This is a genomic window from Nostoc sp. LPT, from assembly GCF_017115165.1.
Lineage (GTDB): Bacteria > Cyanobacteriota > Cyanobacteriia > Cyanobacteriales > Nostocaceae > Nostoc.
In genome coordinates, this window is record NZ_JABXKF010000144.1 from 1 (window position 1) to 57,671 (window position 57,671).

Here is a 57,671-nt window from a genome sequence, read left to right on the forward strand (position 1 = left end):
TTGTACTTTTTATTTACCTTTTATGGGTTTGTTCGGTTAGGTGCAAGATGTGAGTATTGACTTCTCTTCAGTGAGGGGTGGCGATATTATTGGCAAGCTAAAGCATAAAATCACGTTCTTCAAACCGAACGAACCGACCTGCACTTTATTCACTGGTCATATTGGCTGTGGAAAATCAACAGAACTACTAAGGCTACAGTTGGAACTCTCAGCGCAAGGCTTCCACGTAGTATATTTTGAATCCAGCGAAGATTTGGAAATGACCGACGTGGACATTGCAGATGTGCTACTCGCGATCGCACACCGTGTAAGCCAAAGCCTACAAAAAATCACACTCTCTGAACCAAACAAATTCCATGAACTGCTGCAAGGGGCATTAAGAGCCTTAGATTCCGAGGTCACGGGACTGAAGGTAAAAACACCAGTTGGTGATGTTGGTTTCTCTGGGGAGAAAGAGAAGTTTTCCCTTGCTTTAGGAATTGGGGAAATCACAGCCAAGACGAAAAGTAACCCAATTCTAAGAGAGAAACTCAACCAATACCTGGGGCCACAAAAAACCAGATTGCTAGAAGCGATTAATAGAGAACTGCTAGAGCCGGCAATCGCCAAGCTAAAGCAGCAGGGGAAAAAGGGATTGGTGGTGATAGTTGATAACCTTGACCGCATTGATAATCGGATTAAGCCTTGGGGTCGTCCGCAACAGGAATACTTGTTTGTGGATCAGGGGGAGTTTTTGACAAAGCTGAATTGCCATGTAGTTTTTACAATGCCCCTGGCGCTGAAGTTCTCCAACGATTACGGAACGCTGACTCAAAGATTCCCGGAAGACCCGAAGGTACTACCGATGGTTCCAGTGCAATGGCCAGACGGGAGCGTACATGAGCAGGGAATAGCACTGATGCAGCAGATGGTATTAGCGAGGGCATTCCCTGATTTGCAACCAGATGAGCGGTTAAACCAAATTACTGAAATCTTCGACAGTGCAGAAACCATGAAGCGCTTATGCAGATTGAGTGGTGGTCATGTGCGAGATTTGCTAAGGTTGCTGAACACCTGGATTCAGGAGGAAATGACACTTCCGCTTTCCCGTAATACCTTGGAGCAAGTGATTCGCGCTCGACGCAATGAGATGACTATGCCAATTTCTGATTCGGAGTGGGAGTTACTGCGTTATGTTAAGCAAAAGAACAAAGTCAGTGATGACCAAGGATACCAAAAGCTAATCCGTAGTAGATTTGTGTTTGAATACAGAGATGGTGGTGAATCCTGGTTTGATGTCAATCCGATTTTGGCAGAGGCAACGGAGTTGAGTGGTTGAGGGAGCAGTCAAAAGAGGCAAGGGAGCAGGGGGAAGTGGGCAGGGGGAAAAACACCAGACGGAAGCTCAGACTCCGCCAAAGTTCGAGCGCCCTGGAAGGGCGGGGCTTCATACCCCTGTTTCTTAATTAATTTGTTCCCTTTTCCCATCTTTTCATGGAAATTGTATGAGTACACAGTACCAGCCAGAAAATGAACCCACAGATTACGAGCGATCGCTGCAACAGCTAGCTTGGACACTTCAAGCTTCCGTGGGACAATTTAAGTTGATTTGGGCGCGATGCAATTACAGTGATTTACGGAACTGCCTGATAGAAAGGTTACGTCAAATCTGCCAAATAAATATTCAAGTACTGCAACTCAAGGAATCATCAAGAACGCTGTATACTGCAATCCGCTCAGAATTAAAATCTGATACCCAAGCTCTGATGATTGTGGGCTAGGAATCATTGCTCTCTTTACCGCAGATGTTGACCAGTGCTAATCAGGTACGCGAAGAATTTCGCAAAAACTTGTCTATTCCCATAGTAGTCTGGATTAGCGATCGAGTTCACCACACCCTGATGGAGATTGCCCCTGACCTGGAAAGTTGGGGAACTAGCAAAAGCTTTGCGATCGCGCCTGCTGATCTAAATGAATTTATTAAACAACTTGGTGATGAATATTTTTGCAGCAATATAAGTATAAATAATTACTCTCTAATAGAGTTAGAATTAGAGGCAGCACAGAGAGAATTGCCATCTGATGACCGGGAAACAGAAGCTAATTTAGCCTCTGTGCTAGGATTTGTTAAACAAATTAATAATAAAATAGACGACGCTTTAGAGTATTATCAAAAAGCTAGAGTGCTATGGCAACAACTGAATAATTCAGAAAAACAAGTCATAATTCTTGGTGAAATAGCTTATTGTTATTATCTCAAAGCTTTTAAAATTAAAGATACCAGCCATCTAGATTGGCAAGCAACTCGGCAATATACGCAAGAATACATTACATTTCTCAACGAAGCTAATAGGCAAGATTTAGCTGCTAGTTCTATTGCCAAATTTGGTAAGATACTGCGTGATTTGAAGGAGTGGGAGCAACTTAAAAAATTAGCACAGCAGGCTTTAGAAGTACATGAAGCTAACGTTCAGCCAATAGAATTAGCTCTCTCATACGGATTATTAGCCCAGGTTGCACTGGCTCAGTCGCACTGGAGCGAAGCTAAACAGTTGCTACTCCAAGCTTTAGATATCTTACCAGTATTTTCTGACGCAGAACTAACAGATAGTTCAGGGGTAGTATCTGGACTAGCAGAAAAACCAACTATCCCATACGATTTAAGCCTGTATTACTTTATCTTGGCACAGGCTGAATATGAATTAGGCGAACCCCAACAGGCAATTCACAACTTAGAAGTTGCAATAGATGTTAGTAATCCCATAAAAGATTTACAGCTTCACCTAAATATTCTCAGTTACTTGCAACGATTATATTTTGAGAAAAAAGAATATCTCAAAGCTTATGAAATAAAACAGCAGCAACGGTCTGTTGAACAGCAGTTTGGTTTACGAGCGTTTATCGGTGCAGGTCGATTAGAGTCAACAAAGCAGGCTCAAGTAGCACTAACCAAAACTGAAACTCAAGAAAGCATTGCCTCTGAAATTGCTGCATCAGGTCGATTATTAGATATTGAACGATTGATTGAACGACTTGGACGCAATGATTACAAATTAATAGTTATTCATGGGCAATCAGGTGTAGGTAAAAGTTCACTGATCAATGCAGGACTAGTTCCAGATTTAAAGAATAAAAATGTAGGTATTCAAGACTATCTACCTGTAGCAATGCGGACTTACACTAATTGGTTAGAAGAACTAGAAAGGCTAATAAAAAAAGCATTGCAACAAAAGGGTAAAGCTAGAAATCAAGAACTAAAAGAGCTTGAGGTTAGCACTTATGAATTTCAAAGTTCGGCTTTAATTGCCCAACTGCGGGAAAATGAACAGCATAATCTGAGAACAGTGCTGATTTTCGATCAGTTTGAAGAGTTTTTCTTTGTTTATCCTCAACCAAAACAAAGACAGCAATTTTTTCAATTCTTGGGAGAGTGCCTTAATATTCTTTCGGTAAAAGTAATTCTGTCATTACGAGTGGATTATTTGCATTACTTACTAGAGTGCAATGAGCTATCTAATATGACGATTATTAGCAAAGATATTCTTAGCAGTAATGTCCTTTACAAATTAGGGAATTTTTCACTTACAGATGCCAAGTCAATTATTGAGCGCTTAACTCAAACTACTAGTTTTCATTTAGAGTCTACTTTAATTGAGCAACTGATACAGGATTTAGCTATAGAACTAGACGAAGTACGTCCAATTGAATTACAAGTAGTAGGGGCGCAGCTGCAAACTGAGAACATAACGACTCTAGCAGAATATCAGCAGCGTGGTACGAAAGAAGAACTGGTTAAACGCTATTTGGCTGAAGTGGTTAATGATTGCGGTGTTGAGAATCAGCAAATAGCAGAGTTATTGTTGTACTTGCTTACAGATGAAAAAGGTACTCGTCCACTAAAAACTTGTGCAGAATTATCACGGGAACTACAAGCGTTAGTTACAGATATAACCAGTGATAGCAATAGGCTAAATTTGGTGTTAGAGATTTTAGTAAAATCTGGCTTAGTAGTTTTGTTACCAGAAAATCCAGCTGACCGTTATCAGCTAGTGCATGATTATATAGCTTTGTTTATCCATCAGCAACAAGAGCCGAAATTAAACGAGTTAATAGAGGAACTTGAAAAGGAAAGAAAACAACGTTTATTAGAACAAGAGCAACGCCTGCTGACACAACAGCAACTCCAACAATCTGAGCAGGCTAAACAAATTTTAGGAAAAGCAAATAAAACAGCTAATCAGCGGATTTCTGTTGGATCTATTGTGTTAGCCACAACTTTGTTCGCAGCGATCGGAATAGGATTTTGGTCATTTAATAACATTAAAAATGCTAGCGAAAGTTCCAGATTAGAGCGAGAAGGTAATAACACTTTAAAACAATTTGAATCAGATAAAATTGGAGCATTATTGCGGGCAATGCACGCTGCCCAAGATTTAAAAGCTTTAGTTAAAGATAGTAAAAATTTAGCAAATTATCCAACTACTAGCCCAGTATTAGCACTTACAAATATACTAGGCAATATCCATGAACATAATAAAATAAATAGTATTGTCAATAATAGTTTTTTAGAAAGTTTTACCTCTGATGGACAATGGGCAACCGCTAGCAAAGGCGATGTAGGCTATCTATTTAAGCTTGATGGACAAAAAATCATAGAGTTTAAAGGTCATAGAGGAGCTATCAATGAAGTTATAAGAAGCCCTGACGGACAGCGTGTGCTAATCACTGGAGCAGACAACGCTACGTTGTGGAATATGGATGGGCGAAAGTTAGTTCAATTCGATGCCAACACCACTATTCAGCTACCTTATTTTAGTCCTAGTGGAAAGTACTTAATAACAGAAAAGGACGATATTGCGACAATCTTTAATTTAGATGGACAAAAATTAGCTCAATTTAAGAAATTTAATTCAGAGAACGTCGCTTCACGAGATGTAGAGTTTAGCCCGGATGAAAATCTGTTAATAATACCACAACTAGACTCTTCACTAGATAATAAAAAAGCTATAAGGTTATACAACCGCAATGGGGAAAAACTAGCTGAATTCAAACTACCGTTAGGAAAGCGTATTACTACTGCAAGTTTCAGTCATGATAGTCAAAAGCTACTAGTAGCAGGAGATGATGGAATAGTTAGACTGTGGAAACTTAATAGTCAAAAATTAATAGAATTTAGAGCTTCACGAAGTGCTGTTTATTATAAGAGAAAGAACATTCCTATTGATAGCCAGACATCGCTCATACCACAAAAGGTTGAAGGTGGTTTTTCTCAATCTCAGTTTAGTCCGGATGGAGAGCGGTTAGTAACAGTAGATAATGACCAGACTATTAAGTTATGGAACTTAAGTGGACAAAAGTTAAATGAATTTGGCCAGTATGGATATAACGGTGTTAAAGAAGTACGCTTTGTTCAAAATGGAAAAAACTTAGTAACGGTGGACAACACAGGAGAAGTTAATTTATGGAGTCTTGATGGGAAACTTATAAATATTTTTCAAGGTGCTATACAGTATCCTCAAGAAGTATCATTTACATCCGATGAAAAACTTATATTAATAAAGGATGGTGATGAAACAATTAGAGTATGGAGTCTTTCTGGACAAAAGGTCTTTGAATTAAAAGGAAGTCAACAAGGCTACATCAGTGACTTTCATCTTACTAATAAAGAACTAATCATAAAAACTGATGGTGGTATCAGATTTTTTAATTTTGACCAACAGACTAAAAAGCAAATTAAAGGAAGGTCTATAGTACGATTCAGTCCTAATAGTCAACAGTTAATTACTGGACACTGGAATAATGAAACTTCTGATACATTATGGAGTATCCAAGGAAAACTATTAGCCCAATTTAAGGGACATCATAATATTGATGCAGCAGCTTTTAGTCCAGATGGTACGCGGATAGTTATAGGTGGAGATTCGGATATTAAGCTATGGGATAGTAAGGGCAAATTATTAAGAAATTTTGAGGAATATTCAATTCGTGTTCAAGATGTACAATTTAGTCCTAATGGGCAATACTTAGCTTTTAGAGGAGAGAGGCGGGATGCTGGTGTTGCTAATCGTGTTAATCGTGTTGATCGGATAATTTTGTTGAGCTTAAACAATCTAGATAAAAAAATATTTATTGACCATAAGGACTCAATTACAGATATGCACTTTAGTCCAAATGGACAGTACTTTGTAACAGTAGGGGAAGATGATATTGTAAAGCTATTCAACTTGAATGGGCAAAAAATCAAGGAGTTCAAAGCAGATCAAAATGGAATTAATAAAGTAAAATTTGGAATTAACAGTAAAGTTTTAGCAACAGCAGGAAATGATGGTACTGCTAAACTATGGGACATCACTGGCAAGTTACTGGTACCCTTTAACGGGCATCAAGGAAAAGTTAATGAGGTACAATTCAGCCCAGATGGACAGTCTTTGGCGACAGCAGGAGATGACGGTAATACTAAACTATGGAATTTGACTGGAAAGATGTTGGTAGAAATTAAAGGATACAATTCAATTAAGAGGTTACGATTTAGCCCAGATAAACAACGTTTAGTTACTCAAGACCGTTACAGTACTAAAGTTTGGACTCTTAATGGGAAATTGTTAGCAGAATATCAAGACCATTCATCAGAATTGGGAGATGTAGAGTTTAGCCCAGATGGTAACTACTTAGCAACAGCAAGCCGTGATGATAAAATAGTACTACGGTCAGTTGAAGGATTCGATGAATTACTTACACAAGGTTGTAGTTTCTTAAATGATTACTTGGTTAATCATCCGCAAGAACTGGTACAACTAGAAGTATGCCAAGATAAATCTAGAAAGATAGCAGCAGCATCCTTTTTGGTTAAAGAAGGTGAGGAACAAGCAAGACAGGGTAATATTAAGGATGCTGTTGAACCCTTCCGCCAAGCATTAAAGTGGAACCCAAGTTTAACTTTCAATCCCGAGGCAAAAGCTCAGCAATTATTCAAGGCTTCAGCTTTAGTTAAGGAAGGAGAGGAGTCAGGAGAACGAGGAAATGTTGAAGCTGCACTTGCTGCGTTCCAGAAGGCTTTGAAGCTAGACCCTAATTTAGACTTAAAACCAAAAACAAAAGTCGCTTTTCTACTGGTGACAAGAGGAGAAAAATTATTAGAAGGGAAACAGTTTACCCAGGGAGATGAATCAGCAAAACAAGGAAATGTTGAAGCTGCACTTGCTGCGTTCCAGAAGGCTTTGGAGCTAGACCAAACTTTGGACTTTCAGCCAAAAACAAAAGCTGCTTCTCTACTGGTGACAAGAGGAGAAGAATTGTTAAAAGGGAAACAGTTTAAGCAAGCAGCCGCCGCTTATCGAGAAGCCCAAAAGCTCAATCCAAAAGCGGAAATCTCTGCGAATGCTTGGAATAGTCTGTGTTGGGACGGTAGTCTGGGTGGATATGCTGCTGAAGTCATGGATACCTGTGAAAAAGCTGTGGCACTTTCGCCTAGCGATCGCAATATCCAAGACAGCCGTGGGCTAGCCAGAGCGTTGACAGGGGACTTCAAAGGAGCAATTGAAGACTTTGAGGCATACATTGCTCAAGCTGATGATAAGGAAAGTAAAGCGCAAAGGCAACGCTGGATGAAAGAGTTACGCGCTGGCAAGAATCCCTTTACAGATGCAGAACTCAAGAAACTGCGTGGCGAGTAGATGATTTCCTGTAATTTTTACCACTGGACTTTAGACTAAGTAGGCGATTCGCCTTTTCCTTTACCTTTGAAAATTCCTGCTTTTCCTTAACTTGTTACGAATCCATCTGTTGATGTCCTAATCAGCAAAGCTTTTACTATAAAATTAGAAAATGAGAACAAAAATATGGTAAGAGTTTATGAATATTTCCTTAACGACCGAGCTTGAGCAGTTCATTCAAAGTCAGGTTGCAAGCGGGAAGTACACCTCATCACAAGAAGTGATTCTTGCAGGTTAGGCTGTTGGAGGAGCAAGAACGTATTTACAAGGGTCGGTTTGAGGAACTGCAAAGGGAAATTGCGATCGTGTAATTGTCTCCCAGAATGGGGGTTTACAGAAAGGCGATCGCAGGCTCTTGGCGGAGGGAGATCGCCTTTATTATTTTTATAATATAGTATATTTTTATACTTGCAAAGCATTGATTTAAAAATAATTTAGCATTATTGAATTGCGGCATGAATCGGGAGCATCCCAAATGTGTAAAAACATATTTTGTCATTGCATACTCCTTTGGAGAACCCGCAGGGTACGTAATGAAACGTCAAGACTGGGATTGCTTCTGTTACGAGACGCTCCGCGAACGCTACACTGCGTTCCGCTCGCAATGACTAATCATCGCTGCGTAAGTCCTGATCGAATTCGGGGAGTCGTTTATTGAATTCGGTGAGTCGTTTATTGAATTCGGGGAGTCGTTTATTGAATTCGGGGTGTCGTTTATTGAATTCGGGGAGTCGTTTATTGAATTCGGGGCGTCGTTTATTGAATTCGGGGCGTCGTTTATTGAATTCGGGGTGTCGTTTATTGAATTCGGGGTGTCGTTTATTATTTTTGTTCAATTTTAATTTGAGGAGGATAAAACCGAAACACAAAAAGACTTTTTACCCAGTCCCCAGCGATGCACTGAGTTTCGACTGCGCTCAACTACCGCTTGTCGTACTCCTACAAAGAAGCAAGCTACGCGCCGCGTCTCGTAGAGAAGTGTCTCCAGTTCCTTGCTATAATCACAACTTTCGCTTCACTTAAACAACCCTAAAAACTTCTCCCACAAGGAATTATTATTAGCATTATTCTTAACTTTACGGCTAGCACTCTTTTGAGCTTGAAGATTTTCTAGATTTTCCCGAACAGTAACCGTATTGGGATGATTTACCCTAAGCACCTGCTGACAAATTTCTAAAGCTTGCAGAAACAGGGGTTCGGCTTGGTCGTAGTGTCCTTGAGAATAGTAGAGATTTGCCAGGTCGTTTAGGTTGGTGGCAACATCAGGATGTGCTTCTCCCAGCAGGCGTTTTCTCAGTTCTAAAGCTTGCAGAAATAGGGGTTCGGCTTGTTCGTAGCGTCCTTGAGAATAGTAGAGATTTGCCAGGTTATTCAGGCTGGTGGCAACATCGGGATGTGCATCTCCCAGCAGGCGTTTTCTCAGTTCTAAAGCTTGGAGATACAGGGGTTCGGCTTGGTCGTAGCGTCCTTGAAAATAGTAGAGATTTGCCAGGTTGTTCATGCCGGTGGCAACATCGGGATGTGCTTCTCCCAGCAGGCGTTTATAAAGTTCTAAAGCTTTGAGATACAGGGGTTCGGCTTGGTCGTAGCGTTCTTGAGAATAGTAGAGATTTGCCTGGTCATTCAGGCTGGTGGCAACATGGGGATGTGCATCTCCCAGCAGGCGTTTTCTCAGTTCTAAAGTTTGCAGAAACAGGGGTTCGGCTTGGTCGTAGCGTCCTTGAGAATAGTAGAGATTTGCCAGGTCATTCAGGCTGGTGGCAACATCGGGATGTGCTTCTCCCAGCAGGCGTTTTCTCAGTTCTAAAGCTTGGAGATACAGGGGTTTGGCTTGGTCGTAGCGTCTTTGAAAATTGTAGAGTCCTGCCAGGTCATTTAGGCTGGTGGCAACATCGGGATGTGCATCTCCCAGCAAGCGTTTTCTCCGTTCTAAAGCTTGGAGATACAGGGGTTCAGCTTGGTCGTAGCTTCCTTGAAAATTGTAGAGTCCTGCCAGGTCATTCAGGCTGGTGGCAACATTGGGATGTGCATCTCCTAGCAGGCGTTTTCTCAGTTCTAAAGCTTGGAGATACAGGGGTTCGGCTTGGTCGTAGCGTCCTTGAGAATTGTAGAGATTTGCCAGGTCATTCAGGCTGGTAGCAACATCGGGATGTGCATCTCCCAGTAGGTGTTTTCTCAGTTCTAAAGCTTGCAGAAACAGGGGTTCAGCTTGGTTGTAGTGTCCTTGAGAATAGTAGAGTCCTGCCAGGTCATTCAGGCTGGTGGCAACATCGGGATGTGCTTCTCCCAGCAGGCGTTTTCTCAGTTCTAAAGCTTGGAGATACAGGGGTTTGGCTTGGTCGTAGCGTCCTTGAAAATAGTAGAGATTTGCCAGGTTGTTCATGCTGGTGGCAACATCGGGATGTGCATCTCCCAGCAGGCGTTTTCTCAGTTCTAAAGCTTTGAGATACAGGGGTTCGGTTTGGTTGTAGCGTCCTTGAGAATAGTAGAGATTTGCCAGGTCATTCAGGCTGGTGGCAACATCGGGATGTGCTTCTCCCAGCAGGCGTTTTCTCAGTTCTAAAGCTTGGAGATACAGGGGTTCAGCTTGGTTGTAGCGTCCTTGAGAATAGTAGAGATTTGCCAGGTCATTCAGGCTGGTGGCAACATCGGGATGTGCTTCTCCCAGCAGGCGTTTTCTCAGTTCTAAAGCTTGGAGATACAGGGGTTTGGCTTGGTCGTAGCGTCCTTGAAAATTGTAGAGTCCTGCCAGGTCATTCAGGCTGGTGGCAACATCGGGATGTGCTTCTCCCAGCAGGCGTTTTCTCAGTTCTAAAGCTTGGAGATACAGGGGTTTGGCTTGGTCGTAGCGTCCTTGAAAATTGTAGAGTCCTGCCAAGTCATTCAGGCTGGTGGCAACATCGGGATGTGCTTCTCCCAAACGGGTTTGCACCGTTGATAATCCTTGTTCATACCAAGGTGCTGCTAGGGTATATAAACCTTGTCCTTGATAGAATTTGCCCAAGCCAACGAAAACCAATATTAAATTTTCATCCTCCACAACATCAATCATATTTTGTGCCACCTCAGTTAAATGGGGAATTGTCAGTTGCACTGACTTGATATCCTCAAGGGTGAGAGATTCAGGTATTTTCTGAGCAATTTTTACTAATGCTGCGGCAAAGGCTTTTTTCAAATCATCGGCTGTGTTTAACCTTACTAATTTCCCTTGCAAAAACTCCTTAATTAAAGGATGAATTTTATAGCAACTTTCTCTTTCTGCTACGCTTTGAATTAAATGGCGCTGATAAAGTTGCTTTCTCGCCTCGTCAACATCTGCCTTTGCCAAATTTAGCTGCTGACTGATAGATTCAACCAATTGCCAAGGAATGATATCTGGGGCAAATAAACTCAACAACTCACCGACACGTTGTGTCATATAATTAAGTTGTTGCCAGCTTAACTCAAATACGGCTTCCAATTGAGATTTTTGCGGGGCTGGTAATCGCTGTAAAATCTCTGCTAAAGACAAATTTGGATCTTCTGCCAAATACGCACCCACTAATTGCAAACCTAAAGGCAGATATCCCAGCCATTTACATAAATTTGCTGCCGTTTGTGGTTCCCGTTGCACCCGCTGATCATTCTCACCCAACAAAGCTATCAACAAATTCAAAGCATCGTTTGGTGAGAGTTCATCCAAAGTTATCTGTTGAACTGTTGAACCAAGATTTCGCAACCGAGTTGTCATCAATATACAGAAGCGGTTATCTGTTGGCAGTACTTGGCGAGAATTTTCCCAGTTAGTCAGATCGTCAACATTGTCCAATACTACCAAGATTAGTCCTGCTTGTGGTTGCCAATTATGCCAGCACCATTTTGCTTGTTCCTGGGAAGTCAATAAGGTTTGCGGTACTTCCAGTTTCATGTAAAACTGAGCAAACTGCACAATCTCTGCTGCTAAATCTGGTTTTCTGGCATTTAACCAGCAAAGCCCACCAGGATAATTGACTTTGTAGCGCTGTGCATATTGTGTCGCCAGTTCAGTTTTACCGATTCCCCCCATAGCAGCCACAGCCAAAATTGCCGCGTTGTCATTTTGCAGCAACTTTTTATGTAGTTCTACAAGTTTCTCATCCCGCCCGACAAAGTGGGCGACACCCCGATAAGGAATATTATTTGGAGGAGATGACTGTAACTGCTGAGTAAGATAATTGTGGATACTAATATCGCCGACATAAGCTGTTCCACCGTCAACCTGAGTTTGCCAGCCCTTAGCATTGTCTTGGTTGCTTTGGTTCATGATGTCTCAATTCAAGAATTGGGGGGTGCATGATGAATGTTAATATCGCCTTGATAAACTGTTCCACCCTCAACCTTAGTTTGCCATCCTTTGGCATTGTCTTGATTGATTTGAGTCATATTGCTTTTGTCTACTATCTTACCAGCCTGAATTTCACGAGCCAGTGTTTCTACTTCTTTAGCAAACTCCGGTTCTTCGTGTAAAATTATCTGCAAGTAAGCAGCAACCCTGTCTAAATCGGGTTTCGAGCCTTTTTCAGCAGCAACAAGGGCTGTTTCTGCTTTCAGATTTCCCCGTAATTTACCCCAAATCTTTTTTCGCAGCTCATCCATTTTAACAAGGGCTGCTTCAGTGAATTTCTCAACGGTTTTCTCAAATGCTTTGGTAAAAGCGAGAGTTGCGATCGCACTAGCTGTGATTGGTTCCAAATTATCCTACCTTATCCAGTGACATCTTCACTGATGGATACAATAACAGATGTTTAGATTCCAGGAGATGAGGCTAATACAATTTCTCTTTTAAAAGTCGGGTGCACCGTTCTCTAAAACTTAGGCAAAACTAGGCAATGCTAATGATACTCAACGAAACCAACTAATGAACAAGCAATTGAATTATTTAAGGTGTGTCAGGATTTAACTCAAATGTACCTACCAATTTACTTGGTGAGATTAGATGAACGGACAACACGCATTTACATTCTGGCTAGACAAAGCTTTGAAATAGAAATATTGCCAAATGGGAGGGTAAGATATTTATGACTAAGGCAAATTTTCAAGGAATGACTAAACAAGAGTTAAGAGCTTATGTGTTGGAACATCGAGACGATCGAGAAGCTTTTTATGCATTAACGGACAAACTTAGAGAAGAACCAGGAATTGAAATTACCTCAACAGAGCAGATGCATGAGCTAATTGAAGCAAGGTTAGATGAGGCTGATCTAAGAGATGCTTATAAGGTAATAGAGGAAATTGCAGGGCTGGGGACAACACCCTTTGAAGAAATTAAAACAGTGAACAAGTGATCAGTGACCAGTGACGCCTGCTATGGTGGGGGATTTAAACCCGCCACCAACGCTTTCCACCTTTTTGGTGGGGGACTTAAACCCAATTGATTTAACTGGTAACTGATAACTGGTAACTGGTAACTGTTAAAAGGGAGCTAGGGATATGAGCTAGCAAGTAGCATTAGCACCTTCAGCTGTGCAGAGAATTGCAGAATTGGAGTCAGAGGTGCAGCAACGACTAGCACAAAAGTTAGAAGAACTAGCATTAAATCCACGTCTAGAAGACGCTCACCCATTGAAGGATACTGAACGGTTGTATAAGGTTCGTTTGGGTGAATACCGCATTATTTACCAGATTCAGGATCAACCCTTGCTAGTAACAGTGATGAAGATTGCACATCTAAAAGATTATTAAAGTTTATCTGCAAAAGCGATCGCCTACATACCACCCAAGGGCAACCAAAATAAAACTTCAAAATTTACTCTACCACTACGCAACTAAAAATTTCACAAAATCTCTGCCAACTTTCCCACCAGAGTATTTGCTAAATCCACTAACCTGATGTCATCTGTATCAACACTATTTCCTTCACCAGTTAGCAGATTTTTTACAGCAGATATCCTGTCATCTACTTCAGAAATTCTCCAAGATTCTTCTAAGTTTACTGCAAAATCAAATAGCGATCGCTCTCCTAAATGCTCTCTTACTTTAACGGCTACACTATCATTACTTACCAAAAATTCCTTGATAGTATCTAATCGAGAATTACCTAATATTTCGTCATGTCCCCACGTTTCTAGCCAGTCTCCCTCCACATCTTCAACGTAAATATTAACAAAATCAACCCCATAAGTTAGCCAGTTCTGCTGCATTTGTCGCGCCGTCGCTAAAGCTTCAGCAAATGTATCTACTTGATTATTGCAGTGAGTTTCTCTTTTATTAGGCATAAAAGCTGTAATTAGCACGTAAGTATATAGGCTAGACACAAATCTGAAATATCAAATTCCTGAAAGTTCACGAAAATTTTAAATATTTACCACCAGAAAGGTAATCACTGTTATACAGGGCCACGTTGACTAACTGGTTGACAAAATTAGTATCCTTGGGATTGTAACTTAAGAACAATCCTCTCTCGATTTCCCACGATCGCAGTGTATTTTGCCAAGCTTCGTACTTTTGTTGATTGAGTTCTTCACTAACACTGGTAACTTGAATGCACAGTGGTTGATTGTTACGACTAACAATTAAATCTGTTGCCATAGAAAGGTCGGCTATATAACGCTGCCAAAAACTACCTTCTCGCTGAACAATATCTTGGGCTATTGATTTAATGATATCATCATCTACCTGATTAAATTCGCCTGCCATCAATTTTTGCTTCCAAATATAAAACTTGGAGTCACTTGCATTAAACCATCTGGGAAATAGATAACCATACCAATATCTCTCAATCGGCGTCATCAACTCGAACTTGGCTTTTTGTTCCTCTTCTGAAGGTAAGGATTTGATTATTAACCATATTGTCGAATCCGTAATCACCTCTAGCAGAAAGGCAATGACAAAGGGTTTTGCAGTCAGGGAACCTGGTTTGATGTCTTTTACCCAACGATTGATTTCATCTAATCTTCTCGCTAAATTACGATCTATCGAGGAGGCTTGCTCGATAAGGGACTTTAGCCGATCCTTAATTTCTTGTGCTTGCAATCGATGCCCTACTTTCAGAAGATTACGCTTTTTTTACACATTGATAACTAGATTTTAACTTGAAAATGTCTTTAATTAATTTCCTGATGTCATCAAATATTCTCTAGGTCGATGCCCTGTGTACGTAAAGCCTCTCGCAGTCGAGCAATTTCTTGCTCTGCTCGTTCGGCACGTTCTTCTGCCTGTTCGGCACGTAAACGTTCTTGTTCAGCCAACTCTTCTGATGATAGTATTAATTGATTTTCAGTAGTGAAGAATCTTAATTTACCTTCATAAACTCCCAAATAAAGTTCTAACTGCTGACTCCACAAACGTCCATCAGTGGTTACTTGGATTTATTGATACTTACCATCAACTAAATGGAATCCCTGAAGTTCCATTGTTACAGGATCAAACCAGAAATAATCTGGTGTACGGAAGGTATCCTGGTAAACTTGTTTTTTTAAACCTTTATCAACTGCTGTCGTTGAACTTGACAAAATTTCCACAATCAAGTTGGGATATTTGCCGTCTTCTTGCCAAACTACCCAACTCTTACGGTCTTTTTTCTGGGTTCCCAAAACTACAAAAAAGTCTGGGCCGCGGAAATATTCTGATTTTTTCTGGTTAGGACTATAGTAAATCGTCAAATTGCCAGAAGCATAAAAATCTTCTCTATCTCGCCACCATAATTTAAGTATGCGAATCAGCAAATCGATTTGGTCGCGGTGCAGGTCACTTTCCAATGGTGGTTCGTCACTCAGTATATCGCCAGGAGGAAAAATAACTTCGTACTCTGAAATATTATCAGAGATGATTTCTAGGGTAGCAGGTTCAGACATCAGCGATCGCTCCGCAATTTATTTACTGAAAATTTGGTAACTTACAAATGGCTTTAAAAACTTGTAATAACTCAATTGCACCAGGAGATTCATTCAGATTTAATAATGGCATTAACTGATAAGTTGGCTGTTCGTCATGTCTTAAATAAACAAATTGATAACGCAGTCCGTTAGTTGCCAAACCCCAAACTGATGGTTGTTGCTCTAAACTTTTAAAAGCATAAGTGAGTAATTGAGGTAAACCCTCACCCACTTCAACCGCACTGTTTTTCGTTTCAATTACTACAACCCAAAAAGGCGGTGCAATAGTACTTTGGGGATTGTTGATTGCTAAAATATCCATCCGCCCGGTAATTCTTCTGTCTTCATCTTCAACTGCGATCGCAATGCTATCTTCCATTGTCAACCGAATCGGCACATCGTAAAATCCAGCTAACCGCATTAATGGTGCGAGCGTTAAGAATTTAACTAAACCTTCAGAAATTTTCCTAGCGCTTAAATAGCGATCAAAGTCGTTTCTGATTTTTAATAAATCCTGCTGTTCAAACTCAGAAAGTGGTTCTAGACTTAAAAAGTCTACGAATGAAGCATTAGAAAGCTTTTCTAGTTTAAGAAACCGATGAACATCGTTGAGAGATAGGCTGCTAGCTTCGACGGTAAGCGTCATAGTTTCAGGCGTTGTTTGTCAATACTACTTACATTTTGCAACATTCCCGATAGATAGGTTGCAATTGAACGTCTTTACATTTCTTGATCGCTTGCTTTTGGTAGATGAAAATGAATGTAAACTAAATAACTCGGCAATTTTTACCTAGCTTAACGAAAATCTAAACACCGTCTAGCACAACTGGGCTAAGAATAGTTTTTAGTAATAATAGCGATCGCACTCATAACTAACTATGTCTCAACCAACCATAGAATCAATCCTCCAAGAGAATCGCCTCTTTCATCCAGCCTCAGAATTCTCGCAGAATGCCCATATAAAAAGCCTGGATGAGTATCAGCGTCTCTACGACCAAGCCAAAGCCGATCCACAGCAATTTTGGGCAGATTTGGCTGGAACAGAATTAGAATGGTTCCGAAAATGGGATACAGTATTAGACTGGCAACCACCTTTTGCTAAATGGTTTGTTGGTGGTAAAATTAATATTTCTTACAACTGCCTTGACAGACATCTCACTACCTGGCGCAAAAATAAAGCAGCATTGATTTGGGAAGGAGAACCAGGTGATTCGCGTACCCTCACATACTCCCAACTGCACCGAGAAGTTTGCCAGTTCGCCAATGTATTGAAGCAACTGGGTGTACAAAAAGGCGATCGCGTTGGTATTTATATGCCGATGATTCCCGAAGCTGCGATCGCGATGTTAGCCTGTGCCCGAATCGGCGCACCCCACAGCGTAGTATTTGGTGGTTTTAGTGCCGAAGCTTTGCGCGATCGCTTAATTGATGCTCAAGCTAAACTGGTAATCACAGCTGATGGTGGTTGGCGCAAAGATGCGATCGTTCCTCTCAAGGAACAGGTAGACAAAGCCTTAGCTGATGGTGCTGTTCCCTGTGTCGAAAATGTCCTAGTTGTCAAGCGCACCGGGCAAGAAACTTATATGCAGTTGGGCGGACGCGATCATTGGTGGCATGATTTGCAAAAAGGTGTGTCAGCAGATTGTCCCGCCGAACCAATGGACAGCGAAGATATGCTGTTTGTCCTCTACACTTCCGGCAGCACGGGTAAACCGAAGGGCGTAGTACATACAACTGCTGGTTATAATTTGTATACCCATATCACCACCAAGTGGATATTCGACCTGCAAGACACTGATGTATATTGGTGTACTGCCGATGTCGGTTGGATTACGGGACACAGCTACATTGTCTACGGCCCGCTTTCCAACGGTGCAACAACGATAATGTATGAAGGTGCGCCCCGTGCTTCTAATCCTGGCTGTTTCTGGGATGTAATTGAAAAATACGGCGTTAATATTTTTTATACTGCACCTACGGCAATTCGGGCATTTATTAAGATGGGAGAACAACATCCTAATGCGCGAAACCTGTCTTCATTGCGTTTGCTAGGAACCGTTGGCGAACCGATTAACCCAGAAGCTTGGATGTGGTATCACAAAGTAATTGGTGGGGAACGTTGTCCAATTGTGGATACTTGGTGGCAAACGGAAACCGGCGGTATCATGATTACACCACTACCAGGGGCAATTCCCACCAAACCCGGTTCCGCAACTCTTCCCTTCCCCGGAATTATTGCAGATGTCGTGGATTTAGAAGGAAACACCGTACCCAATAAAGAAGGCGGTTATCTAGCGGTGCGACATCCCTGGCCAGGAATGATGCGGACAGTCTACGGCGATCCAGAACGCTTCCGCCGCACCTACTGGGAACACATTCCACCTCAAGATGGTAAGTATACTTACTTTGCTGGTGATGGCGCAAGGCAAGATGAAGACGGCTACTTCTGGGTAATGGGTCGTGTGGATGACGTATTGAATGTATCAGGACATCGACTCGGTACAATGGAAGTAGAATCAGCCTTAGTTTCGCATCCAGCAGTTGCAGAAGCGGCGGTAGTGGGTAAACCGGATGAACTTAAGGGTGAAGAAGTAGTTGCTTTTGTGACTTTAGAAGGCACTTATCAGGCAAGTGACGAACTGAGTAAAGAACTCAAAATGCACGTTGTCAAAGAAATCGGTGCGATCGCGCGTCCTGGAGAAATCCGCTTTACAGACGCTTTGCCCAAAACGCGATCGGGTAAGATTATGCGGCGCTTGCTGCGGAATCTAGCCGCTGGACAAGAGGTATCTGGTGATACTTCGACCTTAGAAGATCGGAGTGTCTTAGATAAATTACGGGAAGGCGCGTAGTAATTTTTAGAAAGGTATTTTCTTTATTGGAGATGCCTTTCTATGATTTGATAAATTATTGAAAATATTTTTTAATTAGATATTATACTCTTTGATAAAAACGAATATTTAATGACACTTTTCCTATCTGACCGAGAAGTTGACTCCACATTACCTTCAACAGGAAAACCTCCAATTTCTTGTCCTCAGACTACTGAATGCAAACTTGTTTTGGAAGACCCGAAGCAGCAGAGTCAAGGATATCGCCAACGGTTCGAGTTCGCCTCTGGATTATCACTGCTAATTGATTCCTACAAGTTGCATGAGAACTTATTAGTTGAAGCAGGTGGTTACGAAGGACACCCAGAGCCGGATTTTGAGTTAAGCTTTACGCTGATAGGAAATAATGAGACAGAAGAGGTTTGTTCTGGGCAAAATTTCATTTCTACACAGATTGATCAGCCAGAAGGGAAAGAGTTTCTTTGGCGATCGCATCAGCAAATACTTAAGATTGATGTGCATATATCACAGAAATTTTTCCAACAATTTGGTTCCGAATTTTTAGAAGCGTCACCCTTCCCTTTACGGCAGTATACCGAAGCACATAGCGAAAATATACCTCACCTTTGGCATCTGAAGCGAACAACGCCAGCAATGCGCCTGATTTTTGATCAAATGTTCAATTGCCCCTACCAAGGAATAATGAGACTACTTTATTTAGAGGGCAAGTGTTTGGAACTGATGGCTTTGCGATTAAATGAAGTCAACGCAGGCGATCGCGAACGTAGGCAATATTGTCTTCTGAAAAAGGATGACATCGACCGTATTTACCAAGCCAAGGAGATTCTGATCAGCGATTTGAACAACCCACCTTTGTTGCTAGAACTGGCGAAAATGGTGGGTTTAAATGACTACAAGCTGAAAATCGGCTTTCGGCAAGTATTTAACACAACTATGTTTGGGTATTTGCAAGCATACCGCATGGAGCAAGCCAAAAACTTACTCATCAGTGGACAGATGAAAGTGCAGGAGATTGCTAGTTTGGTTGGCTATGCTAGCCCTAGTCGATTTACAGCAGTATTTAAGAGACATTTTGGAGTGTGTCCCAAAGATTTGCCAAAAAAATCCGGATTGAGCTAGAAAATAATCCGCTTCGGCACAGATGCGATCGTTTTTCATCTATCACTTGCTGTAATCTTTGTTGATATAGATTTTCAATTGCTTTAAGTCTTTGCTGTGGAAAGTGGATTGCGAGATTCCCGACTTCTACCCTCCGGGTGTCTACAAGAAGTCGGGAATCTAACTGCCTGTAACCCCGCACAAAGCAAGCAGCATCATTAAGTGTGAGGATGAAGATGAAATCGATAATAGTGCTAAAACACCTGTGGCTCATAGGTACAGTTTTTGTTGTTTTGACAACTTCTGCATTTGGTGCGGAACAACCAGAAGTTAAACCAAAAAAAGAAATTCCTCAACTCAGTGAGATCCAGTTTCCGTCAAGAAGTGTACGGGAGCTAGTTCAGTCGCCAACACCCAACACGTCGCCAGCAAATGCAGTCATTGAAGTTACCGAAGTCAAGGCAAATCCTAGTGACAAAGGTGTGGAGGTGATTTTACAGACAGCCAAAGATCAACAATTGCAATTAGTAAACCGCAGTGCTGGCAATAGCTTTATTGTTGATGTTCCCAACGCACAATTACGTTTACCCAGTGGCGATGCATTCACATTCCGTTCTGAAAAACCAATAGCAGGTGTTACTGAAATAACGGTAACAAACTTTGATGCCAATACCATCCGAGTCACAGTGACGGGTGAGATAGCGTTACCACAAGTCGAGTTGTATGACAGTCCAGACGAGGGTCTTATCTTTTCTGTGGCAAGTGCAGCATCCTCCACACCACCGCAGCAGCCACCTCAAACGCCACCAACCAGTGAAACCCAAACAGAGAAACCTTCATCTGAGGGTGATGAGCCGATTGAGTTGGTGGTGACGGGAGAACAGGATGGGTATCGCGTGCAAAATGCTACGACTGCAACAAGGACAGACACCCCTTTGCGCGATATTCCCCAATCGATTCAGGTCATACCGCGACAGGTGCTAGAAGATCGCAACGTGAGAAGTCTGACTGAGGCAGTGGAAACAGTTAGTGGCGTTACCAGTGCAGATACTGTATTTAACGCACCTGGAGGCAGCTATACTATCAGAGGATTTGAACAAGCAGGAAATTTCCGAAATGGCTATCGAGATGTAGGTAGTTATGGTCTGACACCAACTGCATCGATCGAGCGAGTGGAAGTTTTGAAAGGGCCTGCCTCGGTTTTGTTTGGAGCAGTAGAACCCGGTGGAATCATCAACGTTATCACTAAACAACCCCTCAGTGAACCCTATTACAATCTTGAATTTCAGGCAGGAAACCGTGACTTATATGAATCCAGTATTGATTTTTCAGGCCCATTGAATGACGATAAAACCCTGCTCTATCGCTTAAACGCCAGCTATGAAAGTTCAAACGGGTTTCAAGATTTTGTCACCTCACATTTGACTACGATCGCACCCTCAATCACTTGGAAATTGGGAGATAGGACAGACCTAAATCTATATTATGAATCTACTAAATTCAATGGGATTCCTGAGAGTTTCGCGACTGCTTTCAGCGATAATACCTTCAAGCTGCCTCGAAGTCGTTACTTAAGTTACCCTCTTGATGGGCAACATTATACCAGTCAAAAATATGGCTATACGCTAAACCACAAGTTTAGCGATAACTGGCAGCTCCGTAATAATTTTTCTATAACTGCTTTTAACGCTATCGAGGAGTATACGGTACCAACGAATCTAGTGGATGATCGTTTCTTAGAGCAATTTGCCGCAAGACGTAACTACATGGTAGACAACTATTTTGGACAGATCGACTTGGTTGGTAAGTTTAATACAGGCTCGATTCCACACCAACTAGTATTAGGCTTTGATGTCAACCGCAATGTGATAATTTATAATCCTACTTCTCTCTCTGTGCCTGCTCTAGATGTCTTCAACCCAAACTACAATATTCCAATCACTACTCTTGAGACTTCTACTAGCTATAGGACTGTTCAATCTTATGGGTTCTACCTTCAGGATCAGATTAGCTTTCAAGATAACCTGAAGTTACTGATTGGCGGGCGTTTTGATTGGATTTCACAAAAAAGTGCCATAGACCAACCAGAACAGAATGATAATGCGTTCAGCCCCCGAATCGGGTTGGTGTATCAGCCCAGCAAATCTGTTTCTCTCTACGCCAGTTACAGTCAATCTTTTAACCCTAACTCAGGATTGAACGGTGATGGTAGCCAGTTCGAGCCAACTAAAGGAACCCAATATGAAGCGGGCATTAAAGCTGACTTTCTAGAAAACAGACTTTCGACAACATTGGCAGTCTATCAAATCACCAAGACGAAGATTACAACAGACGATCCCAATAACGATGACCCTAATTACTTAGTTCAGATAGGAGAGGTAAGAAGTCAGGGGATTGAGTTGGATATCACAGGTGAGATTTTACCAGGGTGGAAGGCGATCGCTTCCTATGCTCATACCAATGCAGAAGTCACCGAGGATAACTTGATTTCTGTAGGCAATAGATTAGAGGATGTACCAAAGAATCAAGCTAGCCTTTGGACAACCTATGAACTCCAAAATGGTGATTTCAAGGGTTTGGGATTAGGTCTGGGGCTGTTTTATGTAGGTGCGCGGGCGGTAGATTTAGATAACTCATTTGAAATCCCCGATTACTTGCGTACCGATGCGGCGATTTACTACCGTAGAGATGCTTTAAAGGCTGCTATCAATATCCGTAATCTATTTGATACAGAATATTTCGTTGATAGCAATGGAACAAGAGCAAGGGTGAAAACAGGTGCGCCCTTTACAATCATCGGTTCTATCAGTTGGGAGTTTTAACTCGCTCTCCTGTGGGCAATCGGCTGAATAATTTGCCGCAACACAGTTTTAAGCTCTGGACAACCTACGAAATTCAACGAAGTCCGTTGCAAGGCTTTGGGGTTGGTACGAGATGCTTTTTTGTAGGCGATCGCCAGGGAGATTTAAACAAGGGAACTCCAAAAAATAAATTATCCCAATTTCTAGACTCAACACGACTGTTCCTCCCCCTGCAAGAACTGCCCTAAATACGTTCGCGTAGCGTCCCGCAGGGATGGGATATTTTTTTAATTGAAAGTCCCCAACACATTTACTGTATCCAGCTATTTCCGCACAGATGCTGCCCTCTTTTATAAGCGAGATAGATTCTGGGCACAGGTCAATTTCAGGAATCTATTCAACGTTGACTATTTTGAGAATGCCTCTAGTCGGTTGGGGGGTTAACGCTGGTGAGGCATTCACGGTGCTGGGAATGATTTCGTGGGAGTTATAGGTAAAAAACAATCAAATAAAAGCAACTGATTCCCAGTCTGTTGCTGACAAGTGCAATGAACAACTACTGTAATCTAGTGTTGAATTTAATTTGACACGTTTGTTGGTGCGTTAGGCATTTACTAACGCACCTCAATTTATCATGATAATCAGGACATTATTAAGGCATTGAGGACAATGAAACTGAAAAAGCAATACAAATCAGTATTTGTTCAACCTCTTAGCTGCATGATGCTGAGTATCATAACTGCAATTGGCATATCATCATCAGTATTAGCAGTGACGGGAATTTCTCTGCATTCGCCAGAACAGTCTGCACAGAGACAACCACAAAAAATAGCACAAGCTTCGGGTACGGATGCACCAGAGCGATCGCAACTCCTGCAACAAGCCAATGCTTTATTTAGTCAGGGAGACTTAACAGGTGCAGAGGAAAATTTACGCAAATTAATTAAAAAGTTCCCAGAAGACGCCTTTGGACACTTTCAGCTAGGAAATGTGCTTTTTCAGCAAAAGAAACCAGAAGATGCAATTAGTTCCTATCGAGAAGCCATTCGCCTCCGCCCAAAATACGCTTTAGCTTACAATGCGAGCGGTATGGTTTACGCAAGTCAAAGTCGCTGGGAAGAAGCCATTACTGAATATAAAAAAGCTCTGGAAATTAATCCTAATTATGGCGAAGGGCTGACTAATTTTGCACTGGCATTGTGGCAAACAAATAAAAAAGATGAGGCGCTATCTTCTTTAGAAAAAGCTTTAAAGATTTTCAAAGAACAGAATAGAGGTGAAAAAGTTAACCAAGTCGAAAGAATTTTAAAAGAGATCAAAACTGCTGATGAGCCTGGTGTTTCATAAAGATCATATTATTTCGCGTTAGAGAATCGAAGTATGTCTGATAACTTGCAGTAAACAGCTTAATCTAGTATCTTTTCATGCAAAGATGCAAAGTTTTGTTGCATCTTTGCTGTTTTGATATAAAAGTGCAAAAAGAGATTATAAAAGTAAGTAGATTGGGTAATAATAATCTGACATCATATCATGTCCGTTCAAATACCCGTCATTGCGCTCGCCCTTGGCGTTCTCGTAGGGTACGAAGTGAAGGAATCGCAGAGTCATTGTGATTCTTTCTCTACAAGACGCTCCGCGAACGCTCCACTTCATTCCACTCGCAATGACATATTAGGGGTAATTTGGAGGACATCATATCAAAGAAATTTTTGACTTTTTTACAAGTAAGCAAAGGGTACAATCATTAAAAACTTTAGACTACTCATGGCGAACATAAAAGTATTTTTAAGCACTGACCAACAGCATTACGATATTTTATGTATTCGTCTTTTGTAACTCCCCAAGCAATATTTTGCTCAGAACCAGGATGTGAGACTGTATTCCGATTCCTCCTGTCAAAAAGGTTACGTGTATCTATGCAAATATCATGCGGTACACCTGTAAATGCAAGGTATTTAACAGCATGTTCTGCATTATAATCTTTATTTTTATTTGTATTATTTTTGTCAATTAGCATACAAATACCGTGAATTTCATTAAGTAAATGGTTAAGTGCAACCGAATAAGCTCCTATTTTTTCATTAAATACACGCAGACGTATTTGTTCTATAATATGTGGTTGTGACATAAGAATATTTATTTGTGTGGCTGATAACTGATAGTATCCAGGAGCATCTGATACTATTTTAGATTCTTCATAAACACTGGCGATATGTCTAAATGAATCATTATATTTTAATTTTTTAAATAATACTTTATTTTTATTTTTAAAATTTGTTTGGCATAAAAACTTTATTATTAGATGTACATCTCTCGTCGTTAAATTTTTTTTATTTTGCAAAAATAATACAAATTTACTTAAAGTTTTTTGGTTTTTTGAGATTATTAAAATAATTTCCTGTGGCATAACTTTCACTAAATCAAAATTAAAATTTGTGAATGTTAGTTCTATTTTATCTTGAATTTCTTGTTTGCTTAAAAGCTGATTTACAGAGTTATCATATACTTCTTTTAGTATTTCTTCTTGAAGAGAGCCATCAGAACCAAGTGAAACATCAATACTTGATGTTTTTAATTTTTCAATTTCATTAAAAATGTTGTCTATTTTATTTTCTGGAGTTTCTTCACTTTCATCATCATGGGCATAATACTCAGGTGATACTTTCTTCAAAACTTTTAATAGTTCTTCCTTTTGATTTGAATTATTAAGCCAGTAAAGTCGAGTTTTTGTGTTGAGCTTAAGCCCTAACTCGTAATGTAGTATATCAGATATATGCGAGGTAATAGAGTCAGTTATAGTTTCTTGCTGCTGTTTATCTGTATTAATTGAAAAATTAATACAGATAAATATATCATCAACAAATCTAATAATTTTATGCTCTTCTATTAAGTTAGAATATTTACAAATTTCTGTATCAATAACTAAATCACTAAAAATTAGATAAATATGACCTAATAAACCAGAGATGATGTCATTATCAGATTGAGGAATACCACCTTTATTACTTGATATAAAGTTAAAATAAAATTTTATTTGCTCTTTTGTTGACGTATCAAAGCGTAATTCTTCTTTAAGACTTGGCTTGGAAAATCTATCAATTTTATCAAGCAAAACTAGAATATCAACATTATCAAAGTAGTTTTGAATATCGAATTTAATAACAATTTTGTTGTCAGCATTATTATTTATCTGTTGTCTAATATCCTTTTTGAAGTTTTTGTAATAAGGTTTGTAAAAAGTTGTTTCATATTTTATTACTAAACTATGATTGGTGAAATTTAAATTGCCTCCATAGTAACAGTTTAGGCGGTCATTTTTTTTTACATAGCCTTGTAGTAGCTCTTGGGATAATTTGAGCAAATAAAGACCTAATGAATAGTATAAAATCCGCATAGGATAGGTAAAAAATTTATAATTACGAAGACCAAGGTGAGATTTAGGAATAACATAATCATAAAAAGCAAATTCACGTTCTAAACCGTAAAAAAGATTGTTTGCAACTCTCTGTTTAAAGTATTTTTGTGTGCCCAGTGCAGTCCCTCTTGAAGCTACTTGCTTATAGTAGAACATACTCAATGTATTGTAGTGCTGATTCTTGTCCATCTGTTTAATCTGAAAATCTAACAAGTTTTTAGCTTGCTGCCATAAATCGAAGTCTAAAAAATAACCTAACTGAGACGGGCTAAATTGATTCATTGGTAGCTATATTTACTACTTTAAGTGTTCAAATTTTATCAAAAATACTAACTGCTATATATTGATATTAAGCATTTATTATACCAATTTAAAAAAAAAGCGGCTTTTAATACAGTAATTCCACAATACCTGTGTATTGATAGCTTTCTCCTGAACTACTCAGTACTTTAGGTATTAAACCAAAATATAATCCTATGGCAAATTACTTAGTTTTTTTGATAATTGCCTGTATTTAAAAATGCTTTTCAAGGTTCATGTATCATTCTAGGATAGAAACACTACTACAATAAAAGTCAGACAAACCTTTGTTAAAGCCTATGACTTCCTTATCGGCATTAACTTTACCTGACCATACCCAGTTACCAGACTCAGACGGTACATTCGTGAAAAACTGGCAAGAGCATCCTCAAAGTATCTTGCTCACTGACTCGATTACACCTGTTTTAGAGGAACTTCATCCTGATAGTCAATATTGTATTGGGCAAGATTTAGGTATCTACTGGCGATTGACAGATCCTCCAGAGAAAGGGGCTGAAGCACCAGACTGGTTTTATGTATCCAATGTACCACCGACCCTTGAAGGTAAAACGCGGCGTTCTTATGTGCTGTGGAAAGAGTACGTCGCGCCCTTGATTGTGATTGAGTTTGTCTCTGGAGATGGTTCAGAAGAACGAGATAACACACCGCCATCTCAAGGGGAAGGTGGAAATGTTGGTAAATTTTGGGTTTATGAGCAGGCAATTCGAGTCCCTTATTATGGGATTTATGAAGTAGCAAAAGCGCAAGTGGAAGTTTACCATCTAATTGATAATACCTATCAACTGATGAAACCCAATGAACGGGGACATTACCCAATTGCTCCTATGGGGGTAGAGTTAGGAATCTGGCAGGGTTTGTATCAAAATGCAGAGTTACCTTGGCTGCGGTGGTGGGATGCACAAGGAAATTTATTGTTAACAGGTTATGAACGCACGGAAGTTGAGCGACAAAGGGCGGAAGTTGAGCGACAAAAGCGGCTCTTAATTACAGAGAAGTTGCGTACTCTGTCTCCTGAACAACTCAACGCTTTAGGAATTGACCCAGAAATGTTGGATTAAGGAAAATCTCGATATCAATAATTTAATAAAGTTGTTTCTTGGTTAGCACTGCTGTTATTTTGGGTACTCTTATCTTGTAAAGGGTTTTTAGATAGACACAAAATTTCTATGGCGACTGCACCAAGAATTGAGTCTAGTAATCTGAGCATAGCTGATCTATTCAGAGAGTTTTATTCAGTAAATATTCAAATTCTTTATCTCGTATATCACAAGTCACCATCACATCAGGATAAAAATAGCGATTTATGACCTCAATTTGTGCTTTCATGCCTAACATATAGACACGGCAACCACTACCCCAGAGATGGTTTCGTAACAGCATAGATACATTCATGCTAACTGTAACATGAGCATCATTTGCCCCTGCCATTGCGTAGACTTGCACATCAATATACTCGTGTTTGATTTCACTTACTTTCTCGCCTTCTAAATATTCTTCTGGGGAGATATAGTACTCACTTTGGCTAATGACCATTTTAGTACCTTAGTAGTTTTATTAAACATTTTAACTGATACAACAAATCTAATGGGCGACAGCGCCACCAGTTGGCTTCACCTTTTTGAGGAATAAAATAGCAATTCCACTAACTAACAAAGCAATGCCAATAAAGTAGAAACAATCGTTAAAAGCCATCACAAATGCTTCCCGGCGGACTATGTTGGATATAGATGCGATCGCTTGATTTTTTGCTGTACTTAAATCTGCTCCGCGACTAATAAAATACTGCGTCATTTGGTCAATTCGCTGTTGAGTTTCTGGATTATATAAAGATACTCCATCACCCAATATATTTGAGTGAAATTGCTCTCTATTTGCTAATAAAGTCGCTAAAGAAGCAATTCCAATAGAACCGCCCAGATTCCGCATCATATTAAATAAACCACTTGCTGAACCTGCTTCTTTCGGACTCAAACCAGCAGTAGCAATAGAACTAAGCGGCACCATAATTAGGGGTTGTCCCATTGCACGCACAAATTGCGACCAGCGTAATTGATCTAATCCTGTTTCATTAGTCATTCCAGAGTTCATAAATGCACTTATAGAAAATAAAGCTACACCAAAAGCTACCATGAAACGCACATCAATACGTTGCATCAATTTTGGTATGAGGGGAATAATAAATAGTTGGGGAATACCAGCCCAAATCAATACTTCACCAATTTGCAGAGCATTGTATTTTTGAATTTGGGCGAGATACAACGGTAAAATATAAATTGAACCATACAATCCTACTCCCAGTGACACATTGACAATACTGGCTAATCCAAAGTTCCGCCTAAGTACAAGCCGTAAATTAATAAATGGTTGTTTACGAGTTAATTCTATAAAGAAAAATATCGCCAAAAAAATTACCGCAATCACACTTAAGCGCACAATTAACGCTGAACCAAACCAATCTTTGCGGCTACCTTCTTCTAAAACAATTTGTAGAGAACCTAACCCAATAGCCATCGCAATAATTCCCCACCAGTCACCTTGTTTGAGTAAATTAATTTGGGGTTTTTCTTGCTTAATTCCATACCAAACACCAGCCAGCATTAATGCCCCTGGAATTACATTTATATAAAAGTTGTATTCCCAACCAAAATTTTCGGTTAACCAACCTCCTAATGTTGGGCCAATTGAGGGTGCAAAAACTGCACTAAACCCAAATGCAGCTAACCCAACTGATTGTTTTGATTGGGGTAAAGTTGTTAAGACAACTGTCATAGCTGTAGGAATTAATACTCCTCCGCTAAAACCTTGTAAGGCGCGAAAGAAAATCATGGAATTAAGATCCCATGCCCAACCACAGCAAATAGAAAAGAAGATAAATAGTGCAGTATTGACTAATAAATAACGTTGCAGAGAAAATACTCGTGACAACCATCCTGTTAGAGGAATTACCACAATTTCTGCGACAAGATACGCGGTAGAAATCCAAGAACCTTCTTCGAGAGTTGCTCCTAAACTTGCTTGAATATCTTGCAGCGAAGCATTAGTTATTTGAATATCTAATACCGCCATAAATGCACCAAGCATACTGGCTAATACACCAATCCAGGTTTTTAGCGGTACACGCTCTGGTGGTAAAGCAGGATTTTGCCCTTGCTGACGAATTACACCTGTATTAACCATAACTTTGTTCCATTTTCAAGGTTAAGTAGCAAAAAATGTTCTTATTAAATCTTATATCAACATGTTCTTTGCCTCTGCGTGAGCTTGAATCAGCAACCCTAAAAATTAAAAAATAATTGCTATAGAAAGCTCCATTAAGGTAAATATAAATTTCACTGCGGTTATTTATCTTAAAATTATTGAGTCGTAATAATCCCCTTTTGCTCATAAATTGGACGCATTATTTTTCTTAAAGCAGGCAACTGTCTGCTAAAAATAATTGACCCTAAAATACAAGCTATCCCATCAATCATTAAAGTGTTAGGAGCGCCAATATGACTTGCTAAAAAACCTCCTAATAAATTACCCACGGGAATCATCCCCAAAAATGACATTGTATATAAGCTCATCAATCGCCCGCGTTTATCGTCTTCGACAATGGTTTGTAAAAATGTATTGCTAGCAGCAATCTGGAGAATTGTTCCTAAGCCAACGAATAACATTGTAAATAAAGAAAGTGGTAAAAATCGAGACAAAGAAAAGCCGATTAAACCAGTACCTAAAATTGCTGGAGCTAAGGCAATCAATTTGCCAATTCCTAAGATTGTTTGGCGCGTAGCTAGATAAATACCACCAGTTAAGGCTCCAACTCCAGATGCCGCCATCAAAAATCCCAAGGTTTCTGCACTACCTTTGAGGACTTGTTCGGCAATAACTGGCACGAGAATAGTGTTTTGCAGTCCCATGAGGCTGACTAAAGCTGATAGCAATAAAATGGAGCGAATGGGTGAGAAGCTAAAGGCATATACAAATCCCTCTTTGACTTTTTGTAAGGGATTACCGTCAGTTACCGAATTTTTCCAAGGTTTAACTTTCATCGCCAATAAAGCGGCGATTACAGCAACGTAGCTCAAACCATCAATTAAAAAACAATAACCAGTTCCAACGCCAGCAATTAATAAACCGCCGATCGCAGGGCCAATTAATCGTGCACCGTTGAACATCGTTGAATTGATAGCGATCGCATTGGCTAAATCTTCTCTACGTTCAACCAATTCGGGCACCAAAGCTTGACGGGCTGGCGCATCTAAGGCGTTAATAAATCCTTGAAACAAGCTCAAAGCGATGATATGCCATACCTGAATCACACCAGTTAACGCCAGCGCTGCTAATGTTAATGATTGAATCATCGCCAAGACTTGCGTACCAATTAAGGTACGATACCGAGAAAAGCGATCTACAAATACTCCGCCAAAGGGAGCTAAAAAAAAGTTAGGAATTTGACTCGAAAATCCCACAACTCCTAGCATTAATGGGGATTTTGTCAAGTCATAAACTAGCCAAATTGTGGCAAGTTGCGTCATCCACGTCCCAATTAGGGAAATACCTTGCCCAGCAAAAAACAGCTGGTAGTTTCTTGACCTTAAAGCAGGTAGTAGCGATTTTTTCATATCAGGCTTGTTTTATACCAATCTGCTTTCATAGATATCATCTCACCTCATCTCTATACGCCTCTCTATAGATGTAGGAGAATGTCATAAGCAGAAAGAGGTTTTTCATCTGTTTGCAGGCAATTTCGTATTAATGATGTCCGGTTGATTACTTACTAAACCCCAAGAACCCCACCCCGCCAAAGCTACGCTTTGTCTCCCCTCCGCGCAGGCGGGGAGGGGCTGGGGGTGGGGTTCTTTTATTATGGGTAATTTGGGGAACATGATATTACTTGACTTCCACCGCAACTTCCGCAGACATCCCAGGAGTAATCCGCGATTCGTATCCTTGAATGCTCTTTTGGTCGAAAACTACTTTTACTGGGATGCGCTGCACAACTTTAGTAAAGTTACCTGTAGCATTATCCGGTGGCAATAAGGCAAACTGAGCGCCGGAAGCAGGGGAAATACTGTCAACACGACCAATAAAGGTGTGATGAGGGAAACTATCCAGCTTGATCTCTACTGGCTCTCCTGGACGCATCTTTTCTAATTGGGTTTCTTTGAAGTTTGCAATTACCCAATAGTTGTTATCCACGATCGCCATTAATGGTGTTCCCACTGCAACTCTGTTACCAACTTCGACGTTTTTTCTACCTACCCGTCCAGCGCTGGGGGCAGTAACATTGGCATAAGATAGTTGCAATTGTGCGTCTTTCAGCGATGCTTCTGATTGCGCGATCGCCGCTTTTGCCGCTTCGTATTGGCTACGTTTGACTGTGGTATCTTGTCCGCCTGCGGTAGCTTGTTGCAATCCTCCCTTAGATGCTGCCAATTTAGCTTGGGCGTTGGTGACATTTTCTTGCGCTTGTGCTAACTGAGACTGGGCTTTGGCGACACCAACTTTGGCGGAGGCTAACTGGGCTTGGGCTTGTTGTACTCCTTGAATCGCGGCATTTTTCTGTGCTTTGGCTACATCATAAGCAGCCTTGGCTGTGTCTAGTTGCTGACGAGGAATCGCACCTGTTTTATACAATTCGTTATAACGATTGTAATCTGCTTGGGCTTTTTCCAAATTCGCGTTTGTTTGCGCTACCTGCGCTTGGGCGGCGGGAATCCCAGCTTGGGCTTCTTGTACTGCTGCAAGGGATGCGGGAATCCCAGCTTGAGCTTCTTGTACTGCTGCTTGGGCTGTTGAAATTGCTGCTACTGCACTACTGACATCTCCTTGCGCTTGAGTTGTTTTACCAGTAGTGGTTTGTGAACTCAAAGCAATATTTGCTTGGGCGGCTTGCGCCTGACCACGAGCATTTTCTAGGGCTGCTTGTGCCTGTTGCACCTTACTTTCATAGTCCCGTGGATCTAACTTCACCAACAATTGTCCCGGTTGCACCAGTTGGTTATCATTCACTAGCACCTCATTTATAGTTCCAGGAATGCGGCTACTAACTTGGTGAATATTTCCCTCAACGGTGGCGTTGTCTGTTTCCTGGTGGGTGGAGGCGTATTGCCAGTAGTGAAAACCAAAAGTACTTGCGGCGATCGCACCCACACCTAATCCTGCCAAAATTAAACCAGTCGGTCTTTTGGGCTTCGGTTTCGCTGGAACTTCTTTCTCGATCTCAGGAGTTACAACAGGTGCTTCTGCTGTTGCGGATGTCTGTGTAGTAGCAGTTTCTAAAGTCTCTAAATCAGGAATCACTTCTTTTTCTAAAATTATGGTCTTGTGTCCGTTGCGTCCGTTCAAGGTATTAGCACCCATTATTATTACCTCGCTTGCTCGTTCAATAATTTGATTGATAGTCGTTTATTTAGAATGCGTAGTTTTTTCTGAAAAAAATTCTTATTTCCTTAGTATGCGTACTATTATCTCAAAACATATCTTTACATTGCCTCCCCCAGTCGGGTGATTATAAAATCATCTTTAAGAGAGGTTAGCGATCGCCCGATTCAACATTTGGGAAAACAGTTCTCGGTCAGCAAAGGAAATACCGTCCATCGCTTCATCACGCACGGCTGCGGCGATTGGCGGCAAAACAGCTTCTAGTTCCTTACCTGCATCTGTGAGCCAAATTCGCCAGATGCGGCGATCGTTAGTGTCCCGTTCTCGACGCACCAAGCCGCGTTCTTCCATCCGATCTAGTACGCCTGTTAAAGTCCCTCCCACTTGTTTGAGTTTGTCCCCAATACTAGAAGTAGGTAAACCATCTTCTTGCCAAAGACAGCACAACACCAACCAGTGAAATGGCGTCAGTCCAAAGGGTTCTAGCCTCTCAGTAAACTTGCGACTCAGCAGTTGTGAGACTAATTTGATTCTGTAGCCCAAATTGTATGGTGCCAGATTTTGCTGCCACGACTCTAAAAGTGGGGAGTGATTAGATGTAGAAACCATTTAAGATAATACTTAGTGTACGTACTATTATAACTAGATTGATATTATTTAGCAATATTTGCTTTGCATCTATCTTAGGGAAGAACTTGAATCAACTGGTACTCTTTTACTGTACCAAGAACGTGGTGAGTCCGAGATAATTTAGGGGACTGGTCAGTATAGATTAAAGCATAGCTCAAAGCTGGTACTTGGGAAATAGAAACTACTGCTTGGGGACGAATAGAAAGATAGAAATTAAGCAGTACTTGGATTTTCTGGTCTATTTGCACAAGGTAGATCGGATGAGATTGGATAATTGAAGCGATCGCACTTTGTTGTAAAAAAGTTCTTAAAACAGGATTATAGTCACTTAACAAACCGATGCTACCCATCGTTGCCAAAGTCAGCCAACAGGTAATTAACCATCCTGCAATCCAGTAACGGGCTGTGAGAAACTTCTTGCCAAAGTGGTAACGACTAATCCACACCACAGGTAAAATTAACCAACCCAACCCCATAGCCAAACCAATAGTTGCATACTTGCGGATGTCAGAACCAGCGTAACTAATAGCGACAGTACTAGCTATTACAAGAAAAACACCGAATCCACCAAAGCCATAACTGAGGTTTCGAGAAAGATTATTCCTTGCAAAAAAGTTCAATATATTTTTTTTACCTTTTTGAAGAGGAAATTGTGGGTGAATTCCTGTCTGGTAAATATTGCCTAACCAGCTTAAACCCACAGATGCTAACAAAGCTATAAACGGATAAAGGCAAAGACTATAGTGAGGTAAACGAGTGCTAAAAACACTAAGTTCTACAAATAAGACAAGTGGAAAACCAACTAATATTAACTGGTAAAGAGGAATGGGACGACGGACAGTTAAAAACAAACCTAAAAGTCCGAAAAAAGCCCAAGGAAATGCTTTTAAAGGAATATTCCATACATAGAATAGCGGCCCATTATGCTCCCGATCTTCAGAACCTAGCTGCACAACAAACTTGAGCAACTCCTCAAAACTCTGATTTCCATAGTGCAGCCAGCTTAACCACAGCCAAATGCCAGTGGGTATTAAACCTACGAAAAAGCCTAGATATAAAATTGGATTAGTAAGATGACGATGACGGTGATGTTCCCAAATTAAATAAGGTAATAAAGCGATAATTGGCAAAAAAATCATAAAGCTTCTGACTAAGAAGCCTAAACCTAAACTTAAACCAGCTAGAAAACTCCAAAAATAGTGATGTTTAGGATGTAATTCTGTTTTTATTAAACAGAAAATAGCTAAAAGTACCAAGAAAATTATTGGTACATCAGGCGTACTTAAGCGAGAGTATTGTAGCCAAAGAAATTCCACACTTAAAATTGCAGTAGCTAGCCAAGCTAATTTTTTGCCTAGCATAATTTTGCCAATTTCATACACCAGCCATAAGCTAAAAATGCTAGCAATCATACTAGGAAGACGCGCACTAATATCACTGATCCCAAACAACTTGTAGAAACTGGCAATTAACCAATAAGACCCAGGTGTTTTATGATGTGCCCTTTCCCAAGAAGTTATCCAATTACCAGAATCAAACATCAGACGGGCACGCGAAGCGTAAAGGGCTTCATCATGTGCCATCAGGCTATTGTGCCCAGAAGTAAATAATAATAAGGGTAGCATCCAAAGGAACAAACTTAAATAGGGTAACGATTCTACCAGGCGGCTTTTTCGCCAAATATGCTGCCAGAAGTGTAGTTTATGGAACATTGAATTGATAAAATTGAATGTTGCTATTTAGACTCGTTTAAGTATCCTGTTGTTATTAAAATATGTTACATAGTGATTGTTGAAAAATACTTGAAATTGCCACATTTTTCCGAAAAAGTTCTCCCAAATAGAGATTTATGCAGTTAAGACCGAATCAACGCCTGAAATTAGATGACACAGACGATAAGCTGTTCTATGCCTATCCTCGCTTCGTTACCCATGTGGATGAAGGATTTATTCAACAGCTAACAGATTTATATCGCGATCGCCTCAAACCCAACACCCGCATTTTTGATATGATGAGCAGTTGGGTGTCTCATCTGCCAGAAGAGATGGAGTTTGACCATGTGGAGGGACACGGACTCAATGGTGAGGAATTAGCACGTAATGCCCGCTTAAATCATTACTTTGTGCAAAATTTTAACGAAAATCCCCAGCTACCTTTACCAGATGAAGATTTTGATGCTGTTCTCAACTGCGTATCTGTGCAATATGTGCAATATCCAGAAGCAGTATTTTCCGAAATTTACCGCATCCTAAAACCCGGTGGTGTTGCAATTATCAGCTTTTCTAACCGGATGTTTTTTGAAAAAGCGATTCAAGCTTGGCGAGAGGCTTCAGAAGCACAGCGAGTGGAATTAGTCAAAGAGTATTTTGCCTCAGTTCCAGGATTTACAACCGCAGAAGTTATAGCTCATAAATCAACATTACCGAATTTATTACAGTGGTTGGGTGCAGCTGGAGGAGATCCGTTTTATGCCGTCATAGCTTACCGCAGTTAAGTCAAATATTCACTAGTGCAGCTTGGCAGCCGTCGGCTGCTACAAACTCTCCCCAATGGAACAATTAAAGAGTAGGAACACCCTAAGATTTACTACAACTTGCTTTAATCCGTGAAGTTTTTGGCGTAGGTTCAACAGTAGAAACCGACCCAAATAATGGTAAGTTACACATCAAGACTTCTCGGTTTAGCTCTAAGCAGTGCTGAGAACGGAGAATTAAGTTGTTGACTATAATTTCCAGTTCCTCTAGAGAAAAAGTGAATGCTCTACGCTTCTATCCTCACGGATAGAAGCGTAGGATGCCAGGGGGTTTGCTCAAAACTGCCAGGAAATTGTGCCCTGTATTCTCAGGGGATCGCCAGGTATAATCCGATTCACGTTTTGTGCAGAGACAAAATAATCAGTGTCGAACAAATTCTTGATATTGATCGCAGCCCGGTAATTGTCCCGCTTATAATAAATAGCTGCATCTGTGCGTACATAACTAGGTAACTCAACCGTATTGGCTAAGTCAGCTTGCCGAGCTCCATAGTAAAAAGCTCCTAAACCGAAGCCTAATCCTTTTAAACTGCCGGATTGAATTTCGTAAGTTGTCCATAGATTGAGCGCATGTCTCGGCACATTATTCAGTTGATTACCCACTGTCGATGGATTGTCTCTTGTGATTTCTGCATCAGTGTAAGCATAACCAGCAATGATGTTCCACCCTGGCAAGATTTCGCCAGATATATCAAACTCAATCCCACGACTGCGCTGTTCCCCAATTTGAATAGTTCGTTGTGGATTATTTGGATCTTCGGCTGAGAGATTGGTGCGAGTCAAATCATAAAATGCCAAGGTTGTAGCTAATCGGTCAGTCAAATCTGCTTTAACCCCGATTTCATACTGCGTTCCTCGCTCCGGTTCAGGTAGGGCGGCACCGAATGCAGATGTCGCTTGATTGAATGAACGGCTATAGCTGGCGTAGAGTGAGATCGGTTGAATAGGTTGGTAAACAATGCCAACACGAGGGCTAAAAGCTTCTGTTTGCTTAAAGTCGGTTGTCTGGTTCAATAAATCCTGAAACTCTTGATTGGCAATATCAAAGCGTCCACCCAAAAGTAGTTTGAAGTTTTCTGCTAGGGTAATTTGATCCTGAAGGTAAAAACCTAATTGTTGCGCCGTATTTTTGATATCAAAATCTGGAAGACTAGCTTCTGTAGCAGTTCTATACACGGGATTGAAAACATTGAGAGGAGTCGTGTCATTAAAAAGAGCTTTGGAATTAGTATCAGTTTTGCTCAGGTTAAATCCAGCGACTAGCTCATGCTTGATACTACCTGTTGTCAACTTAGCGACCACATAATTGTCTAGATTATAATTATTTTGATCGTAGTCAAAATTCTCAACGCCTCTTTCCAAGGTACGCAAATCATCTTGTAATCCCAAAGAAGCCACAAGATCTCGTCTTAGGCGAAACAAAGAAGTCTGAAAAACGCTCCGCGCTTGCCAGCTATCGCTAAAGCTATGTTCAAAATTATAGCCAATCCGAAATACACCGTTAGACGTGTCATTAAAATTAGGCTCGCTCACAGAACGATTACGAGGAATTTTGCCATTGGGGTTAGGCAGTATGCTTCCCCGTGCGGGTATCCCAAAATCATAGGGTCCCTCTATAAGGGAATAGCTTGCTTCTAGGGTCAGCTTTGTTCTATCACTAATTTGCCAGCTTAAAGTAGGTGCAATTAGATATTGCTGTTGCTCATAGAAATCAATAAAGCTTTCGTTCGTTCCAGCAGAAGCATTCAGGCGATACAACACCGTTTTACTGTCATTCAACGGACCGGATAAATCAATTGCACCGCTATAGGAATTGTAGCTACCAACAGAAGTTTCTACGAAGTAGAACGGATCGCGTAATGGTTGCTTTGTTACTAAGTTGACCCTGCCGCCAAGTCCACCTTGACCGAACAGAACCGAAGCGGGTCCTTTGAGGACTTCAACCCGATCAATATTTGAGCCAAACCCGACACCCAGGATTGAACGGTCTTGTACCCCATTAAGTAGAATATCTGCACCAGCATCAAAGCCCCGGATTTTGATGATATTGAGAGGATCGCGAGGGCTTCGACTTCCTACCACGACACCCGGCGCATTTTTTAACACTTCTGTTAGGCGAGTTGCTTGCTGGTCTTTAATGACCTGTTGCGGTATGACCTGAATCGACTGGGGAATATCACGCAACGGTGTGTTGGTTCTCGTAGCAGATGAGGTATCAAGAACGCGATACCCATCTTGTTCACCCGTCACCACCAACTCAATCGGTTCATCCTGCTGTGCTGTGGGTTCCTCCGGTTTTGTCTCATTCATTGGCTTCTTTGGTGGCTGCATCGCAGTTGCAGCAGACACTACCCCAAAAACCAAACCTGCATCATCATCAAATAACTCAACCGTTGGTAATGCTGTTTCACCTGTCACTGTCACCCGGATAGTATTTGCATCGAGATTCGTAACTGTTATCTCAGTAATTTCCGGAAGTGGTTTTTCGGAACGAAATGTGAAAGCATCACCATTGGGTAAACGGAGTTGTGAGTTAGGTATATCAGCAATAAAGTTATTACCAGTACTGCGATTTGTGATTTGCAGTTGCGCCCCAATGGATGTCTGTAAAATCACCTCTACACCTTTTTCAGTGGGAGTAGCTTTAACTCCCGTAATCTGCACAATTTCTGATGAGGGTGCTGGCGACTGCACTCTTCTTTGGGCGCTAGTCTGGGGATGCTCTATCTCACTGATCTGGCGAATATCTCTAATTGACCTGGAATTGCGTAGTACCGATGCGACAGATTTACTTTGTACCTCTTGCCTGGGTATTTCTTGAGCAGTGGCGCTCATTGCACTCCAAAACGAAACAGAACTTGCTAGTAAGAAAATTTTCGATAACTGCTTTGGCTTCATTTACTACTCCACACACCCGTCACCATCATCTGACTGAAAAGAATGTCACTAAGGCAGCAAATAGCTGAATTATTGAGATAAATTACTATCAACTTAAAAACAAATATTACAACTAATCGATAATTAATTGCAAATGATTATCAGCTTTTCTTCACAAAGGGAGTTGAATAATCCCAAAACAATCTCTGAATATGGCGAGTGTTTAGCTATTTTATTCAGCAATCTACATTCGTTAAAATTTAGCTAAGATGATGAGCATATTTGTCAAGAGGTTTGGAACATGAAATTTTTTTGTTGGCAGATGACTCCCAATACTTCTCGGTTAAGGACAAAAGCAAGGTAAAGTGATAATTGTTCTCCGAGAAGTGCGATCATAAAAACTGGTGCAGCTAAAAGATTTCTCCTTAATTACGCCAAGGTTAGAAGCAGGATTAATATTCAAAGCGATCGCCAAAATCTTTGTCAATAAACAAGACTTAATGAGAACGTTTTAGATTCTATTGAGAATGAACTGTTTTTATTGACATAATGCGGTCGCCCTAATATATACATAATTTGTGTAGATGAATTATTGGCTAATGAAATCAGAACCAGAAGCCTATAGTATTGCTGACCTTCAACAGCAGAACGAGACTATCTGGGACGGTGTTCGCAATTATCAAGCTCGTAACTTTTTGCGCCTTATGGATGAAGGAGACTTAGCTTTTTTCTATCACTCCAGCACTAATCCTCCCGTTATTGCTGGGTTAATGCGTGTAGTGAAAAAAGATATTGCTGACCCGACCCAGTTTGAGCCAGAAAGTAAATATTACGACCCGAAATCAAGTTCCGAATCCCCTCGGTGGCAAACAGTTGTAGTGGAATTTGTTGAGACTTTTTCTAAGCCCATCTTGCTATCAATACTCAAAGAAGAGTTTAGCGCTGAAGAGTTTATGTTGGTAAGACAAGGAAATCGGTTATCGGTGATGCCTGTCCCTGAAGCAGTAGCTTTGAAAATTCTGGCGATGAAAACCTCCTAGTTAAAATAATTCGTAATTCGTAATTCGTAAAACATTTTGAAGGAAGGTTGATTAACTGGAGATAATGTGATTTATTCTTACCTACTTACAGCAGATTTCAAGGAAAGTGAGATACACAACGATTCGTCTATTATCTAGGTAGAAAACGTGTTTTACTCCTGAATTCAGAATTCACAATTCTGAATGCTGTATTTAGTTCACATCCATTGCACAGGATCTAATTGATAATAACGTTGCAGTTGCTCATAAAGTGCCGGATGCTTAGACAGCAATTGGTGTGGTTTCTCAAAGAATGTCTCAGTCGCTACGGCGAAAAATTCTGCGGGATTCGTTGCGCCATAGCTATCCATTACCGTATTTACACCTTGCAGAACATCATTACAAAGTTGCTGATATGCTTCTGTCATCACTTTAGCCCAAATAGGATAGTCTGAATTGCGTTGCAGTATCGGAACTCCTTCAGCTTTACCATCTTCTTGATCCAATTGATGGGCGAATTCATGAAGCACAACGTTACGTCCATCTCTCCAGTTATTAATGTCTTGTTTCACCTGTTCCCAAGACAGTACTACTTGGTCATTTGTCCATGATTCTCCCAGTCTCGCCACACGCCTTTCTTCAACAACATATTTTCCGACAGAAATAGTTTCTTGAACAAAATAAGCGTTGGGATACACCAGAATTGAACGAAGTCTGGGGAAGTACTGCCCACGTTCATTTAATAGAAGTAAACAAGCGACAGCCGCAAGAGTCAGTTTCATTTCCTCTGTCACCTGTAATCCTCTACAGCCAATAAATTGCTTTTCTGCTAAGAACACTTGAATATGTCCCTGAAGTCGTCTGATTTCATCGGGAGAAAGACAGGGATAAATGGGAAAATTATTCTCAATAATGGCACTCCAAAGTGGTGGAAAAGGACGATGTTTGAGCCGATTTCTTCGCCTTTTTACTAAAATTGGATTGAGTAAAATCCCAGCGATAATCAGCCCAATTATCAGAAAGAAAACTATTATTTTAACCATTGACTTTTCAGCAGCTTACATATTGAATTCACTGCTAAGCAGAAAATCTAGAATAATGTTAACGTGAGTTCGACGGTTATAAAAGGCAAAAAGCTTGCTAAACATGAAGCGTGGGAAACTGGGCAGTAAAGAGCGATGCCTGCGGCGACCCAAAAGATTTGCCAGCACTACCTTTTGCCATTTTTTAGTTCTGTCGAACTCACGTTATTTTAATATTCATTACCCAGTAACAACACTTAAGGTTGTTCAAATCAAAAGCAATTCGGAGAAAAGCGATGGGTAGTCCTAAAAAAGTAAATATTACTATTGAACCAGCACTAGAAGACTACGCTGATTCTGATATTCTTTTTCCAGATAATATTACTAATTCGGAGATATCTATTAGTTCGCCCGATCATTTCATTTTTACTGATAGTTCAAATGGATATCTCCAACTATGGAATTTAAGAACACAGCAGGTAACGAAAACCGAGAGCAAAACCTTTGCTACCCCAATAACAATTGATGCAAAGTCACTTGACAAATTCCAAGAACCTTTTAATTTTTTTCCATAAAAAAATCCTGATCCTATCTACCCCCCAGGAGAGACAATCACTGAACCAGAATTTTTCTTCAAGAGTAGCTTCAAATGGCCACAACCTGAAGGTAAAAACACCCCAGTGACCATTACTTATAGCTATAGTAACCTACTCAATGGTAATCTCCCTGGCGGTCTTAGCAACGCAGAAATTACAGAAATCATAACAGAGGCACTAGGACTGTGGTCGAAATATGCCCCCCTAAATTTTGTAGAAGTTCCTGATAGTGGTCCTGCTCCCTCTGACTCTTCTTACAGTGCAGGGAGTTATCCTCAAATCCGCCTTGGGACTAACTATATTGATGGTAGTGGTGATGATAGTGGTAACATCTTAGCTTATACTTATCCTCCCTACTCAACGACTGACGGTTTAGCAGGTGACATACATTTTGATAGTAGCGAAACTTGGAACCCAAGCCTTCCTGGTGGCTTTGACCTTCTGGAAGTCGCAGTCCATGAGCTTGGTCACGCCCTAGGCGTCCGTCATGAATCGGCTCAAACAGCGATTATGAATCCTGACTATGGCGGTCGCTATTCGGGACTTGGAACTGCTTTCCTCTTTCAAGACGACATTAATGGCATACGAGACATTTATGGAACTCGAGACTTGCTCAGCGCACAGAGATGGGGGACTGGTCAAGGTGGATTTTGGGATACTCAACAATGGCTAAGTGGTGATTTTAATGGAGATGGCAAGGATGATTTGGCTAAAGCCTTCAACGATGGGGGTCTAGCCAGTATTGATGTTCACCTGTCTAGCGGCAGTGACTTCCTCCCCCAGAGATGGGGGACTGGTCAAGGTGGATTTTGGGATACTCAACAATGGCTAAGTGGTGATTTTAATGGAGATGGCAAGGATGATTTGGCTAAAGCCTTCAACGATGGGGGTCTAGCCAGTATTGATGTTCACCTGTCTAGCGGCAGTGACTTCCTCCCCCAGAGATGGGGGACTGGTCAAGGTGGATTTTGGGATACTCAACAATGGCTAAGTGGTGATTTTAATGGAGATGGCAAGGATGATTTGGCTAAAGCCTTCAACGATGGGGGTCTAGCCAGTATTGATGTTCACCTGTCTAGCGGCAGTGACTTCCTCCCCCAGAGATGGGGGACTGGTCAAGGTGGATTTTGGGATACTCAACAATGGCTAAGTGGTGATTTTAATGGAGATGGCAAGGATGATTTGGCTAAAGCCTTCAACGATGGGGGTCTAGCCAGTATTGATGTTCACCTGTCTAGCGGCAGTGACTTCCTCCCCCAGAGATGGGGGACTGGTCAAGGTGGATTTTGGGATACTCAACAATGGCTAAGTGGTGATTTTAATGGAGATGGCAAGGATGATTTGGCTAAAGCCTTCAACGATGGGGGTCTAGCCAGTATTGATGTTCACCTGTCTAGCGGCAGTGACTTCCTCCCCCAGAGATGGGGGACTGGTCAAGGTGGATTTTGGGATACTCAACAATGGCTAAGTGGTGATTTTAATGGAGATGGCAAGGATGATTTGGCTAAAGCCTTCAACGATGGGGGTCTAGCCAGTATTGATGTTCATACTTTGATTTAGGTGGTATTGAGTTAAACTGAGCCGCCCCATCATCAGCGCGGCTTAGTTTAACTTAATACCATTTTGGGGTTAATAGCTACACAACTGAAGGTGAGCGATCGCGCCCTTGAGTGGCTGGGCAAAAAATAAAGCGATACCTGTAATCACAAGCACCCCAGTAACAGAAAATGAAATTTATCTCTAAGTTCGCCTCTTTATTTACCGTTGCTAGCACTCTGACTATCACCACCATTTTAAAATACTTAGGCGATGCAATAATAATTTCTAAAAACTATATTTACTGGCTCACTAACTACCGCTATTGGATCAGAATTATACAAGATTGAACCTTGGTAGAAAGGCTTGTTTGAAGTCCTTGCTCAACTTTGACAATCAATTTATCAAAAGCCTCTTGATTTGCTGTCAGTTGTTCTTGAAGAACTTTCTCTAACTCAGGCTTTATTTGCTCACACATATCCTGAATTTTTTTGTCGCTCAAAAAATTAGAACGAATCCAACTAGGTACATCTACATTTGTCTTAATTACTTCTTGAACAGTTTTACGATTTAGCTCCATTCCTGCTGCCATCACTGAAGCCCCATATACTAGTGCAATCGGCCAAGTTAAATGTCCAGTTAGTATGAGAGTGATAATGCTAGCCACAGCGCCTCCACCAATTACTACATTGACGATAAACGCTACTGTCTCAGCCAGGATAGCATCTCCAATTTGTAACTCTGGATTAACAAAATTTGGGTCAATACTATCCTCGAACCTTAAGCTGCTTCTAGGTATCTGAAACTTTCGACATATTGGATCGGTTTGTGCGGCTAAATCAGGTTGGATTTTATTGCTAAACCAAGAAGCGCATTGATGATTAATTATCTGCACGGCGCGATCGCTTTTGAGCCACTGTTCTGCCCGACCGATCAAAGCTGTTTCTAAATCGGCTAAAGTCCGTATTTTGTTTTTTTGCCAATCTTTTAAAGCTGGTTTAACTGCGTTGACAATCAAACCATCCGCCAAAGGTTTAGTTAATGATTCGATTAACTCCGGGATATGCCTTTCAATTAAACCTTTAAGCTTGTTCGAGGTAAATAGTTTGTTCACTTCTTGTTTAAAAGCAGCAGCACGCAGATCCCATCGTCCTACTCGTGCTAAACCCATTGCAATGCACCGTTCCGGTTCTGGATCGGGGCGAAGCAGCGTTTCTGGTTCGGGAAACATTTCCTGACAAAGAATGTGGGTAAACTTCATGCGAGATGCACCGCCAGTCATCAGCACAAGTTTTGGTACGATTCCAAGTTTTTCCAGCTTTTCTTTTGCTTCCTTTAAAGAGTCACGAAATGATTTAATCCAACTATTAAGCTCCAGTTCCGGTAAGGGTTGGTTTAAAATTTCCTCCATCAGCAATTTATTGACTTGGGGAATAAAATAAATCTGTTCGTTGATCGACTCGAACCCACGCGCAAAGGATTCAGGATCGCTGTATAGCTGTTCATTTGAAAAGTAATCTTCTTTAGCTTTGCGACAAGCAAGTTCACAACGAGCTTGGTGATGGGGATATTCCTGAAATACTTTTTCCAGTAATGCTTTTTGCTCGTGGTTGGCGAGAGTCCGGGCAAAAATAGCTTTGTCAATTAAGGATGCTCCCAAAGTATTACTTCCGAAATCTATCGGGATCTCTTCTAAGCTCTTAACCAGAGTAAAATCTGTGGTAGAAGAACCAATATCGACAATTAGCACCGATGCAACAAGTTTGTCATACTCCAACTTGCCGGCTTCCTTGGCTTGCATGAAAGCAGCCCGCGATTCCGGTACAACATTTAGTTGGGGAATGCCAGCTTCTTGAAGTAGCTTTTGGTATTCGGTGCGATCGCTAACTGACCATCCTGAAGGGCAACCAATGTAAAAATAGCTACCTTCTTTCTCTTCAACTTGTTTACTTTCTTTCAAAAGGCGGTAGTAAGTTGCCACAAAAGTGCTAATTGTTTCCCGATATTTGGGATCGTTGTTGGGTTTTTGCTTGAAAGAGATTGTCAGTTGGGTAACGCCAGCTTGAATTAATGCTTGTTCGCCGACAAGATAGCCAAGTTTGGGATGCCAGCCAAGAGCTGTAATTTGGTTCTTCTTGTTATTAATCTCCAGCATCTGGGGAGGTTCGATGCTTTCTACGATCGCTTTAGCTACAGCCGTTTCACCGTGTCCCAAATCAAAACCGATTGTTTCTAAAATTTCCATACCCTTATTGTCTATTATTCTCTAGCAGAGGAATATGCTGGCTCAATTACCCTACCGCGTCTAATCAAGCGATCGCCTTTCAACAATGCCGGAGTTAGAGTTACGTGATCTTTGGTATCGGGGTCGATACTTGGCTCAAAGTCAAAATACTCGCGATCGCTGTGAGGATCATTTGGTCGGTAAATTTGAGTGTTAATTCCCTGAGACATTAAAATTTGTGGCAGAAGTTTCGCCAGTTCATGAGCCATTTGGGGTTTATCAAGTTTTGATGCGCCCATTAGCCTTTGCAGAAAATTTAATAGCTCTGGCAATTCTTCTATTGCTAAGTCGCCTTCATGTTTATTTGATTCTTCTACTCTAGCCACTGCTAGGTCAATAGTGTTGAGAGCATCGCCAAGGCAATCTAGAAATACTTTGCTATCAACCCGGAGAATCGGTTGGGGTAATTCCAATAGCCCTTCAGATATAGAATTATTTTGCTGGTTGTTTAATTCGAGTTGAAGTACAATTTCTAGTCCTATAAGTAGAGAGGTTAATAAGATAGCCATCCAAGCACCTGGGGTAGTTTTAGTTAAGGAAAACAACGAGCCTAAGATGCCGATATAAACTAGTCCCTGTAGTAGTTTCAGGATTAATCTGCTCGAAAAAAACTTTGTACTTGGGTTAGTAATTTGTTTTTGCTCTGTTGGAGCCGCTTGAAGATAATTAGCCGCTGCTAGAGTGGCGATAGACTGCCGCAGGGTATCCAGGAAAAAGGAAGCCAGACGAACTTGAGCCAAATTAAGCTTTTCAATATAAATTCTTTCGAGATTATCGAGTCGGTTTTGCACCAGTTTAACTATTTGCTCAATCCCGATTGTATTATCAATATCTGTCTGGAGTTGGTTGCGTTCTTCGCTAAAAAGTGAAGTGATTGTTTTCATTGCATTGATTAAGACTTTAACGTTATTAATTAGGAGTGAAATCAACACTCATTTTTTTATTTCACCCTGTAATCACATAATGACGGAATAATTCATAATTTCTAATTATGAATTAGGTTGATTGCAAATTACTACCCATCAAAAGGAGGAGCAGAATGTTTATCTGCGTCATTGCAGACTACGGTACAGGAGATCCGGCATTTACTGAAGTCACACAACGTCTGCTGATGACTTTTCCCCATGCCCAAATTCATTTGCTTTCGGTTCCAGCATTCAGTACCTTAGCAACGGGATTCTGGATTGCCCAACTGGGACTCAACCCAGGCCCTAGCGATCACCTAATTTATCACAACTGTGCCCCTCGTCAGGACGATCCCGAAGCCCGTCGAGACAATGAAGGTGAAGGGCTAACTTATGCCCTTTTATCTAATGGTGTAAAAGTAGTGGGTGTGAATGCGGGCTACACCCTCTCCTTTATCAAAGACTATACAAAGGAGTTGCGAGTGGTCAACGTTTCTCGTGGTGGATCGCAGTTTCGCTCACGGGATGTATTTCCTCCGGCGGCGGCTGCCATTATGAGTGAAGATTTTAGCTTTCTGGGAGATAGCCTTAAAAGTGAGCAAATCCCAGATGTTCCACCAGATCGAATTGCCTGGATTGATGGCTACGGCAACATCAAAACAACTATCGGGGCCCATACACTTAATTTGGAGCCTCAAAGCAAGATCGTGATCCGGATTGGAGATGTGGTCAGTGATGCAGTATATTCTGATGGTAGTTTCAAAGTATCTGAAGGAACTTTAGCCTTTGCTCCTGGTAGTTCCGGTTGGTCAACAGGCGATTCAGGAGAACCATTGCGCTTCCTAGAGCTATTTCTGCGAGGAGGGAGTGCTTGGGAGCGCTTTGGTCGTCCCCGTGTGAATCAGCAAGTAACTCGAATTGCCTAAAATTGCTTAGTTGGCTTTATCGAGTTGTCCTGACTAAAAACGATTAGATTTGTGCTGTGCCGCCATCGACGAACAATTCGATGCCAGTGATATAGCTGCTCTCGTCAGAGGCAAGGAAAGAGACTGCTTTGGCGATTTCGTCAGGTGTGCCTGGACGACCCAAAGGCGTGGTGGTAGCGGTGTCCGCCTTCATTTGCTCAATTTGCTCGTCGCTCATGCCGAGTTCAGTTTTGTAGGCAGGTGTGATCACCGTCCCAGGACTGACAACATTGACTCGGAGTTGGCGGTCTTTGAGATCGACTGACCACGTGCGTGCGAACGATCGCAGTGCTGCCTTGGTAGCAGCGTAGACGCTGAAAGCTGGTATACCCTTGATCGATACCATCGACCCGTTGATGACGATCGACCCACCAGCAGGCATCAGCGGCAGCGCCTTCTGCACAGTGAAAAGCGTACCCTTGACGTTGATGCCAAAATACTTGTCGAAGTGCGCCTCGGTGATTTGTTCGAGCGGCACAAACTCCCCGCCACCTGCGTTTGCAAAGAGGATATCGAGGCGTCCTTTCTGCTCTTTAATCGTGGCGTAAAGGCGATCGAGATCGGCAAGATTCGACACGTCACCCTGAACAGCAGTAACATTTTCACCGATCTCCTTCACCGCAGCATCAAGTCCGTCTTGACGACGACCTGTAATAAAGACATAGGCCCCCTCTGCAACGAACCGCTTTGCTGTGGCGAGTCCAATGCCGCTATTACCACCGGTAATAAGTGCGATTTTTCCTGTGAGTTTCTGTGACATGGTAGTGGCTCCCTTGAATGAATTAAATATGAACTTTAATAGTATTTATACTTAAGCAATGTAGCTGCCTTCGAGATCAGGCATTGTCCCGGTGACGTAGGAAGTGGCAGTACTACTACTGAGTTTTTTTACTAAATCGGTATAAAAGCAGTATCACCTTTTAATTCATGTTGTCAAGAAAAATAAATTTGCGTAGGTTGGGGAGCCACTGCGCCCTTGCGGTTTCCCGACTTGTACTCCTACGGAGAAGCAAGCTAGCAAGAGCGTCTCCCCTTCTCCCAAAGGGAGAGGCTAGCGCCAAGGGAGAAGCAAGTGGCGTTTGAGGAACGAAACCCAACATTTTCAGGCATTTGTTGGGTTGTACTTCGTTCAACCCAACCTACAATTATCCTTAACCCAAGCCTATTGCCATATATCTATTAATTTTAAGGTGAATTCGACGAAGCTAAAAAGCCACCGCAGTCAAAATAGGTAAATCTTTAGAGTTAATAAGGTCAGTAGTTAGTTACGTTTTAAGCTAAAGCGCTGGCATGGTGGCGGATATGATCTTCAATAAAAGTCGCAATAAAATAATAACTGTGATCGTAGCCTTGTTGGTAACGTAAGTTTAGCGGCTGATTAACATCTGCACAAGCTTGCTCAAACACCTTTGGTAATAATTCCTCAGCTAAAAATTTATCAGCAGTCCCTTGGTCAATGAGAATTGAACTGTGATATCTTCGTTGTTTGATTAATTCACTAGAATCATAAGCACGCCAACTTTCTTGATTGCTGCCAAGATAACCACTAAAAGCTTTTTGACCCCAAGGACAACGCATAGGTGCAGCTAGAGGTGCAAAGGCTGATACTGATTTATAGAGTTCTGGGTTTCTGATTGCACAGACAAGCGCCCCGTGTCCCCCCATTGAATGACCGAAAATACCTTGTTTATCAGGTTGGGTGGGAAAATTTGCGTTAATTAAAGCAGGTAATTCTTCAACAATATAACTATACATTTGGTAGTTTTTACGCCAAAGTTCTTCTGTAGCATCAACATAAAAGCCTGCACCTGTGCCAAAATCCCAGTCGTCATCCTCACCTGCAATGCCAGTATTACGCGGACTAGTATCTGGTGCAACCAATATTAAACCGTACTCAGCCGCAAAGCGCTGCACTCCTCCCGCCTTTACCATAAAATTCTCTTCTGTGCAACTCAAACCAGATAGGAAATAGAGAATCGGCGCAGGTTTTTGAGTTGCTTGTGGTGGTTGATAAATACTAAAGCGCATTTCACCGTTACAGGTTGAGGAGGGATGACTGTAAAAGCCGAGTTTGCCACCAAAGCAAATAAATTCGGAAATGAGGTTGAGGTTAGGCATTGGTTGTATTCTATTTCCTGAGCGGTTGTGGGAGAATGATTATTTTAATGTGAGTTTAAATCTGTTCCTCTTAGCCTGCACAACTTGGGGTAAAACTAGCGAGGAAAGTCCCCTAGTTGCACTCCTGGTAGGTCCCTACGGTGTACACACAAGTCGAAAAAACTTCATCTGCCAAAGATTTGCGGTGAAGCAGCGCTCTTGGTAGGGTTTCCAACGCCAGATGCTCCACTTGGGGAGACCCCATCGCCCTTGGCGTCTCCCCTTGGGAGAAGACCGCACTGGCTCCTCCGCTGGCGTGACAAAGCTAAATTGTTGCAATCATGGCATACGCATTTGTTATTTTGGCGTACCCATTTGTTATTTTGGCGTACCCATTTGTTATTTCGGCGTACTCATTTGTTATTTCGGCGTACTCATTTGTTATTTCGGCGTGTCCATAACGCATTTTACGAAACTACTAGAATTGAAACCTATGCTGGTCATACTTGTGTGTACACCGTAGGGGTAGACCCAGAGCACCACAGACTCGTTATCCGATTGTGAAAAAAGCTTTTGCCAAGCCTAAGAAAGTATCTAAAAATACTGCCTAACTGCTTTTCATTTCTTTTATTACTCTGAGTTCATTTCATTGTTCGACATGGAATCAATTGCTTCAAATGTCGAGCTATTTTTGCTTGCTTTAATCTAAACTCCAGTTAGAGGGATCGAGTTCTAAAAGCTGACAAAACTTAAAATAATCAACTTGAGAGTTAAATTCACCAGATCAGTAGCCCTTCACGGCTACAATCAACTTAAGACCCAAAGGTTTGCTTCATTTTTGAAAGAAGCTTCGAGATAGACTCCCCATGAATAATAGAACCATGCATTGTTGCAAGGTACTTAATGGGTAGATTCTCTATTGCCTCAATCCCTCGAGTGAAGCTTTTCCCTTCAGACATAAACCCGACTTTTTGCTGAAAGTTAATGATAGATTCTGTAAGATCCTTTTCGGTAATCGGTTCCTCGAACTGACCAGGATGAGCCGCAAGATCGGAACAAAAAAGGATCTCCTCTTGCGGCTGATAGAATATACAACCCTCCCATCCATGAGGGAAATGAGGAGTTTCAATCAGTATGATATCTCTTTTGCCCAAGGAAAGAGCAAAGTTATTCTTAAGAGCCGTTGTTGGTCGCAGTGCAAAGTCATCCATATTCGATTGATTCAGAGGACTCACAATTGTTTTTGCTTGCGGTGCTGCTTCAAGCCATTGATTAAGCGCTCCGCACTCATCAGCCTCAAGGTGACATAAACCAATGTAATGAAGTTTTGAAGCATCGCAGACAGACGAAACAAGCTCATAAGTTTGCTCAAACCAATTTGAGCGACCTGTATGAATAAGCATCGGGCGCTCATCAAGGATAAGGAATTGACTGAAAACAAACTTTTTATTATTAGAGATAGAAAGCTTATATATATTAGGAACTATCTCATCTATCCGCGTGAAGTTAGCATTGATATGCGTAAACATTATATTTTTTTGGTTTATTAAAAGACTTAACTCTCAGTAAAAATATCTAAAAAGGAGAATTGCTGAACTAAAACAAGAAGAATTGATTTGGGATGAATTTTCATAATCTGCCTCTAAATATTAAACTACTGTTTAACGATGGGTTTACAGTTGTTTGTGACGAAAAAGGGTGATAATAGCTATATTGTAAAAGTTTTGGATTAGGACAGTAGATATGACATTGAAAAACACCTTTGGTGAATATAGTTTCGTTAGTAAAGTAGACGTTACTGATCTGGAAGCTAGTGTCAAATGGTACACAGAAAAACTCGGTTTAGTTCTTGAATCAAAATATGACACGCCTAGCTGGAGACAGTTTAGTATCCCTGATATTGAGCGCTTTGCAATTGGACTGAACTTAAGTAACTCAGTTGAAGCAGGTAATACTGTTAGCACCTTTGTTGTAAAGGATATAGTTGCTGCTCGTCAAAGCCTTATTGAAAAAGGAGTTGAAGTTGGGCCAATTACAGATGTCGGTCACGGAGTTCAATTGTCTGTTTTTAAAGATATTGACGGAAACTTGTTGGGACTTCGGCAAAATCCGCAGTCTTAACTAGCTAATTGCTAAAATCGGGGATTTAGGTAGCAACTGAACTCATGTTACTACCTAATCCCCAAGCTGTGCAGATAGCGCTTTAGATGTACGTGCGCTCAATGCCTTGCCTCCGAAACGCCAACCTGGTAGCAAAGTATATGCTGATTCAGCTTATACTGCTTATACCGTCGATAATGATCTGGAAGAAAGTAGTCAAATATTCTTAAAAGTAATGCGTAAGAGGAATTCCTTGCGTCAAGACCAACCCTAGAATCAATAGATCAAACAATCTACTCGACATGATATTGAAACCGTATTCAGTGGTATTACTGGTGTTTTTCCAAAATTTATTCATGCTTGTACTTAGCTAGGGTTTTTACTGAAGATTGAAGCATTTATTTTTTCATTTACCTACAATAAGTATTTCGGAGATTAGTTAAATAATTTGACACTCAATAATTCAGTATTTAGATTTTTGTATTTAGTCAAAGTTGACAGTTGAGCTACGCGTAACCGTCAACTTGTGATGGCGATCGCATGAATTGACGGATGCAAAAAAATCTAAAATTTGATAACTAGCAACTTGGGCTAATAGCGATCGATCGCTCTGACCAACTTCGTTACAACCGTTAACGTTGGCATAGCAGTCCAAACTGCGTGTGTGTGATTGCGGCGAGTTGTCGAGAGAGCTTTGCTTGTCAGATATTCCATTAGACTTATCTGCCAGACGTGTAGAATTCATACTGAATTCTGAATTCTTTCTTATTAAAGTAGTAATTATTACTAATCATTACTAATTATTTTTTGAGGCTTTATAGCTTCTTAATAATATTTCAGAAAATATATCGATGTAATTAATATCTGCAATCAGCAAAATAGCAAAGGAGGAAGGATTTTTCTGTTTAAAATTTATTGATTATAAAAAATAAAATTGAATTTTCAATAAATAATTTATGGACTATGCTCTTGTCCTTAAATTATCCAATATCTTATCTTTTATCCAAGAGTTTCACTAACAACTAGATACCTAAACTTTAGCAGAGAACTCCAAGAACATGAATATTCAGAAGACAGGCATACTTTTCCTTGACTCCTCCGTTAATAACTATGAAATATTGCTGAAAAATGTTGTATCAGAAATTGAGGTAATAGTCCTTGATTCGAGCCAAGATGGGGTAGAGCAAATTACTCAAACACTTTTACAGCGCCATAGAGTTGAAAGTGTCCACATTGTCTCTCATGGCTCTCCCGGTTGCCTTTATCTGGGTAATACTCAACTCAGTCTCAGCAGTTTAGAACGCTATACTCAAGAGCTACAAACTTGGTTCTCTCCATCTCTAATACTCTACGGCTGTAACGTTGCAGTTGGAGATGCAGGAGAGGAATTTTTACATAAATTGCACCAATTGACGGGAGCAAATATTGCTGCTTCTACTACACCAACAGGTAGTGCGGCGTTGGGAGGAGATTGGAATTTACAGGTTCAAGTCGGCAAAGATTTTTCAATGCCAGATTCTATAGCTTTGGCATTCAAACAAGAGAGTCTTTCTAGTTATACAGGAATACTTGCACCTGGAAACCTCGATAGTACCTTTGGAGTTGGCGGTAAAGTCATTACAGATATTGGTGGTAGTGATACAGCTCATGCTATTGCGATTCAAGCGGATGGCAAGATTGTAGTAGTAGGAGAAACTTACTACTACAATGGTGACTTTGCAGTGGCTCGTTATAATCCAGATGGTAGCTTGGATAGCAGCTTTGGTAATAGTGGCAAGGCGATCGCAGATTTTGCTAACCAAAGCGATAGGGCTTACAGCGTTGCTATTCAGTCAGATGGCAAAATTCTAATCAGTGGAATTATTTATAATGGCAACCAAACTGATGCTGGTCTTGTACGCTACAACTCTAATGGCACCTTAGATACCAGCTTTGGCAATGGCGGAAAAGTTGTTACAAACTTTGAGGGTAAAAACGAATGGATAAAAAGCATTGCCGTCCACTCAGACGGCAAAATTATTGTGGGGGGATATCTTAACCCAAATGACGGTTCCCTCAATAATGACTTTGCCCTGATACGTTACAACTCAGACGGTAGTCTGGATACTAGCTTTGGTAATGGGGGTAGGGTTATTACTTCCATGAGCAACGGACAAGACGGTATTGCAAGTATCGTGATTCAGCCAGACGGTAGGGTTGTAGTGACTGGAAGTGTCATGAACACTAATGGCAGCAATAGCTTTATCTTGGCACGTTACAACTCCAATGGCAGTATAGATACTAATTTTGGCAGTAACGGTAAAGTAATCACAGACTTTCCTGGGACAGATGACTTTGGAAATAGTGTTGCTCTCCAGTCTGATGGCAAAATTGTTGTAGCCGGATCTACTGGGAACATTGGTGCTGATGGAGATTTTGCTCTAGCGCGCTATAACTCTAATGGCACTCTGGACACTAATTTTGGTAATGGCGGTAAGGTTGTTACAGATTTAGGCAGCAGCATTGATGTTGGTCAAAGTTTGGCCATTTTGCAGAATGGCAAAATTGTCGTGTCTGGGTTTTCTGAAAACAGCGATCGCCGTGATTTTGCTTTAGCTGTCTACAACTCCAATGGTAGCTTAGATACCAGCTTTGGCAATAGCGGTAAAGTCATAACTACTGCTAACGGGAGTTATTTTCAAAACACTGCGGTTGCCGTTCAGTCTGACGGTAAAATTGTGGTGACAGGGAGTGATAGCGGTAACTTTGTTGTAGCACGTTACGAGGCACCCTCTAGTCATAATGTTTCTACTCCTGATGTAACTTATTACAAACTAGCAACAAGCGACTTTCTCCAAGACTGGTCAAATACTAATTTGATTAATACGGATGATGATTGGAGTAATTTGCCGAGTATTAGGGGTTTTCGAGGTGATGCTTTAGTCAGTAGCATGGGTACTAACCCACAAACAGTAGTAGCTGATGGGTCTGCAACTCCTGTTGATGTAAATGCTAATCAAAGTAATCCAATTACCTACACAAATAGCGGGATTACGGAATTTGCATTGAGCAATCCAACTATTGCCCTCAGAGGTTCATCAACTGCTACAGCGCCGAATTTAGTGATTTATTTAAATGCTACTGGGCGGCAAAATCTCCAACTTAGCTTTACGCTACGTGATATAGATACCTCGACACGCGATGCCATTCAATCTGTTGCTGTACAATACCGCATTGGGAATACAGGGAATTTTATCAATCTGCCAGCAGCTTTTGTACCCGATGCTTCTAATAACGCCTCAACCTCAGCTTCTTATGACGCACGAGAAGCACGGATAAGTGTCTTATTACCACCCGAAGTTACCAATCAGTCACAAGTTCAAGTTCGGTTTATTACTACTGATGCGAATGGAGAAGATGAGTGGATTGGGGTTGATGATATCAAGGTTACGAGTAAAGCTATTGGCACTAATCAACCGCCAGTCGTAAGAAACGATACTTATCTTGTCCCAGTAAACACTTCCTTCCAGACTGCTGCGGCAATTACTGCGCTGACTTTAGATAGCGATCGCGGTAACTATATCGGTCAAAGTGATTACTATAGCTATACTCTTGACACAGGAAAGTTTAGAGCTTCCCGTGTATACCCCGACAATCCCAGTAGCAATAATGCTATCCAAATCAATTACTATGATGGGGTCAAATCGTGGTATCTTTCATTTGCGGCTCCATTTAATGCTCCACTTACAGCCGGCACTACATACACAGGTGCAGCACGTTTCCCATTCCAAACTTCTAATCAGCCTGGTTTAGATGTCAGTGGTGATGGACGCGGCTATAACAGCTTGACAGGCCAGTTTACAGTTAACCAAATCATCTACGGTTCTGGCAACGAAATTCTCAGCTTTGATGCCACCTTCCAAGAATACGGCGATGGCGACCCTGCCAGTGAAACCTTCAAAGGTCGCATTCAATACTACGCTACCCCTAACAATTTAGTTGCTGGTGTATTAACCAATGAAACATATATTGGAAATACGGCACTGAAAGCAACCCTAGTGTCTGGGACAAATAACGGTAGCCTTGTTTTCAATTCTGATGGGTCTTTTACTTACACTCCTAATGCTGGCTTTCAAGGTGTTGATACATTCAGCTATAAAGCGAATAATGGGAGCGCAGATTCTAATATTGCAACAGTAACTTTAAATGTTGGTAATCAAGCGCCTACAGTCACTTTGCCCAGCACAAACCCCACTTATTTTGAAAATGCACCTGCTATCTTCATCGACCCTAGTGCAACTGTCACAGACTTTGATTCCCAAGACTTTGATTCAGGTAAATTAACTGTTCGCTTGAGTAATGGCGGTACTCCTGATGACCGTTTTGCCATTCAAAATAGCCCGACAAATAAAATTGAATACTTTGGCACAAATATTTTTTACGATACTAGTTTAATTGGTAATTACACTGGTGGTATTGGCATCCAAGATTTAGTCATCAACTTCAACTATAAAGCTACGCCTACTGCCATCCAAGCCTTGATACGCAGTATTAATTACGCCAATGTCTCTGAAAATCCCTCCACTACTCCCCGTACTGTCAGCTTTGTGTTGACTGATGGTGATGGCGGTACTAGTACTACTGTCTTTAAGACAATTAATGTTACTGCTGTCAACGATTCTTCTACAGTCAGTTTGCCAGGAACTAACCCCATCTATACTGAAAACGACCCTGCTATTTTCATTGATCCTAGTGCAACCGTCCTAGACCCTGATTCTCAAGACTTCGATTCAGGTAAATTGACTGTTCGCTTCAGTAATGGTGGGACTGCTGACGATCGCCTCATCATCCAAAGCAACACTACAAATAAAATTGCAGTCAACAATACAACCATTTCATACAATAGTAGTTTCATCGCTACTTTCAATGGCGGTATTGGCACTCAAGATTTAGTAATCAGCTTTAACTCTAAAGCTTCGCCTACTGCTGTTCAAGCTGTGCTACGCAGTATTAGTTACGCCAATATCTCTGAGAATCCCTCCACTACTCCCCGTACTGTCAGCTTTGTGTTGACTGATGGTGATGGCGGTACTAGTACTACTGTCTTTAAGGCGATTAATGTTACTGCTGTCAACGATTTTCCTACACTCAGTTTGCCAGGAACTAATCCCACCTACATTGAAAATGACCCTGCTATTTTCATCGATCCTAGTGCAACCGTCCTAGACCCTGATTCCCAAGACTTCGATTCAGGTAAATTGACTGTTCAATTCAGTAATGGCGGAAGTGCTGACGATCGCCTCATCGTCCAAAGCAACACTACAAATAAAATTGCAGTCAACGACACCAGCATTTTGTACGATACTAGCTTGATCGCTACTTTCAATGGCGGTATTGGCACTCAAGACTTGGTAATCAACTTTAATTCTAAAGCTACACCTGCTGCTATCCAAGCCTTGATACGCAGTATTACTTATGCCAACATCTCTGAAAATCCCTCCACTACTGCCCGTACTATCAGCTTTGTGTTGACTGATGGTGATGGTGGTACTAGTGCCATTTCCCAGACGATTAACTTGACTGCTGTCAACGATGCCCCAGTTATTACTGCAAATCAAAGCTTCAACGTTAAAGAAAATAGCAGTAATAACACGGTAGTTGGTACTGTAGTTGCTACCGATATCGAGGGAACTAGCTCATTTTCCAACTGGACAATTATTGATGGTAATCTCGATCTCGATGGAGATGGGAAAACTGCTTTTAGTATCAACCCCACTTCTGGACAAATTATTGTTAGCGATCGCGATGACCTTGACTTTGAGAGCCATCCTAACTTTCAATTACAAGTTACTGTCAGTGATGGCACTGATATAAGTGCCAAACAAGCGATCGCTGTCAATCTTAATGATGTCAGCGAAAAGACCATCTATGGTACGTCTTCAGGCAATAGGCTAAATGGCGGTACAACTGATGATACTATCTACGGCTATGCAGGAAATGACTACCTTTACGGTCAGGATGGTAATGATCGCCTGATTGCTGGTGCTGGCAATGATTACCTTTATGGTGGTAAAGGCGATGATATTCTCGACGGTGGTGATGGCATTGATTACGTAAATGAATCAGCTGATGTCAACTTTACCTTAACTAATACTCAACTAAACGGTTTAGGTAGTGATAGCCTGATCAATATTGAACGGATAACATTGACAGGTGGCATTAGTAAAAATACCTTAGATGCTTCATCATTCACCATTGCTAGTGTCTATCTTTATGGTGGTAATGGTAATGATAGTCTCTTAGGTGGCAGTAATAATGATTACCTGTACGGTCAGAATGACAGCGATCGCCTAATTGGTAATGCTGGCAATGACTACCTTTATGGTGGTGCAGGTGACGACATCCTGATTGGCGGCGCTGGCAATGATTTACTCTATGGACAAACAGGTGCGGATATTTTTGTTCTCGCATCAGGAAACGGCAGTGATACCATCTTTGATTTTAAGGATGGCATCGACAAACTTGGTTTATTCGGTGGTTTAACTTATGGGGCTTTAACTATCTCTGCAAGTAGTAATAAGACTTCTATTCGGATTACTTCCACAAATGAGACATTAGCTATTTTGAGCGGCATCAATCCCAGCTTGATTACAGAGAGTGATTTTATACCAGTTCTCTAAAATCTCCGTCTTCGTGTTGCCGCATCATTATTTTGAAATAGAGTTTATCGTAAATCAAAAGGTTTAAGA

Annotated in this window: 37 protein-coding genes and 3 pseudogenes; 19 read left to right on the top strand and 21 right to left on the bottom strand. The window is 41.1% G+C overall.

Annotation, left to right across the window (positions count from 1 at the left end; translation table 11 throughout):
- Positions 1 to 49 precede the first annotated feature (49 nt).
- The 4 genes from HWQ58_RS27255 to HWQ58_RS27270 all read left to right on the top strand — a co-directional run bounded on the left by HWQ58_RS27255 (position 50) and on the right by HWQ58_RS27270 (position 7,929).
- The gene (locus HWQ58_RS27255) at positions 50 to 1,318 is read left to right on the top strand and encodes an AAA family ATPase (protein ID WP_292869872.1); all 1,269 of its coding nucleotides are present in this window, start codon (positions 50 to 52) and stop codon (positions 1,316 to 1,318) included.
- A 166-nt stretch (positions 1,319 to 1,484) separates the two neighbouring features.
- On the top strand, positions 1,485 to 1,760 hold the full coding sequence (locus HWQ58_RS27260; protein ID WP_292869874.1) for a hypothetical protein: 276 nt from the start codon (positions 1,485 to 1,487) through the stop codon (positions 1,758 to 1,760).
- A 24-nt stretch (positions 1,761 to 1,784) separates the two neighbouring features.
- Complete coding sequence (locus tag HWQ58_RS27265; protein WP_292869876.1) at positions 1,785 to 7,652, top strand: hypothetical protein; 5,868 nt, start codon at positions 1,785 to 1,787, stop codon at positions 7,650 to 7,652.
- Positions 7,653 to 7,830: 178 nt separating this feature from the next.
- On the top strand, positions 7,831 to 7,929 hold the full coding sequence (locus tag HWQ58_RS27270; RefSeq protein WP_292869879.1) for a type II toxin-antitoxin system ParD family antitoxin: 99 nt from the start codon (positions 7,831 to 7,833) through the stop codon (positions 7,927 to 7,929).
- A 777-nt stretch (positions 7,930 to 8,706) separates the two neighbouring features.
- Here HWQ58_RS27270 and HWQ58_RS27275 read toward each other — a convergent pair.
- Together HWQ58_RS27275 and HWQ58_RS27280 are read right to left on the bottom strand one after the other, a co-directional pair.
- Entirely contained in the window at positions 8,707 to 11,973 is a 3,267-nt protein-coding gene (locus tag HWQ58_RS27275; RefSeq protein ID WP_292869882.1) for a tetratricopeptide repeat protein, read from the bottom strand.
- Between the two features lie 11 nt (positions 11,974 to 11,984).
- Positions 11,985 to 12,401: a hypothetical protein gene (locus tag HWQ58_RS27280; protein ID WP_292869885.1), complete on the bottom strand. Its 417-nt coding sequence runs from the start codon at positions 12,399 to 12,401 to the stop codon at positions 11,985 to 11,987.
- A 326-nt stretch (positions 12,402 to 12,727) separates the two neighbouring features.
- Here HWQ58_RS27280 and HWQ58_RS27285 point away from each other — a divergent pair, with 326 nt between their 5' ends.
- Together HWQ58_RS27285 and HWQ58_RS27290 are read left to right on the top strand one after the other, a co-directional pair.
- Entirely contained in the window at positions 12,728 to 12,994 is a 267-nt protein-coding gene (locus HWQ58_RS27285; RefSeq protein ID WP_292869887.1) for a hypothetical protein, read from the top strand.
- A 175-nt stretch (positions 12,995 to 13,169) separates the two neighbouring features.
- Positions 13,170 to 13,391: pseudogene (locus tag HWQ58_RS27290) on the top strand (type II toxin-antitoxin system RelE/ParE family toxin); the annotation flags it as partial.
- Between the two features lie 92 nt (positions 13,392 to 13,483).
- Here HWQ58_RS27290 and HWQ58_RS27295 read toward each other — a convergent pair.
- The 4 genes and pseudogenes from HWQ58_RS27295 to HWQ58_RS27310 form a co-directional block, all read right to left on the bottom strand.
- Positions 13,484 to 13,924, bottom strand: a complete 441-nt coding sequence (locus tag HWQ58_RS27295; protein WP_292869893.1) for a hypothetical protein — start codon at positions 13,922 to 13,924, stop codon at positions 13,484 to 13,486.
- Between the two features lie 67 nt (positions 13,925 to 13,991).
- Positions 13,992 to 14,681: a hypothetical protein gene (locus HWQ58_RS27300; RefSeq protein WP_292869896.1), complete on the bottom strand. Its 690-nt coding sequence runs from the start codon at positions 14,679 to 14,681 to the stop codon at positions 13,992 to 13,994.
- 92 nt (positions 14,682 to 14,773) lie between these two features.
- Positions 14,774 to 15,502 (bottom strand): annotated as a pseudogene (locus HWQ58_RS27305) (Uma2 family endonuclease).
- A 22-nt stretch (positions 15,503 to 15,524) separates the two neighbouring features.
- Positions 15,525 to 16,169 carry a restriction endonuclease subunit R gene (locus HWQ58_RS27310; RefSeq protein WP_292869899.1) on the bottom strand — a complete coding sequence of 215 codons (645 nt, stop codon included), beginning with the start codon at positions 16,167 to 16,169 and terminating at the stop codon, positions 15,525 to 15,527.
- 232 nt (positions 16,170 to 16,401) lie between these two features.
- On the opposite strand from HWQ58_RS27310, the gene acs reads away from it, so the two are divergent.
- The 5 genes from acs to HWQ58_RS27335 all read left to right on the top strand — a co-directional run bounded on the left by acs (position 16,402) and on the right by HWQ58_RS27335 (position 23,621).
- Entirely contained in the window at positions 16,402 to 18,375 is a 1,974-nt protein-coding gene (gene acs / locus HWQ58_RS27315; RefSeq protein ID WP_292869902.1) for an acetate--CoA ligase, read from the top strand.
- A 111-nt stretch (positions 18,376 to 18,486) separates the two neighbouring features.
- Entirely contained in the window at positions 18,487 to 19,494 is a 1,008-nt protein-coding gene (locus HWQ58_RS27320; protein WP_292869905.1) for an AraC family transcriptional regulator, read from the top strand.
- A gap of 215 nt (positions 19,495 to 19,709) precedes the next feature.
- Positions 19,710 to 22,295, top strand: coding sequence for a TonB-dependent siderophore receptor (locus tag HWQ58_RS27325; protein ID WP_292869908.1), 2,586 nt, complete (start codon positions 19,710 to 19,712; stop codon positions 22,293 to 22,295).
- Positions 22,283 to 22,522 carry a TonB-dependent receptor gene (locus HWQ58_RS27330; protein WP_292869911.1) on the top strand — a complete coding sequence of 80 codons (240 nt, stop codon included), beginning with the start codon at positions 22,283 to 22,285 and terminating at the stop codon, positions 22,520 to 22,522. The genes HWQ58_RS27325 and HWQ58_RS27330 overlap by 13 nt, the downstream gene beginning before the upstream one ends.
- 421 nt (positions 22,523 to 22,943) lie before the next feature.
- Complete coding sequence (locus tag HWQ58_RS27335) at positions 22,944 to 23,621, top strand: tetratricopeptide repeat protein (protein ID WP_292869914.1); 678 nt, start codon at positions 22,944 to 22,946, stop codon at positions 23,619 to 23,621.
- A gap of 415 nt (positions 23,622 to 24,036) precedes the next feature.
- On the opposite strand, the gene HWQ58_RS27340 is transcribed toward HWQ58_RS27335, so the two are convergent.
- Complete coding sequence (locus HWQ58_RS27340) at positions 24,037 to 25,971, bottom strand: AbiA family abortive infection protein (RefSeq protein WP_292869917.1); 1,935 nt, start codon at positions 25,969 to 25,971, stop codon at positions 24,037 to 24,039.
- Positions 25,972 to 26,288: 317 nt separating this feature from the next.
- On the opposite strand from HWQ58_RS27340, the gene HWQ58_RS27345 reads away from it, so the two are divergent.
- Positions 26,289 to 27,068 (top strand): Uma2 family endonuclease, encoded by a 780-nt coding sequence (locus HWQ58_RS27345; protein ID WP_292869920.1) that lies wholly within the window; start codon positions 26,289 to 26,291, stop codon positions 27,066 to 27,068.
- Between the two features lie 181 nt (positions 27,069 to 27,249).
- On the opposite strand, the pseudogene HWQ58_RS27350 reads toward HWQ58_RS27345, so the two are convergent.
- The 6 genes and pseudogenes from HWQ58_RS27350 to HWQ58_RS27375 all read right to left on the bottom strand — a co-directional run.
- Positions 27,250 to 27,543, bottom strand: a pseudogene (locus HWQ58_RS27350) (Uma2 family endonuclease); the annotation flags it as partial.
- 48 nt (positions 27,544 to 27,591) lie between these two features.
- On the bottom strand, positions 27,592 to 29,187 hold the full coding sequence (locus HWQ58_RS27355; protein WP_292869923.1) for a DHA2 family efflux MFS transporter permease subunit: 1,596 nt from the start codon (positions 29,185 to 29,187) through the stop codon (positions 27,592 to 27,594).
- 176 nt (positions 29,188 to 29,363) lie between these two features.
- Entirely contained in the window at positions 29,364 to 30,617 is a 1,254-nt protein-coding gene (locus HWQ58_RS27360; RefSeq protein WP_292869925.1) for an MFS transporter, read from the bottom strand.
- A 268-nt stretch (positions 30,618 to 30,885) separates the two neighbouring features.
- Positions 30,886 to 32,358: an HlyD family secretion protein gene (locus tag HWQ58_RS27365; RefSeq protein ID WP_292869927.1), complete on the bottom strand. Its 1,473-nt coding sequence runs from the start codon at positions 32,356 to 32,358 to the stop codon at positions 30,886 to 30,888.
- A gap of 162 nt (positions 32,359 to 32,520) precedes the next feature.
- Positions 32,521 to 32,988, bottom strand: a complete 468-nt coding sequence (locus HWQ58_RS27370) for a MarR family transcriptional regulator (RefSeq protein WP_292869929.1) — start codon at positions 32,986 to 32,988, stop codon at positions 32,521 to 32,523.
- A gap of 74 nt (positions 32,989 to 33,062) precedes the next feature.
- Positions 33,063 to 34,721, bottom strand: a complete 1,659-nt coding sequence (locus HWQ58_RS27375) for a glycosyltransferase family 39 protein (protein ID WP_292869931.1) — start codon at positions 34,719 to 34,721, stop codon at positions 33,063 to 33,065.
- A 137-nt stretch (positions 34,722 to 34,858) separates the two neighbouring features.
- Between HWQ58_RS27375 and HWQ58_RS27380 the strand changes: the two genes are divergently transcribed.
- On the top strand, positions 34,859 to 35,503 hold the full coding sequence (locus tag HWQ58_RS27380) for a class I SAM-dependent methyltransferase (RefSeq protein WP_292869933.1): 645 nt from the start codon (positions 34,859 to 34,861) through the stop codon (positions 35,501 to 35,503).
- A 315-nt stretch (positions 35,504 to 35,818) separates the two neighbouring features.
- Here HWQ58_RS27380 and HWQ58_RS27385 read toward each other — a convergent pair whose 3' ends face one another.
- Positions 35,819 to 38,440, bottom strand: a complete 2,622-nt coding sequence (locus HWQ58_RS27385) for a TonB-dependent siderophore receptor (protein ID WP_292869935.1) — start codon at positions 38,438 to 38,440, stop codon at positions 35,819 to 35,821.
- 563 nt (positions 38,441 to 39,003) lie between these two features.
- Here HWQ58_RS27385 and HWQ58_RS27390 point away from each other — a divergent pair.
- Positions 39,004 to 39,459: an EVE domain-containing protein gene (locus HWQ58_RS27390; RefSeq protein WP_292869937.1), complete on the top strand. Its 456-nt coding sequence runs from the start codon at positions 39,004 to 39,006 to the stop codon at positions 39,457 to 39,459.
- Between the two features lie 197 nt (positions 39,460 to 39,656).
- Here the strand turns inward: HWQ58_RS27390 and HWQ58_RS27395 are convergent, their stop codons facing one another.
- A complete protein-coding gene (locus tag HWQ58_RS27395) occupies positions 39,657 to 40,481 on the bottom strand; it encodes a M90 family metallopeptidase (protein ID WP_292869939.1) in 825 nt (274 codons plus the stop codon).
- 275 nt (positions 40,482 to 40,756) lie between these two features.
- Here HWQ58_RS27395 and HWQ58_RS27400 point away from each other — a divergent pair, with 275 nt between their 5' ends.
- Both HWQ58_RS27400 and HWQ58_RS27405 read left to right on the top strand, forming a co-directional pair.
- Positions 40,757 to 41,035: a hypothetical protein gene (locus HWQ58_RS27400; RefSeq protein WP_292869941.1), complete on the top strand. Its 279-nt coding sequence runs from the start codon at positions 40,757 to 40,759 to the stop codon at positions 41,033 to 41,035.
- 105 nt (positions 41,036 to 41,140) lie between these two features.
- On the top strand, positions 41,141 to 42,616 hold the full coding sequence (locus HWQ58_RS27405) for a matrixin family metalloprotease (protein ID WP_292869943.1): 1,476 nt from the start codon (positions 41,141 to 41,143) through the stop codon (positions 42,614 to 42,616).
- A gap of 298 nt (positions 42,617 to 42,914) precedes the next feature.
- On the opposite strand, the gene HWQ58_RS27410 is transcribed toward HWQ58_RS27405, so the two are convergent.
- Positions 42,915 to 44,837 (bottom strand): Hsp70 family protein, encoded by a 1,923-nt coding sequence (locus tag HWQ58_RS27410; RefSeq protein ID WP_292869945.1) that lies wholly within the window; start codon positions 44,835 to 44,837, stop codon positions 42,915 to 42,917.
- A 14-nt stretch (positions 44,838 to 44,851) separates the two neighbouring features.
- Positions 44,852 to 45,760 (bottom strand): hypothetical protein, encoded by a 909-nt coding sequence (locus HWQ58_RS27415; protein ID WP_292869947.1) that lies wholly within the window; start codon positions 45,758 to 45,760, stop codon positions 44,852 to 44,854.
- Positions 45,761 to 45,915: 155 nt separating this feature from the next.
- On the opposite strand from HWQ58_RS27415, the gene HWQ58_RS27420 reads away from it, so the two are divergent.
- Positions 45,916 to 46,707 carry an S-adenosyl-l-methionine hydroxide adenosyltransferase family protein gene (locus HWQ58_RS27420; protein ID WP_292869950.1) on the top strand — a complete coding sequence of 264 codons (792 nt, stop codon included), beginning with the start codon at positions 45,916 to 45,918 and terminating at the stop codon, positions 46,705 to 46,707.
- A 43-nt stretch (positions 46,708 to 46,750) separates the two neighbouring features.
- Here HWQ58_RS27420 and HWQ58_RS27425 read toward each other — a convergent pair whose 3' ends face one another.
- The 3 genes from HWQ58_RS27425 to HWQ58_RS27435 all read right to left on the bottom strand — a co-directional run bounded on the left by HWQ58_RS27425 (position 46,751) and on the right by HWQ58_RS27435 (position 50,372).
- Entirely contained in the window at positions 46,751 to 47,506 is a 756-nt protein-coding gene (locus tag HWQ58_RS27425; RefSeq protein ID WP_292869953.1) for a glucose 1-dehydrogenase, read from the bottom strand.
- Positions 47,507 to 48,018: 512 nt separating this feature from the next.
- Positions 48,019 to 48,864: an S-formylglutathione hydrolase gene (gene fghA / locus HWQ58_RS27430; RefSeq protein ID WP_292869956.1), complete on the bottom strand. Its 846-nt coding sequence runs from the start codon at positions 48,862 to 48,864 to the stop codon at positions 48,019 to 48,021.
- A 791-nt stretch (positions 48,865 to 49,655) separates the two neighbouring features.
- Positions 49,656 to 50,372, bottom strand: coding sequence for a hypothetical protein (locus HWQ58_RS27435; RefSeq protein ID WP_104908532.1), 717 nt, complete (start codon positions 50,370 to 50,372; stop codon positions 49,656 to 49,658).
- Positions 50,373 to 50,586: 214 nt separating this feature from the next.
- Between HWQ58_RS27435 and HWQ58_RS27440 the strand changes: the two genes are divergently transcribed.
- Positions 50,587 to 50,964 carry a VOC family protein gene (locus tag HWQ58_RS27440; protein WP_292783971.1) on the top strand — a complete coding sequence of 126 codons (378 nt, stop codon included), beginning with the start codon at positions 50,587 to 50,589 and terminating at the stop codon, positions 50,962 to 50,964.
- Positions 50,965 to 51,427: 463 nt separating this feature from the next.
- Here HWQ58_RS27440 and HWQ58_RS27445 read toward each other — a convergent pair whose 3' ends face one another.
- The gene (locus tag HWQ58_RS27445; RefSeq protein WP_292869959.1) at positions 51,428 to 51,688 is read right to left on the bottom strand and encodes a hypothetical protein; all 261 of its coding nucleotides are present in this window, start codon (positions 51,686 to 51,688) and stop codon (positions 51,428 to 51,430) included.
- Positions 51,689 to 52,001: 313 nt separating this feature from the next.
- Here HWQ58_RS27445 and HWQ58_RS27450 point away from each other — a divergent pair, with 313 nt between their 5' ends.
- Positions 52,002 to 57,602, top strand: a complete 5,601-nt coding sequence (locus tag HWQ58_RS27450; RefSeq protein ID WP_292869962.1) for a DUF4347 domain-containing protein — start codon at positions 52,002 to 52,004, stop codon at positions 57,600 to 57,602.
- The last annotated feature ends 69 nt before the right edge of the window (positions 57,603 to 57,671 follow it).

Coding starts and splice junctions, on each gene's coding strand:
- HWQ58_RS27260 (WP_292869874.1), top strand. CDS start 1,485: ATGAGTACACAGTACCAGCCAGAAAATGAACCCACAGATTACGAGCGA.
- HWQ58_RS27265 (WP_292869876.1), top strand. CDS start 1,785: ATGTTGACCAGTGCTAATCAGGTACGCGAAGAATTTCGCAAAAACTTG.
- HWQ58_RS27270 (WP_292869879.1), top strand. CDS start 7,831: ATGAATATTTCCTTAACGACCGAGCTTGAGCAGTTCATTCAAAGTCAG.
- HWQ58_RS27275 (WP_292869882.1), bottom strand. CDS start 11,973: ATGAACCAAAGCAACCAAGACAATGCTAAGGGCTGGCAAACTCAGGTT.
- HWQ58_RS27285 (WP_292869887.1), top strand. CDS start 12,728: ATGACTAAGGCAAATTTTCAAGGAATGACTAAACAAGAGTTAAGAGCT.
- HWQ58_RS27295 (WP_292869893.1), bottom strand. CDS start 13,924: ATGCCTAATAAAAGAGAAACTCACTGCAATAATCAAGTAGATACATTT.
- HWQ58_RS27310 (WP_292869899.1), bottom strand. CDS start 16,169: ATGACGCTTACCGTCGAAGCTAGCAGCCTATCTCTCAACGATGTTCAT.
- acs (WP_292869902.1), top strand. CDS start 16,402: ATGTCTCAACCAACCATAGAATCAATCCTCCAAGAGAATCGCCTCTTT.
- HWQ58_RS27320 (WP_292869905.1), top strand. CDS start 18,487: ATGACACTTTTCCTATCTGACCGAGAAGTTGACTCCACATTACCTTCA.
- HWQ58_RS27325 (WP_292869908.1), top strand. CDS start 19,710: ATGAAATCGATAATAGTGCTAAAACACCTGTGGCTCATAGGTACAGTT.
- HWQ58_RS27335 (WP_292869914.1), top strand. CDS start 22,944: ATGAAACTGAAAAAGCAATACAAATCAGTATTTGTTCAACCTCTTAGC.
- HWQ58_RS27340 (WP_292869917.1), bottom strand. CDS start 25,971: ATGAATCAATTTAGCCCGTCTCAGTTAGGTTATTTTTTAGACTTCGAT.
- HWQ58_RS27345 (WP_292869920.1), top strand. CDS start 26,289: ATGACTTCCTTATCGGCATTAACTTTACCTGACCATACCCAGTTACCA.
- HWQ58_RS27355 (WP_292869923.1), bottom strand. CDS start 29,187: ATGGTTAATACAGGTGTAATTCGTCAGCAAGGGCAAAATCCTGCTTTA.
- HWQ58_RS27360 (WP_292869925.1), bottom strand. CDS start 30,617: ATGAAAAAATCGCTACTACCTGCTTTAAGGTCAAGAAACTACCAGCTG.
- HWQ58_RS27365 (WP_292869927.1), bottom strand. CDS start 32,358: ATGGGTGCTAATACCTTGAACGGACGCAACGGACACAAGACCATAATT.
- HWQ58_RS27370 (WP_292869929.1), bottom strand. CDS start 32,988: ATGGTTTCTACATCTAATCACTCCCCACTTTTAGAGTCGTGGCAGCAA.
- HWQ58_RS27375 (WP_292869931.1), bottom strand. CDS start 34,721: ATGTTCCATAAACTACACTTCTGGCAGCATATTTGGCGAAAAAGCCGC.
- HWQ58_RS27380 (WP_292869933.1), top strand. CDS start 34,859: ATGCAGTTAAGACCGAATCAACGCCTGAAATTAGATGACACAGACGAT.
- HWQ58_RS27385 (WP_292869935.1), bottom strand. CDS start 38,440: ATGAAGCCAAAGCAGTTATCGAAAATTTTCTTACTAGCAAGTTCTGTT.
- HWQ58_RS27390 (WP_292869937.1), top strand. CDS start 39,004: ATGAATTATTGGCTAATGAAATCAGAACCAGAAGCCTATAGTATTGCT.
- HWQ58_RS27395 (WP_292869939.1), bottom strand. CDS start 40,481: ATGGTTAAAATAATAGTTTTCTTTCTGATAATTGGGCTGATTATCGCT.
- HWQ58_RS27400 (WP_292869941.1), top strand. CDS start 40,757: ATGGGTAGTCCTAAAAAAGTAAATATTACTATTGAACCAGCACTAGAA.
- HWQ58_RS27410 (WP_292869945.1), bottom strand. CDS start 44,837: ATGGAAATTTTAGAAACAATCGGTTTTGATTTGGGACACGGTGAAACG.
- HWQ58_RS27415 (WP_292869947.1), bottom strand. CDS start 45,760: ATGAAAACAATCACTTCACTTTTTAGCGAAGAACGCAACCAACTCCAG.
- HWQ58_RS27420 (WP_292869950.1), top strand. CDS start 45,916: ATGTTTATCTGCGTCATTGCAGACTACGGTACAGGAGATCCGGCATTT.
- HWQ58_RS27425 (WP_292869953.1), bottom strand. CDS start 47,506: ATGTCACAGAAACTCACAGGAAAAATCGCACTTATTACCGGTGGTAAT.
- fghA (WP_292869956.1), bottom strand. CDS start 48,864: ATGCCTAACCTCAACCTCATTTCCGAATTTATTTGCTTTGGTGGCAAA.
- HWQ58_RS27435 (WP_104908532.1), bottom strand. CDS start 50,372: ATGTTTACGCATATCAATGCTAACTTCACGCGGATAGATGAGATAGTT.
- HWQ58_RS27440 (WP_292783971.1), top strand. CDS start 50,587: ATGACATTGAAAAACACCTTTGGTGAATATAGTTTCGTTAGTAAAGTA.
- HWQ58_RS27445 (WP_292869959.1), bottom strand. CDS start 51,688: ATGAATTCTACACGTCTGGCAGATAAGTCTAATGGAATATCTGACAAG.
- HWQ58_RS27450 (WP_292869962.1), top strand. CDS start 52,002: ATGAATATTCAGAAGACAGGCATACTTTTCCTTGACTCCTCCGTTAAT.